The 55,656-nt window shown below is 66.8% G+C and carries 51 protein-coding genes and 1 tRNA gene (1 of these 52 only partly in view); 24 read left to right on the top strand and 28 right to left on the bottom strand.

Annotated features, from left to right (window positions below; genetic code table 11):
- From A9975_RS36870 to ispB, 5 genes are all read right to left on the bottom strand, one after another.
- On the bottom strand, window positions 1-387 hold the start of the coding sequence (locus tag A9975_RS36870) for an A24 family peptidase (RefSeq protein WP_255504280.1). It extends 531 nt beyond the left edge of the window; only the first 387 of its 918 coding nucleotides appear in the window; it begins with the start codon at window positions 385-387; the stop codon falls past the left edge of the window.
- A gap of 3 nt (window positions 388-390) precedes the next feature.
- On the bottom strand, window positions 391-1,656 hold the full coding sequence (locus A9975_RS36865; protein ID WP_183037046.1) for a type II secretion system F family protein: 1,266 nt from the start codon (window positions 1,654-1,656) through the stop codon (window positions 391-393).
- 30 nt (window positions 1,657-1,686) lie between these two features.
- A complete protein-coding gene (gene pilB, locus A9975_RS36860) occupies window positions 1,687-3,441 on the bottom strand; it encodes a type IV-A pilus assembly ATPase PilB (protein ID WP_174423039.1) in 1,755 nt (584 codons plus the stop codon).
- 255 nt (window positions 3,442-3,696) lie between these two features.
- Window positions 3,697-3,773 (bottom strand) — tRNA-Pro (locus A9975_RS36855).
- A 111-nt stretch (window positions 3,774-3,884) separates the two neighbouring features.
- On the bottom strand, window positions 3,885-4,814 hold the full coding sequence (gene ispB, locus A9975_RS36850) for an octaprenyl diphosphate synthase (protein ID WP_183037074.1): 930 nt from the start codon (window positions 4,812-4,814) through the stop codon (window positions 3,885-3,887).
- 572 nt (window positions 4,815-5,386) lie between these two features.
- On the opposite strand from ispB, the gene rplU reads away from it, so the two are divergent.
- Both rplU and rpmA read left to right on the top strand, forming a co-directional pair.
- On the top strand, window positions 5,387-5,698 hold the full coding sequence (gene rplU, locus A9975_RS36845; RefSeq protein ID WP_006162510.1) for a 50S ribosomal protein L21: 312 nt from the start codon (window positions 5,387-5,389) through the stop codon (window positions 5,696-5,698).
- 70 nt (window positions 5,699-5,768) lie between these two features.
- On the top strand, window positions 5,769-6,029 hold the full coding sequence (rpmA, locus tag A9975_RS36840) for a 50S ribosomal protein L27 (RefSeq protein ID WP_006162509.1): 261 nt from the start codon (window positions 5,769-5,771) through the stop codon (window positions 6,027-6,029).
- Here the strand turns inward: rpmA and A9975_RS36835 are convergent.
- Window positions 6,007-6,189 carry a hypothetical protein gene (locus A9975_RS36835; RefSeq protein WP_183037045.1) on the bottom strand — a complete coding sequence of 61 codons (183 nt, stop codon included), beginning with the start codon at window positions 6,187-6,189 and terminating at the stop codon, window positions 6,007-6,009. The genes rpmA and A9975_RS36835 overlap by 23 nt on opposite strands.
- On the opposite strand from A9975_RS36835, the gene obgE reads away from it, so the two are divergent.
- Both obgE and proB read left to right on the top strand, forming a co-directional pair.
- Complete coding sequence (gene obgE, locus A9975_RS36830; RefSeq protein ID WP_183037044.1) at window positions 6,179-7,279, top strand: GTPase ObgE; 1,101 nt, start codon at window positions 6,179-6,181, stop codon at window positions 7,277-7,279. The two genes, A9975_RS36835 and obgE, sit on opposite strands and share 11 nt — an antisense overlap.
- 39 nt (window positions 7,280-7,318) lie before the next feature.
- On the top strand, window positions 7,319-8,437 hold the full coding sequence (gene proB / locus A9975_RS36825; protein ID WP_183037043.1) for a glutamate 5-kinase: 1,119 nt from the start codon (window positions 7,319-7,321) through the stop codon (window positions 8,435-8,437).
- A 98-nt stretch (window positions 8,438-8,535) separates the two neighbouring features.
- Here proB and A9975_RS36820 read toward each other — a convergent pair whose 3' ends face one another.
- Window positions 8,536-9,165, bottom strand: coding sequence for a CNP1-like family protein (locus tag A9975_RS36820; RefSeq protein WP_183037042.1), 630 nt, complete (start codon window positions 9,163-9,165; stop codon window positions 8,536-8,538).
- Window positions 9,158-9,820: an RNA pyrophosphohydrolase gene (locus A9975_RS36815; protein WP_043349734.1), complete on the bottom strand. Its 663-nt coding sequence runs from the start codon at window positions 9,818-9,820 to the stop codon at window positions 9,158-9,160. Before A9975_RS36815 ends, A9975_RS36820 begins: the two co-directional genes overlap by 8 nt.
- 185 nt (window positions 9,821-10,005) lie before the next feature.
- Here A9975_RS36815 and A9975_RS36810 point away from each other — a divergent pair, with 185 nt between their 5' ends.
- The 6 genes from A9975_RS36810 to A9975_RS36785 all read left to right on the top strand — a co-directional run bounded on the left by A9975_RS36810 (window position 10,006) and on the right by A9975_RS36785 (window position 15,801).
- Window positions 10,006-11,727: a proline--tRNA ligase gene (locus tag A9975_RS36810; RefSeq protein WP_183037041.1), complete on the top strand. Its 1,722-nt coding sequence runs from the start codon at window positions 10,006-10,008 to the stop codon at window positions 11,725-11,727.
- Window positions 11,728-11,732: 5 nt separating this feature from the next.
- The gene (locus A9975_RS36805) at window positions 11,733-12,497 is read left to right on the top strand and encodes a lytic transglycosylase domain-containing protein (protein WP_183037040.1); all 765 of its coding nucleotides are present in this window, start codon (window positions 11,733-11,735) and stop codon (window positions 12,495-12,497) included.
- Window positions 12,494-13,465 carry a 2OG-Fe(II) oxygenase gene (locus A9975_RS36800; protein ID WP_183037039.1) on the top strand — a complete coding sequence of 324 codons (972 nt, stop codon included), beginning with the start codon at window positions 12,494-12,496 and terminating at the stop codon, window positions 13,463-13,465. The genes A9975_RS36805 and A9975_RS36800 overlap by 4 nt, the downstream gene beginning before the upstream one ends.
- Complete coding sequence (locus A9975_RS36795) at window positions 13,465-14,304, top strand: AraC family transcriptional regulator (RefSeq protein WP_183037038.1); 840 nt, start codon at window positions 13,465-13,467, stop codon at window positions 14,302-14,304. Before A9975_RS36800 ends, A9975_RS36795 begins: the two co-directional genes overlap by 1 nt.
- A gap of 83 nt (window positions 14,305-14,387) precedes the next feature.
- Window positions 14,388-15,065: a LysE family translocator gene (locus tag A9975_RS36790; protein WP_370565986.1), complete on the top strand. Its 678-nt coding sequence runs from the start codon at window positions 14,388-14,390 to the stop codon at window positions 15,063-15,065.
- 115 nt (window positions 15,066-15,180) lie between these two features.
- On the top strand, window positions 15,181-15,801 hold the full coding sequence (locus A9975_RS36785; RefSeq protein WP_183037037.1) for a LysE family translocator: 621 nt from the start codon (window positions 15,181-15,183) through the stop codon (window positions 15,799-15,801).
- 22 nt (window positions 15,802-15,823) lie between these two features.
- Here the strand turns inward: A9975_RS36785 and A9975_RS36780 are convergent, their stop codons facing one another.
- Complete coding sequence (locus A9975_RS36780) at window positions 15,824-16,366, bottom strand: hypoxanthine-guanine phosphoribosyltransferase (protein ID WP_183037036.1); 543 nt, start codon at window positions 16,364-16,366, stop codon at window positions 15,824-15,826.
- A gap of 79 nt (window positions 16,367-16,445) precedes the next feature.
- Window positions 16,446-17,840, bottom strand: coding sequence for a signal recognition particle protein (ffh, locus tag A9975_RS36775; RefSeq protein WP_183037035.1), 1,395 nt, complete (start codon window positions 17,838-17,840; stop codon window positions 16,446-16,448).
- A 103-nt stretch (window positions 17,841-17,943) separates the two neighbouring features.
- On the opposite strand from ffh, the gene A9975_RS36770 reads away from it, so the two are divergent.
- The 7 genes from A9975_RS36770 (at window position 17,944) to A9975_RS36740 (ending at window position 28,384) form a co-directional block, all read left to right on the top strand.
- Complete coding sequence (locus tag A9975_RS36770) at window positions 17,944-18,876, top strand: inner membrane protein YpjD (RefSeq protein ID WP_183037034.1); 933 nt, start codon at window positions 17,944-17,946, stop codon at window positions 18,874-18,876.
- 7 nt (window positions 18,877-18,883) lie between these two features.
- Window positions 18,884-19,165, top strand: a complete 282-nt coding sequence (locus A9975_RS36765; RefSeq protein WP_183037033.1) for a PP0621 family protein — start codon at window positions 18,884-18,886, stop codon at window positions 19,163-19,165.
- Entirely contained in the window at window positions 19,162-21,255 is a 2,094-nt protein-coding gene (locus A9975_RS36760) for a sensor histidine kinase (RefSeq protein WP_183037032.1), read from the top strand. The genes A9975_RS36765 and A9975_RS36760 overlap by 4 nt, the downstream gene beginning before the upstream one ends.
- 102 nt (window positions 21,256-21,357) lie before the next feature.
- The gene (locus tag A9975_RS36755; protein WP_183037031.1) at window positions 21,358-23,040 is read left to right on the top strand and encodes a sigma-54 dependent transcriptional regulator; all 1,683 of its coding nucleotides are present in this window, start codon (window positions 21,358-21,360) and stop codon (window positions 23,038-23,040) included.
- Complete coding sequence (gene ampD / locus A9975_RS36750; protein WP_183037030.1) at window positions 23,033-23,653, top strand: 1,6-anhydro-N-acetylmuramyl-L-alanine amidase AmpD; 621 nt, start codon at window positions 23,033-23,035, stop codon at window positions 23,651-23,653. Before A9975_RS36755 ends, ampD begins: the two co-directional genes overlap by 8 nt.
- A 502-nt stretch (window positions 23,654-24,155) precedes the next feature.
- Window positions 24,156-27,098, top strand: coding sequence for a ribonucleoside-diphosphate reductase subunit alpha (locus A9975_RS36745; RefSeq protein WP_183037029.1), 2,943 nt, complete (start codon window positions 24,156-24,158; stop codon window positions 27,096-27,098).
- Window positions 27,099-27,181: 83 nt separating this feature from the next.
- Window positions 27,182-28,384 carry a ribonucleotide-diphosphate reductase subunit beta gene (locus A9975_RS36740; protein ID WP_174423024.1) on the top strand — a complete coding sequence of 401 codons (1,203 nt, stop codon included), beginning with the start codon at window positions 27,182-27,184 and terminating at the stop codon, window positions 28,382-28,384.
- Window positions 28,385-28,494: 110 nt separating this feature from the next.
- Here the strand turns inward: A9975_RS36740 and A9975_RS36735 are convergent, their stop codons facing one another.
- A complete protein-coding gene (locus A9975_RS36735) occupies window positions 28,495-28,821 on the bottom strand; it encodes a thioredoxin family protein (RefSeq protein WP_183037028.1) in 327 nt (108 codons plus the stop codon).
- Between the two features lie 74 nt (window positions 28,822-28,895).
- Window positions 28,896-29,819 (bottom strand): DMT family transporter, encoded by a 924-nt coding sequence (locus A9975_RS36730; RefSeq protein WP_183037027.1) that lies wholly within the window; start codon window positions 29,817-29,819, stop codon window positions 28,896-28,898.
- Between the two features lie 124 nt (window positions 29,820-29,943).
- On the opposite strand from A9975_RS36730, the gene A9975_RS36725 reads away from it, so the two are divergent.
- On the top strand, window positions 29,944-30,864 hold the full coding sequence (locus tag A9975_RS36725) for a LysR family transcriptional regulator (RefSeq protein WP_183037026.1): 921 nt from the start codon (window positions 29,944-29,946) through the stop codon (window positions 30,862-30,864).
- Window positions 30,865-30,872: 8 nt separating this feature from the next.
- Here the strand turns inward: A9975_RS36725 and A9975_RS36720 are convergent, their stop codons facing one another.
- Complete coding sequence (locus A9975_RS36720; RefSeq protein WP_183037025.1) at window positions 30,873-31,718, bottom strand: helix-turn-helix transcriptional regulator; 846 nt, start codon at window positions 31,716-31,718, stop codon at window positions 30,873-30,875.
- A 97-nt stretch (window positions 31,719-31,815) separates the two neighbouring features.
- On the opposite strand from A9975_RS36720, the gene A9975_RS36715 reads away from it, so the two are divergent.
- Window positions 31,816-32,172 (top strand): GFA family protein, encoded by a 357-nt coding sequence (locus A9975_RS36715; RefSeq protein ID WP_183037024.1) that lies wholly within the window; start codon window positions 31,816-31,818, stop codon window positions 32,170-32,172.
- Window positions 32,173-32,240: 68 nt separating this feature from the next.
- The gene (locus A9975_RS36710; protein ID WP_183037023.1) at window positions 32,241-32,867 is read left to right on the top strand and encodes a glutathione S-transferase family protein; all 627 of its coding nucleotides are present in this window, start codon (window positions 32,241-32,243) and stop codon (window positions 32,865-32,867) included.
- A gap of 13 nt (window positions 32,868-32,880) precedes the next feature.
- On the opposite strand, the gene A9975_RS36705 is transcribed toward A9975_RS36710, so the two are convergent.
- Both A9975_RS36705 and A9975_RS36700 read right to left on the bottom strand, forming a co-directional pair.
- Window positions 32,881-35,229 (bottom strand): cytochrome P450/oxidoreductase, encoded by a 2,349-nt coding sequence (locus A9975_RS36705; RefSeq protein WP_183037022.1) that lies wholly within the window; start codon window positions 35,227-35,229, stop codon window positions 32,881-32,883.
- Between the two features lie 56 nt (window positions 35,230-35,285).
- Window positions 35,286-36,269, bottom strand: coding sequence for a tripartite tricarboxylate transporter substrate binding protein (locus A9975_RS36700; RefSeq protein ID WP_183037021.1), 984 nt, complete (start codon window positions 36,267-36,269; stop codon window positions 35,286-35,288).
- Window positions 36,270-36,507: 238 nt separating this feature from the next.
- Here A9975_RS36700 and A9975_RS36695 point away from each other — a divergent pair, with 238 nt between their 5' ends.
- Window positions 36,508-37,323 carry an IclR family transcriptional regulator gene (locus tag A9975_RS36695; RefSeq protein WP_183037072.1) on the top strand — a complete coding sequence of 272 codons (816 nt, stop codon included), beginning with the start codon at window positions 36,508-36,510 and terminating at the stop codon, window positions 37,321-37,323.
- A gap of 42 nt (window positions 37,324-37,365) precedes the next feature.
- Here the strand turns inward: A9975_RS36695 and A9975_RS36690 are convergent, their stop codons facing one another.
- Entirely contained in the window at window positions 37,366-38,265 is a 900-nt protein-coding gene (locus A9975_RS36690; RefSeq protein ID WP_183037020.1) for a recombination-associated protein RdgC, read from the bottom strand.
- A gap of 185 nt (window positions 38,266-38,450) precedes the next feature.
- A complete protein-coding gene (locus A9975_RS36685; protein ID WP_183037019.1) occupies window positions 38,451-39,029 on the bottom strand; it encodes a YSC84-related protein in 579 nt (192 codons plus the stop codon).
- A gap of 313 nt (window positions 39,030-39,342) precedes the next feature.
- On the opposite strand from A9975_RS36685, the gene A9975_RS36680 reads away from it, so the two are divergent.
- The gene (locus A9975_RS36680) at window positions 39,343-39,741 is read left to right on the top strand and encodes a hypothetical protein (protein ID WP_183037018.1); all 399 of its coding nucleotides are present in this window, start codon (window positions 39,343-39,345) and stop codon (window positions 39,739-39,741) included.
- A 155-nt stretch (window positions 39,742-39,896) separates the two neighbouring features.
- Window positions 39,897-40,145, top strand: a complete 249-nt coding sequence (locus A9975_RS36675) for a DUF6388 family protein (protein WP_183037017.1) — start codon at window positions 39,897-39,899, stop codon at window positions 40,143-40,145.
- Window positions 40,146-40,150: 5 nt separating this feature from the next.
- Here the strand turns inward: A9975_RS36675 and A9975_RS36670 are convergent, their stop codons facing one another.
- The 5 genes from A9975_RS36670 to A9975_RS36650 form a co-directional block, all read right to left on the bottom strand.
- Window positions 40,151-41,779, bottom strand: a complete 1,629-nt coding sequence (locus tag A9975_RS36670; RefSeq protein ID WP_183037016.1) for an MFS transporter — start codon at window positions 41,777-41,779, stop codon at window positions 40,151-40,153.
- Window positions 41,780-41,804: 25 nt separating this feature from the next.
- Window positions 41,805-43,217: an FAD-containing oxidoreductase gene (locus A9975_RS36665; protein ID WP_183037015.1), complete on the bottom strand. Its 1,413-nt coding sequence runs from the start codon at window positions 43,215-43,217 to the stop codon at window positions 41,805-41,807.
- A 47-nt stretch (window positions 43,218-43,264) separates the two neighbouring features.
- Entirely contained in the window at window positions 43,265-44,098 is an 834-nt protein-coding gene (locus A9975_RS36660; RefSeq protein WP_183037014.1) for an aldo/keto reductase, read from the bottom strand.
- Between the two features lie 132 nt (window positions 44,099-44,230).
- On the bottom strand, window positions 44,231-45,622 hold the full coding sequence (locus A9975_RS36655; RefSeq protein ID WP_183037013.1) for a GntP family permease: 1,392 nt from the start codon (window positions 45,620-45,622) through the stop codon (window positions 44,231-44,233).
- A 144-nt stretch (window positions 45,623-45,766) separates the two neighbouring features.
- Window positions 45,767-46,159, bottom strand: a complete 393-nt coding sequence (locus A9975_RS36650; protein ID WP_183037012.1) for a 4-oxalocrotonate tautomerase family protein — start codon at window positions 46,157-46,159, stop codon at window positions 45,767-45,769.
- Window positions 46,160-46,310: 151 nt separating this feature from the next.
- Between A9975_RS36650 and A9975_RS36645 the strand changes: the two genes are divergently transcribed.
- Window positions 46,311-47,201: a LysR family transcriptional regulator gene (locus A9975_RS36645; protein ID WP_183037011.1), complete on the top strand. Its 891-nt coding sequence runs from the start codon at window positions 46,311-46,313 to the stop codon at window positions 47,199-47,201.
- Between the two features lie 27 nt (window positions 47,202-47,228).
- Here the strand turns inward: A9975_RS36645 and A9975_RS36640 are convergent, their stop codons facing one another.
- The 6 genes from A9975_RS36640 to A9975_RS36615 all read right to left on the bottom strand — a co-directional run bounded on the left by A9975_RS36640 (window position 47,229) and on the right by A9975_RS36615 (window position 55,416).
- Window positions 47,229-47,915 (bottom strand): Fe2+-dependent dioxygenase, encoded by a 687-nt coding sequence (locus A9975_RS36640; protein ID WP_150986891.1) that lies wholly within the window; start codon window positions 47,913-47,915, stop codon window positions 47,229-47,231.
- Between the two features lie 90 nt (window positions 47,916-48,005).
- On the bottom strand, window positions 48,006-50,243 hold the full coding sequence (locus A9975_RS36635; protein WP_183037010.1) for a TonB-dependent siderophore receptor: 2,238 nt from the start codon (window positions 50,241-50,243) through the stop codon (window positions 48,006-48,008).
- A gap of 352 nt (window positions 50,244-50,595) precedes the next feature.
- On the bottom strand, window positions 50,596-51,579 hold the full coding sequence (locus tag A9975_RS36630) for a tripartite tricarboxylate transporter substrate binding protein (protein WP_150986858.1): 984 nt from the start codon (window positions 51,577-51,579) through the stop codon (window positions 50,596-50,598).
- A 96-nt stretch (window positions 51,580-51,675) separates the two neighbouring features.
- The gene (locus A9975_RS36625; RefSeq protein WP_183037009.1) at window positions 51,676-52,578 is read right to left on the bottom strand and encodes a LysR substrate-binding domain-containing protein; all 903 of its coding nucleotides are present in this window, start codon (window positions 52,576-52,578) and stop codon (window positions 51,676-51,678) included.
- A gap of 256 nt (window positions 52,579-52,834) precedes the next feature.
- Window positions 52,835-54,067, bottom strand: a complete 1,233-nt coding sequence (locus A9975_RS36620; RefSeq protein WP_183037008.1) for an amidohydrolase family protein — start codon at window positions 54,065-54,067, stop codon at window positions 52,835-52,837.
- A 14-nt stretch (window positions 54,068-54,081) separates the two neighbouring features.
- Complete coding sequence (locus A9975_RS36615) at window positions 54,082-55,416, bottom strand: MFS transporter (protein ID WP_183037007.1); 1,335 nt, start codon at window positions 55,414-55,416, stop codon at window positions 54,082-54,084.
- Between the last annotated feature and the right edge of the window lie 240 nt (window positions 55,417-55,656).

Raw genomic sequence — 55,656 nt, 5'->3', positions numbered from 1 at the left:
TAGCGGATAGCGCGCGCCGATGGGCGCGGCGCACGATGAGCAGCGCCCGCGCAGGAACAGGTAGCTCAGTACCGGAATGTTCTCCAGCGCGCCGATGGCGTGTCCGCAGTGCGGGCACGCCGAGCGCGGCACCATCAGGTTGTAGGGCTCGGGGTGGGGGATCGGGTCGTCGCGCAGCGACGCGATGTAGTTGGCTTCGTCATGCTCCATCATGCGCGGCAGGCGGTGCACCACCACGTTGAGGAAGCTGCCGACCAGCAAGCCGATCAGCGCGGCGGCGGCGACCAGGAACCAGGGCGGCAGCGCCGCCAGCTCGGCAATGGTCTGCGCGGGGGCAGCCAGTGAAGAAATCGCGCCACTGGCGCCATCCGCGGAAAACAGCCACATGCCTTACACCACCTGTCCCAGTTTAAAGATCGGAAGATACATTGCCACCACCATGCCGCCAATCAGCACGCCCAGGATCACGATGATCAGCGGCTCGATCAGGCTGGAGATGGCGGCGACGGCGTCATCGACCTCGCGCTCGTAGAACTCCGCCACCTTCAGCAGCATATTGTCCAGCGCGCCGGATTCCTCGCCGATCTGCGTCATCTGCAACACCATGCTGTCGAAGACATGGGTGGCCTGCATGGCGTTGGTCAGGCTGGTACCGATGCGCACCGATTGCTCGATTTCCTTGGTCGCGTCGTAGTAGACCCAGTTGCCTGCGGCGCCGGCGACCGATTCCATCGACTCCACCAGCGGCGTGCCGGCGGCGAACATGGTGGCAAGCGTGCGGGTCCAGCGGGCAATCACCGCCTTGCGGAACAGCGAGCCGAAGATCGGCAGCCTGAGCAGCAGGCGGTCGCTGGCGCGCTGGACCTTCTCCGAGCGTTTTAACCCGCGTATGTACATGGTGATGCCGATGATCGGCGCGCCGATGATCAGGTACCAATGGTCGACGAAGAAGTCCGACATGGCGATCACGACCAGGGTCGGCGCCGGCAGGTTGGCGCCGAAGCTGGAGAACACGCCCTTGAACGCCGGGATCACGAAGATCATCAGGATGACCGTCACCGCGAAGGCCACTGTCAGCACGGCGATCGGGTAGATCATGGCCGACTTGATCTGGCTCTTCAGCGCGATGGTCTTTTCCATATAGAGCGACAAGCGCTCCAGCAGGGCGTCCAGGATACCGCCCTGCTCGCCGGCATCGATCAGGTTGCAGTAGAGCGTGTCGAAGTAGCGCGGATGGCGGCGGAAGGCCTGCGCCATGCTGCTGCCGGATTCGATGTCAAAGCGGATCTCGGACAGCAGTTGGGTGAAGTTGGGGTTGGCATGCCCGCGCGCGATGATGTCGATCGATTGCAGCAGCGGGATGCCCGCCTTGAGCATGGTGGAGAGCTGGCGCGTGAAGTAAGCGATGTCCTTCTGGGTAATCTTCTTTCCGCGCGCGGCCCGCCGCTTTTTCAGCTTGACGACCGTCAGCCCCTGCTTTCGCAGCGTGGCATTGACCTCGGCCTGGCTCTGCGCGCGCAGCTCGCCCGAAAACGCCTTGCCCTTGCGGTCCTTGCCCTCCCACTCGAACAGGTACTGTGTGGGCGCTTTACGCCCTGGTTTCCCCTTGGGCGCGGCCGCCTTGCGAGCGGCTGCGGCTGGTGCGCGTGTCGCCATGATTGACCCCTAATGACATCTTTTGTTGTTTTACATATTTGTTGTGGCCAGCACTTCTTCGAGCGAGGTGAGACCCTGCTTCACCTTGGCCAGGCCAGCTTCGCGCAACGATAGCACGCCATCTTTACGCGCTTGTTCGGCGATCTCCAGTGCCGTGCCATGCGCGAGGATGATCTGCTGCATCGGCTCGGTGATCGGCATCACCTGGTAGATGCCGCAGCGACCCTTGTAGCCGCTGCCGTTGCAGCGCTCGCACCCGACCGGGTGGTAAGGCTGCCAGCTGCCGTCGAGGTCCTCGTCCTGGAAGCCGGCGTCGGCCAGCACCTCGCGCGCCAGCTCGCCAGGGCGCTTGCAGGTGCACAGCCGCCGCGCAAGCCGCTGCGCGGTGATCATCAGCACGCTCGACGCGATATTGAAGGGCGCGACACCCATGTTCATCAGGCGCGTGAGCGTGGTCGGCGCGTCGTTGGTATGCAGCGTCGAGAACACCAGGTGGCCAGTCTGTGCCGCCTTGATCGAGATGTCGGCGGTTTCCAGGTCGCGGATTTCGCCGACCATGATGATGTCGGGATCCTGGCGCAGGAAGGAGCGCAGCGCGGCGGAGAAAGTCAGGCCGGCTTTTTCGTTGACGTTGACCTGGTTGATGCCGGGCAACTGGATTTCCGCCGGATCCTCGGCGGTGGAGATATTGATGTCGCCCTGGTTCAGCCGGTTCAGGAAGGTGTACAGCGACACCGTCTTGCCGCTGCCGGTGGGGCCGGTCACCAGCACCATGCCGTAGGGGCGCTTGATCACGTCCAGCAGCAGCGCCTTTTGCGCCGGCTCGTAGCCGAGCTGGTCGATGTCGAGCTTGTCGGACGACGACTCCAGGATCCGGATCACGATCTTCTCGCCGAACAGCGTCGGCAGCGTGGAGACGCGGAAGTCGATCGCCTTCTCCACGGTTTCCTTGGGCTCCTTGCTGTCCTTGCCGTCTTTGTCGCCGCCCTTTTCCTTGGGCAGCGCGATCAGCAGCTTCATGCGGCCATCTTGCGGCACGCGCTTTTCCGAGATGTCCAGGCGCGACAGCACCTTGATCCGGGTGGAGATCTTGTCGCGGATGTCCACCGGCGGCCGTGCCACTTCCTGCAGCACGCCATCCACCCGGAAGCGGATGCGGTAGAAGGTCTCGAACGGCTCGAAGTGAAGATCGGAGGCGCCGCGATGGAAGGCTTCCGTCAGCAGCTTGTGCAGGAAGCGGACCACTGGCGCGTCGTCTATGTCGGCCGCGGTCTTGTTGCGCAGCGCCCCGGCGGACGCCACCGGGTCGTAGTCGATCATCTTGCGCTCGACATGGCCCGGGCCGATCGACTTGATCGTGCCGCCGCTGTCGTCGGAAGCCGAGCGCACGTATTGCATCAGCTTGTCGTGCTCGACCACGACGGGTTCCACCGGCAGGTTGTATTTCTGCTTGATGGCGTCCAGCCCGGCCTGGTTGCCTGGGTCGGACAACGCCAGCACCAGGCGGTTCTCGCGGCGGCCCAGCGGCAGCAGGCGGTGCGCGTGGAACTCGCGATTGCCCGCCAACGCCGGCGGCACCTTGTTGAGGTTGTACTGATTCAGATCGATCAGCGGCAGCTGATACTTATCAGCCGCGAAGATCGCCACATCATGTGCAGTCATGGTGCCGCTGGCGATGATCTCGTCGATCAGCTGCGACTTTTTTTCTCGTGCCGACTGTTCAAGCTGGGCGAGCAGGGCCGGCGCGATACGCCGGCTCTGTGCAAGAGCTAGACCAAGTGTCATGGCAAAAAACGATTGGCCGCAAGCAGCCGAGGACCCCGAATCGGGGCAGTTTGCCGCTGGGGTCACTTTTTGTAAAGGCGCACCGGGCAGGGTGTTGCCGTTTGCACGACACGGGCGCAACCCTACTTGCGCGGGGGGATGGGGAAGGGGTGGGAAACGGGATAGGCAAGCCGGGCGACACACCGGGTGCGCCAATGAAAAAAGGCCACACATTGCTGTGCGGCCTTTCTTGTACGGTCTCGGGGACCGTGAAACTGGTCGGGGTGAGAGGATTCGAACCTCCGGCCTCTACGTCCCGAACGTAGCGCTCTACCAGGCTAAGCTACACCCCGTTTGTTTTTCTCTGCGTTGCCTACCTAATTACTGCTGCAGCGCGAAAGCACACAAGTGTAGCAGCCTTTTTTCCGGAATGGAAGAGGGCGCCGGCACGGGGCGCCTCGGCATCAGGACTGCCGTTGCAGCGAGAACGCGCACAGGTCGATCAGCGTTTGCTTCAGTGGGGAGTCAGGGAACAGCTGGGCGGCCTTCTCTGCGGCTTCGGCTTCGCGCTGGGCTGCCTGGAAGGTGACCTCGAGCGCGCCGCTGGCGTGGATCGCGGTGAACACCGCATCGAAATGCTCGGTGCCGCCTTGCACGATCGCTTCGCGAGCCAGCGTGCGTTGCTCCGCGGTGCCGTGCTCGAGCAGGTGCAGCAGCGGCAGGGTGGGCTTGCCTTCGCGCAGGTCGTCGCCGGCATTCTTGCCCATCTGCTCGGCGCTGGCGGTGTAGTCCAGCATGTCGTCGATCAGCTGGAACGCGGTGCCGATGCGCCGTCCATATTCCGCGGCAGCTTCTTCGGTGGCCGCATCCGCGCCGGCCAGCACGGCGCCGAGCTGGGCCGAGGCTTCGAAGAGCTTGGCGGTCTTGTAGCGGATCACCTGCAGGTAGCGCTCCACCGTGACGTCGGGATCGTGCATGTTCAGCAACTGCAGCACTTCGCCTTCGGCGATCACATTGGTGGCATTGGAGAGGATCTCCATAATGCGCATGCTGCCGGCGTCCACCATCATCTGGAAGGCCCGGGAATAGAGGAAATCGCCTACCAGCACGCTCGCCGCGTTGCCGAAGACCGCGTTGGCGGTCTGGCGGCCGCGGCGCAGCTCCGACTCGTCGACGACGTCGTCGTGCAGCAGCGTGGCGGTATGGATGAACTCGACCACCGCGGCCAAGTCGTGGTGCCGGTTGCCGTCGTAACCGAAGGCCCGTGCGGACAGCAGCAGGATCACCGGGCGCAGGCGCTTGCCGCCCGCGCTGATGATGTACTCGCCGATCTGCTCGATCAGGGGCACTTCCGAGGCGAGGCGCTGGCGGATAACCGAATCAACGGCGCGCATGTCGGCAGCGACCGGGGCAAGCAAGGCAGTGGCGGAAGACTGGGACAAGATGTTCACCGTTACGCAAAACCCGTCGATTATAAGCGATGCGGGTGTATGTATGTCCCCTGAACGGGGGGTGCGACAAGGCGCGCGGGCACTGCGCGCGCAAAGCAGGTGTGGCGATCCCGTGCACCTATAATGCCGCCATGACCCAGCCACCTTCCTCCTCGCGCCGCCAGCTCCGGCGCACCGCACTGTGGGCAGCTTTCGCCGCCCTGGCGGGTTTCCTGCTCGCGGATCTGACCTGACCTGGGTGGGCGGAGAAGTGCTCCAGGCGGCGCCACGCGGCACCGGGCAGGCTATGTGCCTGTTTTCTTTGTACTTTTCCCGACTTTGGTATAGAATCGTGGGTTTCCTCCGGCCGCTTTGTGTTGTCTGCAGATGCGCTGGTGGGAGATAACCGGGCCAATTGGGCCGTCCGGCTTGTCTGTTTTCCCTGTCCTGGTAGTTGCATGGATCGGGATGAAACGGACGCAAGGGCGCGCCGGCGTTGGCTTTCGGCGTTTTATTTCACATCGAGAGGTTCGACAATGTACGCGGTCGTAAAAACCGGCGGCAAGCAATATAAGGTTGCTGCTGGCGAAAAACTTAAAGTAGAACAGATACCGGCAGACATTGGCGCAGAAATCACGCTCGACCAGGTGCTCGCAGTGGGCGCAGGCGACCAACTCAAGTTTGGTACGCCGCTGGTTAGCGGGGCTTCCGTCAAGGCTACCGTTATCTCCCAAGGTCGTCACGATAAGGTGAAGATCTTCAAGATGCGCCGTCGCAAGCACTATCAAAAGCGTCAAGGCCATCGTCAAAATTACACCGAGCTGCGCATCGAAGAGATCATTGGCTGAGCGAGCGCTCAGTCCTCATCGAAATCGAATTCAAGCGTAACTAGGTAAAGTAAAGCGACAGGAGTTAGTCATGGCACAGAAAAAGGGCGGCGGTTCCACACGGAACGGCCGCGATTCCGAATCGAAGCGTCTGGGCGTCAAGGTGTTTGGTGGTCAAGCCATCAACGCCGGCAGCATCATCGTGCGTCAGCGCGGTACCCGCGTGCACCCGGGCGATAACGTTGGCATTGGCAAGGATCACACCCTCTTTGCTCTCGTCGACGGCCACGTGCAGTTCGCCGTCAAGGGCGCTGCCAAGAAGCAGCAGGTCAGCGTCGTTCCGGCAGTCTGATCACAGCCTTTGCAGCATGAAGGCCCCGCAGTACTTGCGGGGCTTTTTCTTTTCTGGCGACAATGTCATTGTCGCCATTCGCCGCGCCCGCGGCCTTGCCATCCCGGCCGGGCGCGCGCTTTGCGGTCGCTACACCACGGAAGGTCATCATGAAGTTCATCGACGAAGCCAGAATTGAAGTCATCGCCGGCAACGGCGGCAATGGCAGCGCATCGATGCGGCGCGAGAAGTTTGTGCCCTTCGGTGGCCCCGACGGTGGCGACGGCGGCAGCGGCGGCAGCGTCTACGCGGTGGCCGACCGCAACATCAATACGCTCATCGACTTCCGCTATGCCAAGAAGCACGTGGCGCGCAACGGCGAGAATGGCCGGGGCGCCGATTGCTATGGCGCGGGCGGCGAAGATGTGAACCTGCGCATGCCGGTCGGCACGCAAATCCTCGACATGGATTCCGGCGAGCTGATCGCCGACCTGACCGAGCACGGCCAGACCGTTTGCCTGGCCGAAGGTGGCCTGGGCGGCTGGGGTAACCTGCACTTCAAGTCCAGTACCAACCGCGCGCCCCGCCAGCAGGTGGACGGCAAGCCGGGCGAGCGCCGCATGATCAAGCTGGAGCTCAAGGTGCTGGCCGACGTGGGCCTGCTGGGCATGCCGAATGCCGGCAAGTCGACTTTTATCTCGCACATTTCCAATGCGCGCCCGAAGGTGGCCGATTACCCCTTCACCACCCTGCATCCCAATCTGGGCGTGGTGCGGGTCGATCACGAGCAGTCCTTCGTGGTGGCCGACATCCCCGGCCTGATCGAGGGCGCTGCGGAAGGTGCCGGACTGGGCCATCAGTTCCTGCGCCACTTGCAGCGCACGGGGCTGTTGCTGCATATCGTCGACCTGGCGCCGTTCGATGAAGCCGTGGACCCGGTGGCCGAAGCCCGCGCCATCGTCAACGAGCTGAAGAAATACGACGAAAGCCTGTACGAAAAGCCGCGCTGGCTGGTACTGAACAAGCTGGACGTGGTGCCCGAGGAAGAGCGCGATGCGCGCGTCAAGGACTTCGTCAAGCGCTACAAGTGGAAGGGCCCGGTGTTCCGCATCTCCGCCCTGACCGGCGAAGGCTGCCGCGAGCTGATCTACGCGATCAAGGATCACCTGGCCGCGATCAAGGCCGAGGAAGTCGCCGCGCTGGCGGAGCCGGACATCCGCCTGGATGAACGCCTGCACAACGTCGACCAGTCCGGCGGCGAGCAGAACTAACGACAAAAACAGCAGCACCCAGCAGACAGGATTCCCGCCATGCAATCGGTCATCGCCCAGGCAAAACGTATCGTCGTGAAGGTTGGGTCCAGCCTGGTGACCAACGACGGCAAGGGCCTCGATCACGAGGCCATCGCCCGTTGGGCGGCACAGATCGCCAAGCTGCGCATGGCCGGCAAGGAAGTCGTGCTGGTCAGCTCCGGTGCCATCGCCGAGGGCATGCAGCGCCTCGGCTGGGTGCGCCGCCCCAAGGAAATCCACGAACTGCAGGCCGCCGCGGCAGTGGGCCAGATGGGCCTGGCCCAGGTCTACGAAAGCCAGTTCGGCCGCTACGGCATTCGCACCGCCCAGGTGTTGCTGACCCATGCCGACCTGGCTGACCGCGAGCGCTACCTCAATGCGCGCTCGACCCTGCTGACGCTGCTGTCGCTGGGAGTCGTGCCCATCATCAACGAGAACGACACCGTGGTCACCGACGAAATCAAGTTCGGCGACAACGACACCCTGGGCGCGCTCGTCACCAACCTGATTGAAGGCGACGCGCTGGTGATCCTGACCGACCAGCGGGGCCTCTATACCGCCGATCCCCGCAGCAACCCGCAGGCCGAGTTCGTGGACGAGGCGCTGGCTGGCGCGGTAGAGCTCGAGGCCATGGCCGGCGGCGCCGGCACGTCGATTGGCCGCGGCGGCATGCTGACCAAGATCCTGGCCGCCAAGCGCGCCGCCAAGTCGGGTGCGCATACGGTGATCGCGTCCGGGCGCGAAGCCAATGTGCTGGAGCGGCTGGCCGGGGGCGAAGGCATCGGCACGCAACTGCTGGCCCCCACTGGCCGCCTGACCGCGCGCAAGCAATGGATGGCCGACCACCTGCAGTTGCGCGGGCGGGTTGTGATCGATGCCGGCGCGGTGGACAAGCTCACCAGCGGCGGCAAGTCGCTGCTGCCGATCGGCGTAGTGGAAGTGCAGGGCGAGTTCGCGCGTGGCGAGGTCATTGCCTGCATCGACGCGGCGGGCCATGAGGTGGCGCGCGGCATCACCAACTACGCCAGCTCGGAAGCCAAGCTGATCGCACGCAAGCCCTCGTCCGAGATCGAGCGGGTGCTTGGCCACCAGAACGAGCACGAGCTGATCCATCGGGACAACCTGGTTCTGGTCTGAACGGACAGATTGTTCCGAGGTACGATGCAAAAAAGCCCGCGATCGCTCGCGGGCTTTTTTGCATCGTCCGGCGCCGTACTACCGCGCCGTTGCCGTCATCAACGCGTGATCGCGCTCTTGCGTGGCGCTTCCCCACGCAAGTCCTTGACGATCTCCTGCGCCGTGCCGGCCGCGGAGCGGCCCTCGCACAGGAAATCCTTCGCCAGCGCCGCGCCATAGTTATTGCGTGCGATGCCGGCCAGCTGGACCCAGCCATCGCGGTCATCGGTCCGGTTGCGTACCCATTCGGTCGCGCCCCTGGGCAAGGTGGCGTACATCTTGCGCTCGAGGGTGTCGCAGCGCACGGCCTCAAAGCTCACATTGCGCATGCCGCCGGCACCGGTGATGACCACCGTATAACGCACCGCGCCATCCGCGCCCACGGCCACGGATTTGCCATCGACGGCGAAGGTAAAGTTGCCGGCGGGCATGACTTCGAACGGGATCAGGTCCGCATCCCGGGGCGGTGCCGGCAGCGCCGTCTCGATTTCCCTGAATTCCTTGGCGGCGAACGGGTCGAGGATGCTGAACTCCTTCTTCGGCGTGTAATCCTCGGACTCGTCCGGCATGGGCACATGCTGCGGCTTGGACGTGCTGCCGCAGCCGGCCAGGCCCAGGCAAAGGGTTACCGCCAGCAAGCAGGCGGCGGGCAGGCTCGGGCGCAAGCCGCGGCCGGCAAAATCAATCATCGGTACTCCGTTCTGTGGACGCCGGCTGGGCCGGCGAAATTGGGCCCGGATCGTGGGCCAGGTCCTGATGCACCAGGTCCGGAACGCTGTCGGGATGCTCGTCCAGCCCTGCGCGAGCATAACCTGCGCGCACCGAACCGTGCCGGCCATGGGTGCCGTAGGGGCTCAGCGGCGCGCGGGTATTGCGCTGCAGGAAGCGGGACAACTCGGTCAACGCGAGTTGGTAGACATCGCGCTTGAACTCGATGACAGCGTCTAGCGGGACCCAGTAATGGCTCCAGCGCCAGGCATCGAACTCCGGGTGGTCGGTGGCGCGCAGGCGGATGTCGCAATCGCGGCCCGCCATGCGCAACAGGAACCAAATCTGCTTCTGTCCCCTGTAATGGCCGCGGATTTCGCGGCGGATGAACTTGTCCGGCACCTCATAACGCAGCCAGTCGCGTGTGCGACCGACAATCCTGACATGCTCGGGCAGCAGACCGACTTCTTCATGTAGCTCGCGGTACATCGCCTGTTCCGGCGTTTCGCCGTATTTGATGCCGCCTTGAGGAAACTGCCACGAATGTTCGCCGATGCGCTTGCCCCAGAACACCTCGTTCCGTGCGTTGATGAGGATGATGCCGACGTTCGGGCGAAAGCCTTCACGATCGAGCATGACTGCACCTCGAATCCTTTAGAATTAGGTTGATTATAAAGGAAGCGCGTAATGGGGCTTTGTGCAACGGGGTGCTGGTTTTCCCCGAGCAAAAAGCGTCGCATAATGCACGCGCGCGCCACGGATTCGCGCCATGCCGCCCACGGAACCTGCCAGGGCGGCATGGCCTCACGAGAAAGCAACGGATGAAAGCCTCGCAATTCTTCATTTCCACCCAAAAGGAAGCCCCTTCCGACGCGGAAATCGTGTCGCACAAGTTGATGATGCGAGCCGGCATGATCAAGAAGCTTGGCGCCGGCATCTATAACTACATGCCGGTCGGCCTGCGGGTGATCCGCAAGGTGGAAGCCATCGTGCGCGAGGAAATGAACCGCGCCGGCGCGGTCGAGCTGTCGATGCCGGTGATTCAGCCTGCCGAGCTGTGGCAGGAAACCGGCCGCTGGGACAAGATGGGCCCCGAGCTGCTGCGCCTGAAGGACCGCCACGAGCGCGACTTTGCCGTGCAGCCCACCTCCGAAGAGGTGGTGACGGACATCGCCCGCAGCGAAATCCGCAGCTACAAGCAACTGCCGATCAATTTCTACCAGATCCAGACCAAGTTCCGCGACGAGCGCCGGCCGCGTTTTGGCATCATGCGCGGGCGCGAGTTCACCATGAAGGACGCTTACTCCTTCGATCGTGACACCGCTGGCCTGAAGGTGTCCTACGACAAGATGTTCGACGCCTACGTGCGCATCTTCCAGCGTTTCGGCCTGGAATTCCGTGCCGTCGCGGCCGACAACGGCGCCATCGGCGGCTCCGGCTCGCACGAGTTCCACGTGATCGCCGAGACCGGCGAAGACGCCATCGTCTACTGCCCCGACTCCGACTACGCCGCCAACATGGAAGCGGCCGAGGCCCTGCCGCTGCTGGCCGAGCGTGCCGCGCCGGCGCAAGCCATGGTCAACACGCCCACCCCGGGCAAGGCCAAGTGCGAGCAAGTGGCCGAGCTGCTTGGCATCCCGCTGGCGCGCACGGTCAAGTCGATCGTGCTGGCCACCGAAGGCGAGGCCGGCGTGCAGATCTGGCTGCTGCTGCTGCGTGGCGACCATGAGCTCAACGAGATCAAGGCGTCCAAGGTGGCCGGCCTGGCCGAGTTCCGCTTCGCGACCGAGTCCGAGATCGTCGAGACGTTCGGCACGCCCCCCGGCTACCTGGGCCCCATCGGCGCCAAGAAGCCGGTCAACGTGGTGGCGGACCGCACGGTCGCCAACATGAGCGACTTCGTCTGCGGCGCGAACGAGCGCGACTACCACCTGACCGGCGTGAACTGGGGCCGCGACCTGCCCGAGCCCGTGGTGGCTGACCTGCGCAATGTGGTGGAGGGCGACGTTTCGCCGGACGGCAAGGGCACGCTCGCCATCTGCCGCGGCATCGAAGTCGGCCATGTGTTCATGCTCGGCACGCGCTATTCGGAATCGATGGGCGCCACCTTCCTGGACGAGAACGGCAAGACCCAGCCCATGCAGATGGGCTGCTACGGCATCGGCGTGACCCGTATCCTGGGCGCCGCCATCGAGCAGAACTTCGACGAGCGCGGCATCATCTGGCCCGCTTCGATCGCCCCGTTCGCGGTGGTGGTCTGCCCGGTTGGCTACGATCGTTCCGAGGCCGTCAAGGCCGAGGCCGACCGCATCCATGCGGAGCTGCTGGCGGCCGGCGTCGATGTGATCCTGGACAACCGCGGCGAGCGCCCCGGCGCCATGTTTGCCGACTGGGAGCTGATCGGCGTGCCGCACCGCGTGGTGGTGGGCGACCGTGGCCTGAAGGAAGGCCGCGTGGAGTACCAGGGCCGGCGCGACGCCGAGGCCACCCAGCTGCCGGTCGCGGACGTGGTTGCCCACGTGCGCGGGCTGTTGTCCGCCTGAGCGCCATGCGCCTCCTGGACCCGCTGCGTCTGCCGGGCCTGATCCCGGGCCGCGCGCGCGTGGCGCGGGTCAGTGCCGGCTTGCTGCTGGTGCTCAGCGCCGCCGCCCACGCCGGGGCCCAGAAGGAAGAGGACCTGGCCGACTCGGTGCGCGGCGCGCTGGCTGCGGCCATTGCCGACAGCCGCCCGCTGCGCCCGGCCTTTGCCACCGGCAGCGAGCAACTGGCGTATCTCAAGTGGCTGGAAGAAATGTCGCACCGGCTCGCGGGGCGCATCCCCGAGCCGCAGGTGCGCATCGAACTGATCGAGACCGCTTACTACGAAGCCAAGCGCGCGGGGCTGGAACCGGCGCTGGTGTTAGGGCTGGTGCAGGTCGAGAGCAATTTCCGCAAATACGCGATCAGCTCGGCCGGCGCCCGCGGGCTGATGCAGGTGATGCCCTTCTGGGTGCGCAGCATCGGGGACAGCGATAGCCGCAAGCTGTTCCACCTGCAGAGCAACCTGCGCTACGGCTGCACCATCCTGCGCTACTACCTGGACCGCGAGCAGGGCGACCTGTTCCTGGCGCTGGGCCGGTACAACGGCAGCCGCGGCCGCCCCGACTATCCCAATGCGGTGCTGGCAGCGTGGAAGCGCTGGCAGTATTCGGAAGCCACGGTCACCGTCGCCGGCGACCCCGACGCCGGCACGGGCACCCGCAGCCGCGTGGTGCCCCCCGAAGCGCCGGCGCGCAACCCGTTCTCGCCGCAGCGGCTGGCCAATCCCTCATGAGCAACACGCGCGCCACCAGTGCCACTGGCGACACCGCCGGCAAGGCGGGCTACACCAGTTCCTCGGCGGACCTGGAGCGCTGGCTGCGGCGCCATATCGGGCAGGGCTTTGGTGCCGAGGCGCTGGTGCAGTCGATGTGCCAGTCTGGCTACGAGCAGGCCTTCGCGCAAGCCACGGTAGCCGCGGCGCTGTCCGCCGCGGCGCGGGCAGAGGGGCGGGGAACGCTGCCGGACAACGCCGCGGAGATGGCCGCGGAGCTGGGCATCGGCAAGCCGGCCGGGCGCGCAGGGGACCCGGCTGGTGGCCGTGACCAGACTGGCGCGCAAGGCAACCGCAACGCGGCGCATTTCGGCGGGCGCGAGATTCCCATCCTGTTCACGCTCGCGGCGCCGCGCGTGACCCTGTACCAGCAACTGCTGACCGATGCCGAGTGCGATGCCCTGGTGGAACTGGCGCGCGGTCGCCTGGCGCGCTCGCCCGTGATCAATCCCGACACCGGCGACGAGAACCTGATCGAGGCGCGCACCAGCCTGGGCGCGATGTTCCAGGTGGGCGAGCATGCGCTGATCGAGCGCATCGAGGACTGCATCGCCGCCGTGACCGGGATTGCCGCGGACCGTGGCGAAGGCCTGCAGATCCTCAACTACAAGCCCGGCGGCGAGTACCAGCCGCACTACGATTTCTTTAACCCGCAGCGCCCCGGCGAGGCGCGCCAGCTCAAGGTCGGCGGGCAACGCGTCGCCACCGTGGTGATCTACCTGAACAGCCCGCCGGCGGGTGGCGCCACGGCCTTCCCCAAGCTTGGCCTGGAGGTGGCACCGGTCAAGGGCAATGCGGTCTATTTCAGCTATCGCAAGTCCGACGGCGCGCTGGACGAGCGTACCCTGCATGCCGGCCTGCCCGTTGAAGCGGGCGAGAAATGGATCGCCACCAAGTGGCTGCGCGAACGCCCGTACCGGACCGACTGATGCGCGCGGGCAGCGCCACAGGGCAGGCACGCTACTGGTTCGATCCCGCCATGCCGTATGTCGAGAGCCGCTGCGCCAGCGACAGCGGCGCGGCCTACCTGCCGCATACCCATCCCACCTTGTCGATTGGCGCCGTCGATGGCGGCCACAGCCTGTTTGGCACCGAGACCGAGTCGGTACGGCTGGCGCCCGGCGACGTGGTCGTGATCCCGGCTGGGCAGGTGCACGCCTGTAATCCGGAGCCCGACGCGCGCTGGAGCTACCAGATGCTGCACCTGGACCCGGCTTGGGTGGGCACGGTGCTGGAGGCGCGTGGCGTGGCGGTGTTGCCCGCGGCGCTGGCGCGGGTGCGTGTCACCAGCGCGCCAGATACCTATGCCGGCCTGTGCCGGCTGAACGAGGTGCTGTTCTCCGCAGCCCCGCAGGCCACCAAGGAAGCGGCGCTAGGCGGCTTCGTGGCCGCGCTGCTCGGCGGTGCCGACCAGCGCCAGGCGGTGCGCGCGCCGCGTCAGCCAGTCACGCCGGAGGCCCGCTTAGCCGGGCTGGTGGCGCTCCTGCATGCCCATCACGCGGAGCCGTTGCCACTGGCGGAGCTGGCGCGCGGCGCCGGCATGAGCCGCTACCAGCTGATCCGCGCCTTCCGGGCGGACCTCGGCATGACCCCGCATGCCTACCAGCTGGATCTGCGCATCAACCACGCGCGCCAGCTGCTGCGCGCGGGTGGGGCGCCGGCGGAGATTGCCCAGGCGCTGGGCTTTTCCGACCAGAGCCACTTCCAGCGCGCCTTCAAGCAGCGCGTGGCGCTGACGCCGCGCAGCTATCAGCGCCGCGGCGGCTGAGCCGCCGCGCGCAATTTTCTCCAATACTTGCCGCCCCTCGCGGTCCAGACTTCGTGCTCATCCGAAGACACGAAAGGACTGGCGTGGATTTCCCTGTTGATTCCGGCCTCGGCCAATTTGCCATGGTGGCGGGCGCGCATTTCCTTGCACTGCTCAGCCCGGGCCCCGACTTTTTCCTGGTGGTGCGCAGCGCGCTGGTGCATGGCGTGGGCCGCGCCAGTGCCGTCTGCCTCGGCATCGCGCTGGGAAACGGCGTGTTTATCGGGCTGGCCATCACCGGGCTGGCGGCTACCCGCGCCAGCCAGGGCGTGTTCGTGCTGCTGCAGTGGGCGGGTTGCCTGTACCTAGCCTGGCTGGGCTGGCGGCTGCTGCGTGCCAGCGGCGAGACGACGCTGCCCGGCGCAGATGGCGAAAATGGCACAGATAGCCCGCAAGTGCAGGGCACCGGCCCCGCGGCGTATGTGGCGCAGCTCGTGACGGGCTTCCTGTCCGCCGTGCTCAATCCCAAGAATGCGTTGTTCTACGCCAGCCTGTTCTCGGTGCTGGCCGGCACCCGCACGCCGCTGGCAGCACAGCTGGGCTACGGCGCCTGGATGTTCGCCATGGTCTTCGCCTGGGACATGCTGGTGGCCTGGGGCGTGCGCCATCCGCTGGTGCGCACGCGTTTTGCCCGCTCGGTTCGGGGCGTGGAGCGGGCGACCGGCGTGGTGCTGTGGGGGATTGCGCTGGTGGTGGCGGCGAACGCGCTCAACGCAACATGACGCGGCGGCTACCCGCCAAGCCGTATCGCCAGTTTTCTGGTCAACTGTACCGGTACTGTACAGTTTTGAGTGGCTAGACTAGCTCCATTCCTTTTCGTATCCGATGGAGCCAGTCATGGCAGTGCCCCAGCTTGTTGCCGAATCCGGCGTGTTTGCCGCGTTCTGCGCGTTTGCCCTCGTGTCGTCGATCACCCCGGGCCCAAACAACACCATGGTGCTGGCTTCGGGCGTGAATTTCGGCTTTGCCCGCACCGTGCCCCATGTGCTGGGCATCAGTATCGGCTTCGGCCTGATGGTGGCGGTGGTCGGCCTCGGGCTCGGATCGCTATTCGCCGCGTTGCCGTGGACCTGGCAGGTGCTGCGCGTGGTGGCGGTGGTCTATCTCACCTGGCTGGCGTGGAAGCTGGCGACGGCGGGCGGCATCCAGGACCGGGAGGTGGGCAAGCCCATAGGCTTCCTGGCGGCGGCCGCGTTCCAGTGGGTCAATCCCAAGGCTTGGGTGATGGCGGTGGGCGCGTGCAGTACCTACGTGCTGCACGGCAATGTCTGGCTCAATGTGCTGCTTCTGTCCGGCCTGTTCGCCGTGATCAACCTGCCCAGCGTGGCGATGTGGGCCGTGTTCGGCTCGGCCATGCGGCGCTGGCTGGCGCAGCCCCGGGTGCTGCGCCTGTTCAACGTGGCGATGGCGCTGTTGCTGCTGGCCTCGCTGTGGCCGATCGTCAGCGCCAGGCCGTAACGCGAAGACTGCGCGCAAGGCCTCAGCGCAAGGCCCGGATGGCGGGCAGGTTGCGCCAGTAGCCGTGGGCGTCCATGCCGCAGCCGAAGACATAGCGCTCAGGCACGGTGAAGCCACAGAAGTCCGGGTGCATGGGCTTTGTCTTTTGCAGCACTTTTTCGCACAGCACGGCGGCGTAGACATTGGTCGCGCCCATGTCCATGATGCGCTGGCGGATGGCCGCCATGGTCTCGCCTTCGTCCAGGATGTCGTCCAGCACCAGCACCGTGCGGTCCTTGACCGATTCGCGCGGCGCCACGCGCCATTGCATCTCGCCGCCAACCGTCTTGTTGTTGTAGCGCGAGAGGTGGATGTAGTCGAACTCCAGCGGGAACGCCAACTTGGGCAGCAGCATGCCGGTGAAGACGACTGCGCCGCCCATTACCGACAGCACTAGCGGGAAGGTATCGCCCATCTTTTCCGTGATCTCGCCCGCCATGCGGTCCAGCGATGCCTGGACGGCCTCGGCGCTGACGATTTCCTCGGAGTTGGCCCACAGTTCGCGGGCCTGTTCGGCGGTCATCATGATGTGGATCCTGTCTCAGTCTTTGTCTTCTGCGGGGTGGCGCGGCGCCCGGGGAGCAGGCGCCGCCGTGCCGGATGGCTTAGCGGTTGAAGAGTCCCTTCATGCCGCCCTTCATCGCGCCCATCGAGCGCATCATCTTCATCATGCCGCCGCCCTTGAGCTTCTTCATCATGCTCTGCATCTGGTCGAACTGGTTGAGCAGGCGGTTGACTTCCTGCACCGGCACGCCGGCGCCGGTGGCGATGCGGCGCTTGCGGCTGGCCTTGATCAGGTCGGGCTTGGCGCGCTCGGCGGCCGTCATGCTGTTGATGATGCCTTCCATGCGGCGCACCTGCTTCTCGGCCACGTCCATATTGGCGCCCTGCGCCTGCTGGGCGAACTGAGCCGGCAGCTTGTCGACCAGGCTGCCCAGGCCGCCCATCTTCTTCATCTGGCCGATCTGCGCCTTGAAGTCTTCCAGGTCGAAGTCGCCCGTCTTCTTGATCTTCTTGGCCAGCTTCTCGGCGGCTTCCATGTCCACGCCGCGCTGGGCTTCCTCGACCAGCGCGAGGATGTCGCCCATGCCCAGGATCCGCTGGGCCATGCGATCGGGGTGGAAGGGCTCGAGGCCATCCAGCTTTTCGCCAACGCCGACGAACTTGATCGGGCGGCCGGTGATGTGGCGCACCGACAGCGCGGCACCGCCGCGCGCATCGCCGTCCAGCTTGGTCAGCACCACGCCGGTCAGGGGCAGGGCGTCATTGAAGGCACGCGCGGTGTTGACTGCGTCCTGGCCCAGCATGGCGTCGACCACGAACAGGGTTTCGACCGGCTTGATCTCGGCGTGCAGCGCTTTGATTTCCTGCATCATGGCTTCGTCGATACCCAGGCGGCCTGCCGTATCGACGATCAGCACGTCGTGATAATGCTTGCGGGCCCAGTCCACTGCCGCGCGCGCGATGTCCACCGGCTTCTGATTGGGCTCGGAGGGGAAGAAATCGGCGCCGACCTGCTCGGATACGGTCTTGAGCTGGGCGATAGCGGCGGGGCGGTAGACGTCGCACGAGACCGTCAGCACCTTCTTCTTCTTGTTTTCTTTCAGCCACTTGGCCAGCTTGCCGACGGTGGTGGTCTTGCCGGCGCCCTGCAGGCCGGCCATCAGGATGATCGCGGGCGGCTGCACCGCCAGGTTCAACTCGCCGCTCTTGTTGTCGGCGGACAGGCTTTCCTCGCCGCCGATGACAGCGGTCAGCTCGCGCTGCACCACGCCCACCAGCGCCTGGCCCGGCGTCAGGCTGGACACCACGTCCTCGCCCAGTGCCTTTTCCTTCACGCGGGCGATGAATTCCCGCACCACCGGCAAGGCGACGTCGGCCTCCAGCATGGCCAGGCGCACTTCGCGCAGCATTTCGGCGGTATTGGCTTCGGTCAGGCGAGCCTCGCCGCGCATGGTCTTGACGACCCGCGCCAGGCGTTGAGTGAGATTGTCCAGCATGGCAGAAGTCCGGGGGATAGAGCTTGATCGAGGCTTGAGGCTGGCTCTTGGCCCGGCTCAAGCGGGGCGCCACCGGGACGGGGCGCTAAGGTAAACTGTGCAAATGGCCATTGTACTGTATGCCTTGACGGCACTTCTCTATTGCGGCCTGGCCTATCACGGCTGGGCGACGCGCAACCCGCAGCTATCGGCTGCCGGCAACGGCGGTGCCATTGGGGGCGCGGCGACCACCGCGCTGCTGCACGGCGGCGGCGGACCCGGCGGGCGCGGCGAGGGCCGCCCGGCCTGGTGGCATGCGCTGATGCTGGCCGCGGTGGCCAGCCACGGCCTGCTGCTGCACGAGACCATCTTCCCGGCCGACCGCATGGTGTTCGGCTTTGCCTTTGCGCTGTCGGCCATGCTTTGGCTGGGCGTGGGCATCTACTGGATCGAGAGCTTCTTCTTCTCGCTGGCCGGCCTCGGGCTGATCGTGGTCCCGGTGGCGATGCTCGCGAGCCTGATGCCGCTGGCGTTTCCCGGCGCGCAGATCCTGGGCTACGCAGCGCGGCCGCTGTTCAAGCTGCACTTCATCATTGCCAACGTGGCCTATGGCCTGTTCACGCTGGCGGCCTTCCACGCCTTCCTGATGCTGCTGGCCGAGCGCCGCCTGCATGGCTTCAACCGTTCGCCCCAGGTGGGCAAGGCCAGCGAGCCGGCCCAGTGGGTGGGCCGCTGGCTGGACCTGCTGCCGCCGCTGCTGACGCTGGAGAAGCTGCTGTTCCGCCTGATCGGCGCCGGCTTCGTGCTGCTGACGCTGACCATCCTGTCGGGCCTGCTGTTTTCCGAGCAACTGTTCGGCCGGGCCTTCCGGCTCGACCACAAGACCGTATTCGCGCTGCTGTCGTGGGCGATGTTCGCGGGCATCCTGGCCGGGCGCACCTTCTATGGCTGGCGCGGGCGCACCGCGCTGCGCTGGGTGATTGCGTCCTTCGGCATCCTGCTGCTGGCTTATGTTGGCAGCCGCTTCGTCATCGAAGTCATACTGCACCGAATCTGAGGCCGGCATGGCACGCATCTTCCTTGTCCTGGCTGTCGTGCTGGGTTGTTTCTGGTGGCTTCGCCAGCGCGCCGAGGCGCGCCTGCGGGAGGACCGCGCCACCCGGCACGGTTCCGCGCAAGGCTCGCCGGTGCGCAACCAGCCTGCCCCCCCGCAGGAAGCCATGGTGCAGTGCGCGCGCTGCGGCGTGCATCTGCCGCAGGGCGAAGCGATCGCCTACCGCGGCTTGCATTACTGCCGGCGCGCCCACCTGCCGGCCGATAGCGATCCGGACAGCTCTGCCGCATGAACGGGCCTGCCTCGTTCTGGTCCCGCCTGAATGCCTGGCGCGTCCTCGCGGCGATGTGGCGCCAGCCCGAACCTCCTGAATTCCACTGGCGCTTGCTGCGCTATTTCTGCTGGACCCGGCTAGCCGTAGCCGCGCTGCTGCTGGGCTACGCCTGGCTGCCGGCGCAGCGCGCCGAGGCCGAGCGGGCGGCGCAGGCGCTGGCCAGCGCAATGGGCGGCGGGTTCGGCAGCGGCCTGGCCGCGCTGCCGCTGGCCGTGCCCTATGCCGTGATGGCACTGGGGATGGTGGTCGCCACGCTCTGGTGGCGCCGCGGCTTTCACCTGCGGGTGCGCATCCAGGTGCTGGCCGACCTCGTCCTGCTGGGCCTGATCTTTCACGCGCAGGGCCATCGCGGCGAGGGGCTCGCCATGATCTTCCTGTTGCCCGCGCTGCAGGCCGGCGCGCTTACCAGCCTGCTGTTCGCGCTGTTCACCGCGGCAGCGTCGGCGCTGGTGGTGATGAGCGCCCCCTTCGCGCAAACCTTGCTGTTGCGCCAGGCCGACACGGGTTTGCTCGGCTCGGGGCTGTACGGGCTGGTCTTCATGATCGCGGCCTCCCTGATGTACCTGCTGGCCAACCGCCAGCTCGCGCAGGAGCGGCTGGCGCTGGCGCGCGAGCAGGAGCTGCGCCTGCAGCAGCTGGTCAACCGCCTGATGGTCAACGACATGCAGGACGGGGTGATGTTGCTGCGTGCCAACGGCGCGGTGGTGGCGGCCAACCCTGCCGCGGTAGTGCTGCTGGGCGTGCAGCCTGCCGAGCGGGGCAAGCCCACGGACACGCCCGCCAACGGGCGCGATGCGCTGTTCGACCTGCGCCAGATTCCCCGCCTGCAGCCGCTGATGGAAATGCTGCGCGACTGGGTGCGCAGCAAGGACGATGCGCCCCGCATCCTGCAATTGCTGCCGCTGCCGTCGCGGCCATCCTCGGGGCGCGGCCCCATCCTCCATACGCGGCTTCGGCTGCGCTTCCTGCTGCCGGGGCTGGCAAGCCTGCGCTCCACCTTCGCGTCCTCGATGTCGGTCTCGCTCACTGCGCAGAGCGGCATGAACACCGGCACCTGGAACGAGCTGTCGCCCGAGGCGGCGGCCCGGCTGCGCCTGGCCATCGCCCAGAGCGAGGCCATGGCCTGGCGCCCGGAGGACGAGGCCTTGCTGCGCAGCGAGATGCGCGACACGGTGCTGGTCCATATCGAAAGCTGGGAGCGCATTGCCGAGCAGGTGCAACAGGAGAAGCTGGCTGCCATGGGGCGCCTGGTGGCCAGCGTGGCTCACCAGATCCGCAATCCGCTGGCGGCCATCAGCCAGGCCAGCGAACTGCTGGCCGAAACCAGCCGCCGGGCCGCGCGCCCGGGCGAGGCGGGGCGCGCGGAGGGCGACGTGGATGCGCGGCTGCTGCGCATCATCCACGACAATGTGCGCCGGCTCGACCAGGTGGTGTCGGACGTGCTGCAGATGTCGCGCCGCCCGCGCACCGAGCGCACCACCGTGGACCTGAACCAGGCGCTGCCGGAGATCGTCGGCCGCTGGCGGCTGGAGATGCGCGCCCGCTCCGCCAGCCACGACCCGGTCGGCGCGCGGCGCGTGCCGCGTCCGGCCGAGATCAACGCCAATGCCATCCGGCTCACGGTGGACGTGGCGCGCCCGGTCATCTTCGATGCCTCCCAGCTGCAACAGGTGCTTGGCAACCTGCTGGACAACGCCTGGCGCTATTGCAGCCGCCTGCCCGGGGCGATCCGCCTGCTGGCCCATGCGCTGGACCAGCACCATGCCGAGCTGATCGTCTGGAACGATGGCGTCGAGGTGTCGCGCGAGCACCAGCGCACCTTGTTCGAGCCCTTCTTTACCAGCAACGCCCAGGGCACCGGCCTCGGGCTGTTCATGGCGCGCGAGCTATGCGGCGCCAACGACGCCCAGGTGCGCTACGGCACCATTTCGATCGACGCGCTGCTGGCGCGGACCGGCATGCTGGCGCCAGCCGCACGCGATACACTGCCGGCCAAGGCCTTTGTCCTGACCTTGCGCATCGAAGCGCCGGACAGCACGGGTGGCTGAGCCGCGCCGGCACGCCCGGCCACCAGATCAGCACCTCGTTCAGTCACCGCCCCGACCCCATTTCGCCATTTCGTCACTTCGCCAGATCGCCAGACGCAGACCATGCCCCTCAAGACGCCAGGCCCCGACCCGATTCTCGTTATCGACGACGAGGCCGACCTGCGAGAACTGCTCGATATCTCGATCCGCCGCATGGGCCACGATGTGGTGCTGGCCGGCTCGCTGGCCGAGGCGCGCCAGCAGCTTGCCGCGCGCCGCTATAGCCTGGTACTGACCGACATGCGGCTGGGCGACGGGCTAGGCATCGATATCGTGCGCCAGCTCTCGAGCGCGCCGGAGCGGGTGCCGGTGGCCGTGATCACCGCCTACGGCAGCGCCGACAATGCCGTGGAGGCGCTCAAGGCGGGCGCCTTCGACTACATCGCCAAGCCGGTCTCGCTGGACCAGCTGCGCAGCCTGATCCTGAATGCGCTGGGGCGCCAGCAGCGTGACGGCGCCGAGGGTGCGCAGGGCGGTGACGGCGGCAGCGGGGCGCAGGAAACCGTGGACCGCGCCGTCAACCTGCTTCCCGGCCATTCTCCGGCCATGCACGAGGTGCGCCGCTCGCTCTCGCGGCTGGCGCGCAGCATGGCGCCGATCGTCATCAGCGGCGAGTCAGGCAGCGGCAAGGAGCGCGCGGCGCGTGCCATCCACGCGGTCAGCGCGCGCGCGGCGCATCCCTTTATCGCGGTCAATTGCGGTGCCATCCCCGAGACCCTGATGGAGTCGGAGTTCTTTGGCCATGTGAAGGGCGCCTTCACCGGGGCCGACGCCGAGCGCGGCGGCTTCTTCCAGGCTGCCAATGGCGGCACGCTGCTGCTCGACGAGGTGGCTGACCTGCCGCTGGCGATGCAGGTCAAGCTGCTGCGCGTGCTGCAGGAGCGGCGCGTGCGCAAGATCGGCGCGAGCCGCGAGGAGAGCGTGGACGTGCGGGTGCTGTGTGCCAGCCACAAGGATCTTTCCGCGATGGTCGCCTCCGGCCAGTTCCGCCAGGACCTGTTCTACCGCCTCAACGTGCTGGCGCTGCGCATGCCCACGCTGCGCGAGCGGCGCGAGGATATCCCGGTGCTGGCCAGCGCCATCCTGGAGCACCTGGCGGTGCGCTATGGCGATCCCCATCCCAAGCGGCTGGCGCCGGCCGCGCTGCAGCGGCTGTCCGACTATCCGTTCCCGGGCAATGTGCGCGAGCTGGAGAACCTGCTCGAGCGCGCCTACGCCTTCGCCGAGGGCAATACCATCGAGGTGGACGACCTGGGCCAGATGGATGCGGGCATGGGCCATTCGGCCATGCCACGCCCGCCCGCGCCGCACGCCTACCTGGCTTCGGCGGCTGTGCCGGCTGGCGCGCCGGCATCGTCCGGCTTGCGGCCCGACACCATGCAGGAGCTTGCCTACGATGCGCGCGCCGAATCCCGGGGCGGGGCGCAGCCCGATCTGTTTGCGCAACCCGCGGCGCCTCGCGCGGCGGAGGTGGCCGCAGACGCTTGCCGTGCCACCTTCCCGATCGATTTGCCCGGCCGGCTCGAAGCGCTCGAGCGCGACCTGATCCTGCAGGCGCTGCAGCAGACCGGCTTTAACCGGACCGCCGCCGCGCCGCTGCTGGGCCTGAGTTTTCGCCAGCTGCGCTACCGCATCCAGCAGCTTGGCATCCGCGAGGGCCGCGACGACCCGGCCGACGGTGCCGCCGAAACCAGCGAAGCGCTGCGCGACGGGCTGCTGGCGGCGGATGGAGATCGCGATGCCTGACCACGACCAAGCCGCCAAGCTTGCGCCGAACTCGCCATTTGTCCCCGACCCGGCTGGCTGGGTGCCCGCGGCGCGCCACGTGCCGTCACCCAATTTCGATGCCCGGCCCGCGCACATGCCGGTGGACCTGGTGGTGATCCACAACATCAGCCTGCCGCCCGGGCAGTTCGGCAGCGGCGATATCGAAGCCTTCTTCCTGAACCGTCTCGACCCATCCCGCCATCCGTTTTTCGAGACGATCTATCAAGTACAGGTGTCGGCGCATTTCCTGGTGACGCGCGGGGGGGAGCTGGTCCAGTTCGTGTCCTGCCTGGACCGCGCCTGGCACGCCGGCCAGTCCGAGTTCTTCGGCCGGCTCCGCTGCAACGACTTTTCCATCGGCATCGAGATCGAAGGCAGCGACGACCAGCCGTTCACGTTGGCCCAATACCACACCGCCGCGGCGCTGGTGCGTGCCCTGTTAGGCACCTATCCGGTACGGGCCGTGGCGGGGCACAGCGATATCGCGCCAGGGCGCAAGACGGATCCGGGACCACATTTTGACTGGACGGGTTTTGCCGCCGCAGCCGGCGTGGCGCCCGCACAACTGCCCTACCGCAAAGAACAGCCCTGAGGCAAGGGCTGCAAGCGAGGTCTAGGGGATAGCCGCGATCTGGGGAAAACCCTGATAAAGTCCGCGCCTATCGAAGAGGTCAGGTCAATCAAAAAAATTTCGCGTCACGGTGCGGTAACGAACCGTCGGGCGGATTCCCTTGCGTCTCTTGGGCTAGCGGGTATGGCGCAGCGCCGCATGCCATGCCGGCACTGGAATTCGCGCCAAAAAGGCGCTTGTCAAGACTGGTGAATCCGCCCCGTTTCACTATACTTAGTCCAGTTTTTCGCATCGACCACTAGATCTAGTGGTGCTTTCGGGGAGCCGGCCTAGGTGTGCAGTTACCGCCGCAGCAATGGCTGCGGTCCGCCGAAGGGCCGGCGCATCACAAGAGTCCCAGCAGAATCCAGCAATCGCAGCGCGCCCTCCCGGGTAAGACCGGCCGGCGTGTCCGAGCCTTTTTGCGCATTTTGCCCGGGACTCTTTGTCACTCATAAAACACGGGTCAGAACAGGAGTTCCTCATGCAGACAGCCCAGAACGAAATCTCCACCGGCGCAACTGGCGCCGGTGCAGCAGCGAACGCGCAGTCGAGCCCCGCTACTGCCGCCGCTGGCAGCTACCAGGACTACAAGATCATCCGACGTAACGGCGCCGTCGTGGCGTTCGAGCCGAGCAAGATCTCGGTCGCGGTGACCAAGGCCTTCCTCGCCGTCAACGGCGGGCAGGGTGCCGCTTCGGCGCGTGTGCGCGAAGTGGTCGAGCAAGTGACCCAGAATGTGGTCCGCGCGCTGTTGCGCAGCCGCCCTAACGGCGGCACCTTCCATATCGAAGACGTGCAGGATCACGTCGAGCTTGCGCTGATGCGCTCGGGCGAGCATGAAGTGGCCCGCGCCTACGTGCTGTACCGCGAGAAGCGCACCCAGGAACGCGCCCAGGCAAACGCCCAGGCGGTGGCCCGCGTGCAGGAAGGCGGCGCCACGTTCAACGTGACCGATGCGGGCGTGGCCCGCGTGCTGGACCTGGGCGCGCTGCATGGCCTGATCGACAACGCCTGCTCGGGCCTTGGCGATGCCGTCAGCGCCGAGCCGATCCTCAAGGAAACGCTGAAGAACCTGTACGACGGCGTGCCGATGACCCAGGTCTACGACTCCGCCATCCTGGCCGCGCGTACCCTGATCGAGAAGGACCCGGCCTACAGCCAGGTCACCGCGCGTATCCTGCTGCACACCATCCGCAAGGAAATCCTGGGCGCCGAAGTGACCCAGACCGAGATGGTGTCGCGCTACGCCGACTACTTCCCCAAGTTCATCGCGCGCGGCATCGAAGCCGAGCTGCTGGACGAGAAGCTGGCCACCTATGACCTGGCCCGCCTGGGCGCGGCACTGGACGCCCAGCGCGACTTCCAGTTCAACTACCTGGGCCTGCAGACCCTGTACGACCGCTACTTCCTGCACATCGACGAGACCCGCATCGAAATGCCGCAGGCATTCTTCATGCGCGTGGCGATGGGCCTGGCGCTGGGCGAGAAGGACCGCGAAGCCCGTGCCATCGAGTTCTACCAGCTGCTGTCGTCGTTCGACTTCATGTCATCCACGCCGACCCTGTTCAACTCGGGCACCCGCCGCTCGCAGCTGTCGTCGTGCTACCTGACCACCGTGTCGGACGACCTGGAAGGCATCTACGAGGCGCTGAAGGAAAACGCGCTGCTGTCGAAGTTCGCAGGCGGCCTGGGCAACGACTGGACCAATGTGCGCGCCCTCGGCTCGCACATCAAGGGCACCAACGGCAAGTCGCAAGGCGTGGTGCCGTTCCTGAAGGTGGTGAACGACACCGCCGTGGCGGTCAATCAAGGTGGCAAGCGCAAGGGCGCGGTCTGCGCCTACCTGGAAACCTGGCACCTGGACATCGAGGAATTCCTCGAGCTGCGCAAGAACACCGGCGACGATCGCCGCCGCACCCACGACATGAACACGGCGAACTGGATTCCCGACCTGTTCATGAAGCGCGTGATGGAAGCCGGCGAATGGACCCTGTTCTCGCCCGCCACCTGCCCGGACCTGCACGACCTGGTCGGCAAGGCATTCGAAGAAGCCTACCTGGGCTACGAAGCCAAGGCCGCCCGCGGCGAGCTCAAGCTGTTCAAGAAGATCCCCGCCATGCAGCTGTGGCGCAAGATGCTGGGCATGCTGTTCGAGACCGGCCATCCCTGGATCACCTTCAAGGATCCGTGCAACATCCGCAGCCCGCAGCAGCACGTGGGCGTGGTGCACAGCTCCAACCTGTGCACGGAAATCACGCTCAACACCAACGACAGCGAGATCGCCGTTTGCAACCTGGGTTCGGTGAACCTGGTCGCCCACCTGAAGCAACAGGCCGACGGCACCCAGGTGCTCGACCACGCCAAGCTCGAGAAGACCATCCGCACCGCGATGCGCATGCTCGACAACGTGATCGACATCAACTACTACGCGGTCGAGAAGGCACGCAACTCCAACCTGCGCCATCGCCCGGTCGGCATGGGCATCATGGGCTTCCAGGACTGCCTGCACATGCTGCGCCTGCCGTACGCCAGCGACGCCGCGGTGCAGTTCGCCGACACCTCGATGGAAGCGGTGTGCTACTACGCCTACCGCGCCTCCAGCGAGCTGGCGGAAGAACGCGGGCGCTACAGCACCTATGAAGGCTCGCTGTGGGATCGTGGCATCCTGCCGCAGGACTCGCTCAAGCTGCTGGCCGAAGAGCGCGGCGGCTACCTGGAAGTGGATCACTCCTCGACCATGGACTGGGACAGCCTGCGCGCGCGCATCAAGCAGCACGGCATGCGCAACTCGAACTGCATCGCGATCGCGCCGACGGCAACGATCTCGAACATCATCGGCGTGTCGGCCTGCATCGAACCGACCTTCCAGAACCTGTACGTCAAGTCCAACCTGTCGGGCGAGTTCACGGTGGTCAACGACTACCTGGTGCGCGACCTGAAGGCACGTGGCCTGTGGGACGAAGTCATGGTCGCCGACCTGAAGTACTTCGACGGCAAGCTGGCCCGCATCGACCGCATCCCGCAAGACCTGCGCGACATCTACGCGACGGCCTTCGAAGTCGAGCCGAGCTGGCTGGTGGAAGCCGCCAGCCGCCGCCAGAAGTGGATCGACCAGGCGCAGTCCCTGAACATCTACATGGCCGGCGCCTCGGGCAAGAAGCTGGACGACACCTACAAGCTGGCCTGGCTGCGCGGCCTGAAGACCACGTACTACCTGCGCACGATGGCAGCCACGCACGTGGAGAAGTCCACCGTGTCGCGCGGCTCGCTCAACGCCGTGTCGTCGGGTAGCGACGGCGGCATCAGCGCCGCCGGCATCGACCAGGCCGCCGCCTCCGCACCGGCCATGCCGGAAGCCGAAGGCGCGGTCTGCACGATGCGCCCGGGCGACGCCGGTTTCGACGAGTGCGAAGCCTGCCAGTAAGTCATTACCTGCCCTGATCCTCGCCGCGCCGCTCGCGCGGCGAGGACAGCGGCAAACCAAAGCATTCCACGGAGAACCACACCATGCTGAGCTGGGACGACGACGTTCAAGCCACCCCGCAGGCTGCCCCGCAGCCCGCGCCGAATCCCACCGCCACGCCTGCTGCCGCACGCTCTGTCGACCAGCACGGCGTGCTGCCGCCGGCCGCCACGCAGCCGGCCGCCACGGGTATCCTCGGCAACCTGCCGGCGTCCGACGCGCCGACGGACCGCCGCGTGAACGCCGCCGACAAGCGCGTCATCAATGGCTCGACCGACGTCAACCAGCTGGTGCCGTTCAAGTACAAGTGGGCCTGGGAAAAATACCTGGCCGGCTGCGCCAACCACTGGATGCCGCAGGAAATCAACATGTCGCGCGACATCGCGCTGTGGAAGGACCCGAACGGCCTGACCGAAGACGAGCGCCGCGTGATCAAGCGCAACCTCGGCTTCTTCGTGACCGCCGACTCGCTGGCCGCCAACAACATCGTGCTGGGCACCTACCGCCAGATCACCGCGCCGGAATGCCGCCAGTACCTGCTGCGCCAGGCCTTCGAAGAAGCGATCCACACGCACGCCTACCAGTACATCGTGGAGTCGCTCGGCCTCAATGAAGCCGAGATCTTCAATGCGTACCACGAAGTGCAGTCGATCCGCGACAAGGATGAGTTCCTGATCCCGTTCATCGACACGCTGACCGACCCGGCCTTCAAGACCGGCACGCCCGAGAACGACCAGAAGCTGCTCAAGTCGCTGATCGTGTTCGCCTGCATCATGGAAGGCCTGTTCTTCTACGTGGGCTTCACGCAGATCCTGGCCATGGGCCGCCAGAACAAGATGACCGGCGCCGCCGAGCAGTACCAGTACATCCTGCGCGACGAGTCCCTGCACTGCAACTTCGGCATCGACCTGATCAACCAGATCAAGCTCGAGAATCCGCACCTGTGGACCGCCGAGTTCAAGGAAGAGATCACCGCGCTGTTCAAGAAGGCCGTGGACCTCGAATACCGCTACGCCGAGGACACCATGCCGCGCGGCGTGCTGGGCCTGAACGCACCGATGTTCAAGGGCTACCTGCGCTTCATCTGCAACCGCCGCTGCCAGCAGATCGGCCTCGAGCAGCTGTTCCCGAACGAGGAAAACCCGTTCCCGTGGATGAGCGAGATGATCGACCTGAAGAAGGAACGCAACTTCTTCGAGACGCGCGTCATCGAGTATCAGACCGGTGGGGCGTTGTCCTGGGATTGAGTTTTTCCGCCGAGCGGTGAATGCCGCCACGCAGAAAGAAAAAAGCTCCTTCGGGAGCTTTTTTCTTTGCGCTTGCATAGGCGATCAAGGATCAGCCGTGCGGGCCAGCATCAGCCCGCAATCCGTCTCAACGCTTCCTCGATCGCCCGTGTCTCGCTCGGCCGCACCAGGCGCGCCACCTCCACGCCGTCGCGCATGAACACCAGCGTGGGCCATAGCTTGATCCGGAACGAGCGGCCGAGCGGCTTGCCGCTGCCGTCCTCGACCTTGATGTGGGCGACGTCCGGATGGCTGGCCATGGCGCTGGCCAGGTGGGGCTGCGCCCGCATGCAGTAGCCGCACCAGGGCGCGCCGAACTCGATCACGGCCGGGCCTTTGATGGCGTCGATTTCGGCCCGGGCCGGCTCGCGCAGGCCATACACATCGGTCATCGTCATGGGAAATCCTCTCGCCTGTCCAAATGGGCATGCACGGATTGTATGACCGCGGCTGGCTGCAACGGATCCTGCTGTCAGGCCCGCGAGCCCTGCGGTATCTCGGGGGCCGCAGGCTTGCCCCAGCGCACCGTGGCCAGCAACGATGCCGCCACGATCAGCCCGCCGCCGATCCACGCCGTGGCCGAGATGCTCTCTGCCAGCCACAGGCTGGCGAACAGTGCGCCGAAGGCGGGCTCGCTGCCCATCAGCAGCGCCACCCGCGTGGGGCTGCTGCGCCGGATGGCATAGTTCTGGGCGAAGAAGGCGAATAGCGTGCAGGCGGCGACCAGCCACAGCACACAGCTCCAGAACGCAGCGTGGCCGGAGAACGACGGCAGGGGCTGCCACTGCGCGGGCACCAGCGTCAGTGCCACGGCCGCGCTGCCGAGGGCGACCACGCCGGATTGCACCGCCGTCATCGTCAGCGCCGGCATGGACCGGCCCCGCACCAGCCGCTTGGTCGCGCAGACCATCAGCGCGCGCAGTACGGCGGCGGCCAGGATCAGCCCGTCGCCAAGGTTGAACCCCAGTTCGCCGTGGCCGGCCAGCAGCCACGCGCCTAGCAGGGAGAGCGCCACCGCCGCCCATTCGATGCGGCTTGGACGGCGCTTGAGCAGCAGCCACTCCGCCAGCGGTGTCAGCACCACGCACAGGCTGATCAGGAAGGCGGCGTTGGAGGCGCGCGTTAGCAGCACGCCGAAGGTTTCGCACAGGAAGATGCCGAGCAGCAGCACACCGGTGCCCAGCACCCCGCGCAGGGTGGCGGCGTCGGTGCGGCGCAGCCCGGCCAGCGTGGGCGAGAGCACCACGAAGGTGATGCCAAAGCGCAGCGTCAGCAGGCCGAGTACCGGGTAGAAGACCAGTGCGCTCTTGACGATGCCGTAGCTGCTGCCCCAGACCACGGCGACCGCGAGCAGCATCAGGTCGGACAGCAGTAACAGCTTTTTTGGCGCGGGCATGGTGGACCTTGTGCGTTCGGTCCTGCATTGTGCCGCTTTGCATCCACGGCGATAATCGGGTCGGAATGCAAAGCCTTTATGCCGCATATGCATTAATCCGCCTCTGCCCGCCGCGAGCCGCCTCATGAACCAAGCTGATCTCTTTGCCTTGCTGCCCGACATGGCGGTGTTCGCGCGCGTGGTCGACGCGGGCAATTTTTCTGTCGCCGCGCGCCAGCTTGGCAGCACGCCATCCACCGTCAGCCGCCAGATCAAGCGTCTGGAGGAGGCATTGGCCACACGCTTGCTGGAGCGCTCGACCCGCAAGGTGCGCATGACGGAATCGGGCGCCGAGGTGTACCGCTATTGCCGCGACGTGGTGAGCGCCGCGGCGGGGGCGATGGACGCCGCCGGCCATGTGGTGGGCAGGCCGCAGGGCAGGGTCAGCGTCAGCGCGCCGACTGCATTTGCCAAGACGGTGATCCATCCGCTGGTACCGGCTTTCCTGCAGGCTTATCCGGAAGTGGACCTGCAGTTGCTGTTTACCGACCACGAGACCGATCCCCTTGCCGACGACCTCGACCTGGTGATCCGGCTGACCGAGCACCCGCCGCCCGGCTTGGCCGGGCGGCGCCTGGGCGCGGTGCGCTGGGTGCTGTGCGCCTCGCCCGCCTATCTGCGTGCGCGCGGCACGCCGGCGCAGCCGCGCGATCTGGCGGAGCATGATTGCCTGTACCTGGGGGAAACCGCCGACGACAACCGCTGGCGCTTGCGTCGCGACACCGAGACGCAGACCGTGACGGTGAGCGGGCGCTATGTCGCCAACCACGCCGGCGCGCGGCTGGAAGCGGCGCAGCAGGATCTTGGCATCGCCAGCCTGCCCGAGTTCACCGCGGCCCTTGCCTTGCAGGCGGGCGAACTGGTGCAGGTGTTGCCAGACTGGGAATTGCAGGCACGCGCCTATGTGGGGACGGTGTGGCTGCTCTATCCGCCCAACCGCTTCCTGCCGCCCAAGGTGCGGGCATTGATCGATTACCTGGCCGCGCACATCGGCAGCGCGGGCTGACTTGCCGCTCAGCGTGCGCCGGCCGGCCCCTGCTGCGAGCGCTGGTAGTCGCCCGGGGATATGCCTACCAGCCTGGTGAAATCTCGCGTCAGGTGGGCCTGGTCGAAGTAGCCGAGCTCGGCGGCGAGCTGCGCCAGCCCGACCGGCTCGCCGCGCGCGAGCTGCCATGCCGCCTCTTGCAGGCGGTAGCGGCGCAGCACCCACTTGGGCGATACGCCCACGTAGTCCTGGAACAACCGTTGCAAGGCGCGCACGCCCATGCCGGCATGCTGCGCCAGCGACTCCACGCTGGCGGGTCCTTCGGCGCTGGCGGCATGCGCGACGATGGCCTGCAGTTGATCCACGATGGGGTCGGGCGGCGGCAGCGCGCCGCCCAACAGCGCTTCGGCGGCGCGCACCATGGCTTCGTCGCCGCCGGCAGCCAGCACCAGCATTTCGGCGCGGTGTGCGTCGCATGACAGCAGCGTGCGCGCCGGACGCGTGGTGTCGGTCAGCGCGCAGACGGGCTCGTCCAGCAAGGGGCGCAGGCCGCCTACGCGAAAGCGCACGCCGAGCACATGGCCGGCACCTTCCAGCGTGCGGTCGAACACGCCGCGCACCACGCCGAAGAGCGCTGTCTGGCCGCGGTCGAATACCAGGTTGGCGTTCGGATAGGGCAGCACGCGCTGCACCTGCGGCGGGTGTCCCGCCAGGTCCCACTCGACGATCCAGTAATGCTCGACAAAGGGCGCCAGCGCCGCCGACGGCAGGTAACGGCCGAGGCGGATGCGCCGTTGCGTGCCGAGCGGGTCGACAATGCCCTTGGGCGCAGCGGTGACGGGCGCGTGCGTGTCGCGTTTTTCCAATCGGGGCATGGGGATATCGGTGTAAAACTACGGGCTGCGGCAGGCACGCAAGATGCGCAAGATGCCCAAGATGCGCAAGATGAACGAAATTCTATCGGAGACCACCATGACCGTAACCCATTACACCGGCGGCTGCCATTGCGGCGCCGTGCGCTACGCAGTGGATGTCGACCTGGCCGGCGCCATCGAGTGCAATTGCTCGCTGTGCAGCAAGCGCGGCTTCATCTGGTCGTTCACGCCGGCAGATAGATTCACGCTGACCGACGGTGCGCAGGCCACGCGCACCTACAAGTTCAACAAGCATGTGATCGACCATCGCTTCTGCGAAACCTGCGGCGTGGAAGCCTACGCGCTGGGCAGCATGCCGGATGGCTCGGCCGTGGCGGCGATCAATGTGCGGTGCCTCGACGGCGTCGACCTGGCGCAGCTCCAGCCTAAGAAAGTCGACGGCGCCAGCGCTTGATCCGCGAGGGGCGCGCTTCACAGCGCCCCTCGCCCTGATTTGCACGGTTTTCCCCCGGAGCCAATGCCATGTCCCAGCCCGAACTGACCCTGTTCCATTCGCCCAATACGCGTTCCACCGGCGCGCTGATCCTGCTTGAGGAGCTCGGCGTGCCGTATCGTCTCCACCCCCTCAATATGAAGGCCGGCGAGCAACGCGAGCCGGCTTACCTGGCCATCAATCCGATGGGCAAGGTGCCGGCCATCCGCTATGGCGATGCGCTGGTGACGGAGCAGGCGGCCGTGTTCATCTTCCTGGCCGACCTGTTCCAGCAGGCGAGGCTGGCGCCCGCGCTGACCGATCCGCTGCGCGGGCCTTACCTGCGCTGGATGGTGTTCTACGGTTCCTGCTTCGAGCCGGCGCTGGTGGACCGCTCGCAGCAGCGCGAGACGCCGCGCGCGATGTGCCCTTACGGCGATTACGACACCACCATCGGCACGCTGCTGGGCCAGCTGGAAAAAGGCCCCTACCTGCTGGGCGACACCTTCACCGCGGCCGACGTGCTGTGGGGCACCGCGCTGACCTGGACCACCATGTTCAAGCTGGTCGAAGCGACGCCGGTGGTGCAGGCTTATATCGACCGCATCAACGCGCGCCCGGCGGTGGCGCGGGCGCGTGCCATCGATGCGAAGCTGGCAGCAGAGCAGGGCGGCTGAGCGAGCGCCGCGCTTATAGCTCCAGCACGATCCGCTGGCATTTCGCGCGCGAGCAGCAGGCCATCATCTTGGTGTTGGCCTCGCGCTCCGCGCGCGTGAGCACCACGTCGCGGTGGTCGATTTCGCCGGCCAGCACGCGCACCTCGCAGGAGCCGCACAGGCCTTCCTCGCAATCGCTTTGCATGTCGATGTTGGCGGCGCGCAGCGCGGCCAGCAGCGTCTGGCCCGGGGCGACCGCGACGACAATGCCGGAGTCCTTCAGCACGGCTTCGAACGCTTGCTCCTGGCCGGGATCCAGCGTGGCCAGCGCCGACTCGAAATGCTCGATGCGCAGCGCATCGCCGGGCCAGCCGGCGCACTGTTCCTGCAGTGCTGCCAGCATGCGCGCGGGGCCGCAGGCGTAGATCTGCGTATCCGCCTGGGGCTGCCCGAGCAGGCTGGCGAAATCGTTGCGCTGGCCTTCATCCTTGGCGTAGACATGCAGGCGATTGCCGTGCAGCGCGATGAGCTCGTCGAGCAGCGCCATGGACGCACGCGAGCGCCCGCTGTAGTGCAAGGCGTAGTCCATGCCGAGCGCCTTGGCGCGCCGCGCCATGGCGCTGACGGGCGTGATGCCGATGCCCCCGGCGATCAGGATCAGCTTGCCCGCGGCCTCATCCATCCGGAAATGGTTGCGCGGGCCGCGGATCTTCAGGCGGTCGCCGGCCTTGACGCTGTCATGCACCCAAGCGGAGCCGCCACGGCCTTGCGCTTCGCGCAGCACGGCGATCTCCAGCGCGCCGCTGTCGTCCGGGTCGCCGCAAAGGGAGTATTGCCGCGACAGACCGGTGCCTGCGCATTCCACATCGATGTGCGAGCCCGGCGCCCAGCGCGGCATCGGCTTGCCATCGGGCGACACCAGCCGCAGCCGGACAATGCCCTCGGCCGCCTGGGTCACGCTGGCCACCACCACCGGCCGGCTGATTGCATGCCCCAAAGGCTCGCCAATGCGCACCGGCACTTGTACGTCCAGCAGCGCGGGGTTGGCGCGCTCGGGGTTTTGCTTCGGGTCCCATTCCACCCACACGTGCTCGGGCCCGCGGAACGAGGTGTTCGGCACGTAGCTGAATCGCTGCTCTGCCAGGCGCATATGGGGCAGGCGCCGCGTGAGCTCCTCCAGGAAGACCTGCATCTCCATGCGCGCCAGGTTCTTGCCCATGCACTGGTGCGAGCCGTAGCCGAAGGTGAGTTGGTCGCTGGCGTTCTCGCGGCGGATGTCGAAGAGATCCGCATCGGCGAAGTGCCGCTCGTCGTGGTTGGCCGAGGACGTCACGATCAGCAGCTTGGCGCCGGCGGGAATGTCGACGCCGCCTACCTGCACGTCGCGCGTGGCCAGGCGCCGCCAGGCCGCCACCGAGCCGTTGTGCCGCAGGCATTCCTCTACCGCGTTCGGGATCAGGCCCGGGTCTTCGCAGATCTCCTGCCAGGCGCGCGGATGCTGCAGCAGCAGCTTCATGGCATTGGCCGTGGCGTTGGCCGTGGTTTCATGCGCGGCGACAATGCCGGCCATCATCATCGAGTGCAGGTAGGAGTCGGTGACGATCTCCGGATACTCCACCTGCTTGCGGATGCCATAGCGCATCCAGCCCGGGCCGGACGGGTCCTGCCGCATCTTGTCGAGGATCTTGCCCGCCAGCTGCCAGAAGTTGCCCACGGCGTGCGCGACTTCGACCTGCTCCTGCGGCCTGGGCCGGCCCCAGGTATTGACGGTATGCGCGATGGAGTATTTGCGCAGCAGGTCCATGTCTTCCTCGGGCACGCCGAGAAAATGCAGGGCCACGGTCAGCGGCACTTCCCACAGCATCTGGTCGACCAGGTCGGCGCGGCCGTCGTCGACAAAGCGGTCGACATACTCGCGCGCGAGCTTGCGCACCATGGGCTCGTGATGCTTGAGTTCCTCTGGCGTAAACGGCGCCATCAGCACGCGGCGGCGCGGCATGTGCGCAGGCTCGTCTTCGTTGACCAGCGTGCGGTTCATGGCGTAGCCGTAGGACGCCAGCACGGCGTTGGCTTCCGGCCCCGTCGGCGTGATCTTCTCCAGCGCGATGGAGGGGCTGAAGGTGAGGTTGTCGCGGAAGATCGCCTTGATGTCGTCGTAGCGCGTCACCACCCAGTAGCCCAGCTTGGGGCTGTAGAAGACCGGCTCCTGCTCGCGCGCCCAGCGCACGTACTCGGGCGGGTCCTGCTGGTAGCCATCCTCGAAGGGATCGAAGCTGGCCGCGCCCGGGCTGACCGGGCAGCCGGTGGGCGAGCGCAGCGCTGTCAGCAAGCGATGGTCAACGGGACATCCCGAGGCGTGTGGATTGGGGGTGGCGTTGGCCATGCTTGTTGCTCCGTGTTCTCGTTTGCGGGGAGGGGGGCGGGTGCGGTGCGCCGCGGTTACTCCAGCGTGATCTTCAGGTCGCGGATCAGCTTGTGCCAGCGCGTGGTCTCGCTGCGCAGCAGTTCGGCGTATTGCGCGGGCGTGTTGCCGACCGGTTCCACGCCGAAGTCCACCAGCCGCTTGTTCACGCCCGGGTCCTTGATCGCGGCCACCACCTGCTTGTTCAGCGTGGCGACGATCTCCGGCGGCGTGGCGGCCGGCACCACCATGCCCACCAGCGCGGCGGCCTCCACGTTCTTGTAGCCTGCCTCGGCAAAGGTCGGCACGTCCGGCAACTGGGGCAGGCGGGTCGGGTTGGCCACGGCCAGCGCCTTGACCTTGCCGCCCTTGATGAAACCCGCGCCCGCGGCCAGGTCGACCATCATGGCCGGGACCTGGCCGCCGGCCACGTCGGCCAGCGCGGGCGCCGCGCCGCGATAGGGCGCGTGGACCATGTTCAGCCCGGCCTCCACCTTGAGCAGTTCCATGGCGAGATGGTGCGGGCTGCCGGCACCGGCCGAGGCGTAGTCGATGCCGCCCGGCTTGGATTTGGCGCGGGCGACGAACTCCTGCACGGTGTTGACGTTCATGCCCGGGCCCACCACCAGGATCATCGGAAAGCGGCCCAGCAAGGTGACTGGCGCCAGGTCCTTGACCGGGTTGTAGGAAAGCGTCTTGTACAACGCCGGGTTGAACACCAGCGTGCCGTTGTCCGCCGACAGCACGGTGTAGCCGTCTGCCGGCGCGCGTGCGGTTTCCGCTGCGCCGATCGCGGTATTGCCGCCCGGCTTGTTGTCCACCAGCACGGGCTGGCCAAGCCGGGCCGAGAGGACCTGGCCGATGGAGCGCGCCAGGAAGTCCGAGCCGCCGCCGGCTGCGTACGGCACGATCCAGCGCACCGGCTTGGTGGGGTAGGCCGGCTCGGCGGCAGCGGTGGCCGCCAGCATGGGAATGGCGGCCAGGCCAAGGCCTGCGGCGATGCATTTGCGAATGGTGATCATCTTGTCTCCTGTTCCCGTTTGGGTGCCGGTCGAGGCGTGGCGCGGTCCGGCGTTGTTATGCGTAAATGATATACGCATTGCGTAATATGGCGATGCGGGTTAACGTGGGATTGATGCCGCCGCGCCATGCACAGCACTAGAATCTCCGCCCATGAAGACAAGAACCAACCCAAGCGCCTCACGCACCTCACGCACCTCAGGCACCTCGGGCGATCCCGCTGATCCCGCCGACGCCGCCATGCCCGCTGAACCGCCGGCGCGCGAGCGCCGCCAGCGCGTGCAATCGGCGCAGACCGGCATGACGGTGCTCAAGGGCCTGGCCAACCTTGGCGGGCGCGCCAGCCTGACCGCGCTGGCTGCGCATATCGGCGAGAGCCCGGCCAAGGTGCACCGCTACCTGGCCAGCCTGATCGACGAGGGGCTGGTGGCGCAGGCGTCGGCATCGCAGCAGTATTTTCTGGGCGTGGAGGCCATGCTGATCGGCCTGGCAGCGATGCGGCAGGTCGATCCGATCCGGATCGCCGAGCCGTCGCTGGTCCGCCTGCGCGAGAGCCTGGACGTGACCTGCTTTGTGGCGGTGATGGGCAACAAGGGCCCGACCATCGTGCGCTTCGAGGAGCCGGGGCTGCCCGTGACGGTCAATGTGCGGGTGGGTTCGGTGATGCCGATGCTGTGGTCGGCCACGGGCCGCGCGCTGCTGGGCTTGCTGGACGAGCCGCGGGTGCGGGCGATGGCGGAAGAAGAACTCGCGGCGGCGCCGGCGGACCTGCGCGCGCAACTCGATCGCGATGACCCCATCGGCGTGCTGCGCAGCGAAGTGCAAGCCGCCGGGTGCGCGGTGGTGCGCGATACCAACCTGAAAGGCATCAGCGCCGTGGCGGCGCCGCTGTATGACTACACGGGCCGCATCTGCGCGGTGCTCACCGCGCTGGGTGCCAGCGGCGGCTTCGATGCGTCGATGCATGGGCCCATCGCCGTGGCTGTGCGCCATGAGGCACAGGTCGCCAGCAGATTGCTGGGCTACGGCGCGGCGCCGCCGGGCGGCGCCGCCTGAATCCAGGTTGAACCGGCCTGGGCGGCCCGCTGACGCGCTGGCTTACAGCTTGCGTTCGCCGCCGAGCGCGGCGGTCAGGTCCGACAGCAGGTTGGCCAGTTCGCCGGCCATCATGGTGAAGTCACCGTCGAAGCGTTCTTCGTCGTCGCGGGCGCTCGGGTCGGCCTGCTCCTTGATCACGTCCAGCGGGGCCACGCGCTTGATGGTCAGCGACTCGGTGAGCACGAAGGACACGCGGTCGTTCCAGGTCATCGCCAGGCGCGTGCAGCGCTTGCCGGCGGCAATGTGGCGGCGCAGGTCCTCGGCATCCAGCGGATGGCGCACATAACGCACCGTGGCCTTGCTCTCGGCGCTGGATTGCAGCTCCATTTCCTGGTCGAGGGTGAAGCCGGCCGGGGCCGTGTCGGTGGCCAGCCAGTCGGTCATGGCGGTGACCGGCGACTGGTTCACATGCAGGTTGTCCAGCGGCAGCGGGTCGATGGCCTTGAACAGCAGGCCGCGCACTTCGTCGGCCTTGGCCGGGGAGGCTGCGTCGATGGCGAGCCAGCCATTGACCGGGTCGATCCACACGCGGGTGTCGCGCCGGATGCTGAACGCGCGTGGCAGCAGTTCTTCGGTGACCTGCTCCTTGAGCTCGCGCATCTGCTTGCGGCCCGGCTTGAAGCCTTGCTGCTCTTCCAGCTCCACGGCGCGGGCCTTGGTGACCTGGTTGACCACGGTGGACGGCAGCAGCTTCTTTTCGGTGCGCATGGTCAGCAGCAACTGCTTGCCGACCTGGTGGACGAGCGCGCCGTTGTCACGCGGCGAGGCCCAGCCCTGGGTTTGCATCTCCAGGCTGGTGCCAGGGAAAAATGCGTGGCGCGCCAGGCATTCCTCGACCTCTTCGGCGGCGAGGGACCACGGTGCGGACAGACGGTGCAGCTGGAGATTCTTGAACCACATGTGAATTCGGCCAAAGGGACGGATTCTAGCCGGTTAGCGTGGCGCATGCGGTAACAATGCGTGAGGGAGTTTGGCCGGTGTGGCGGCGCCGTGGCAGCAGGGCCGGAAAAAGTCAGGGGCCGGGCTGCCTTCGCAACCCGGCCCCCCGCATGTGGGCCGGCGCCAGGCCGGCACGCGGCGCGGCCTCAGATGTCGAGCTTGCTGATCTTGGAGCCTTCCAGGCTCACGCCGGCCATCAGGCCTGCATTGGTGACCACGAAGCCAACCACGGGCTGCTGGGCGGTATTGGTGTCCAGGGTGCCATTGGCGCCAATCTTGGCCAGCGCCACGGTAGCGTCCACGCCGGCGGTCCAGCCGCTGCTGGCGACGAACTTGTCGAATGCATCCTGCGTAATGAACATCAGGATGACGGCCTTGGACTGCGCCCCGAACTGAAAGCCGAACGAGCCCGTGATGAGACGGTAATAGCCACGGTTGGCGCCCCCCGCGCGCAGTGCGCCATCGCCATATTCGCCGCCCACGAAGAAGCCGGCCGAGAGGACGTTGGGGAAGACCAGGATGCCGCGCGCGCGGTTGGCGAGCTCGCGCGAGCCCTTCGCCGTCTCGTACAGCTTGTTGAGCGCACCATCCACGCCGCCATCGATCTCGCGGCGCTTGGCGGACTTGTCGGTGGGTGCGTTGGGTGTGGTCGTACACGCGCCCAGCAGGCCCGAACTTGCCACCACCAGTCCAGCCCCTACCGTCAGAAACGATCTGCGTTCCATGCTCACTCTCCTGATTGTTTTACCTCTCACTGCACCGGATACCCCGGAGCCACTCTACGCACGTCACATTAAGGATAGGCGTAATCGGCACTTGTAGAAATGTGAAATCATGTGGCCAGCCGGGTCATGGGGTTTTCCCCGAATGCCGATGGACCTCTCCCCGCTTCTGTAAAATATACAAAGCACGCGCGCGGAATGCTGTAGGACGGGGGCTGCATTTTTGAGCGTGCCTGTCCTACATGGCGGCGGCGGCTTTGTCGGGCGCATTCCCGGCAGTCCAGGAACCCCGGCGTGCGCCGCAGGTCCATGCAACATGAAATCCGTTCTCGCTCTCATCCCCGTTACGCTGCTGGCAGCAGCCTGCGCCTCGCGCGCGCCCGCCGATCCGCAAGCCGTCAGTGAAGCCAACGAGCAGTGGCAGTCCCTGCGTGCCGCCTATACCACTTGCGCCAAGGACCAGGCCGATGCCGGCATGGCCAGCAGCGCCTCTGCGCAGGATCTCACCAGCGCGGCGCTCAAGGCGTGTCGGCCCCGGCTCGACGCCATGCACACGGCGTTTCGCGATTACCTGGATGCACAGATGGTGTCCTCGCATGGGCGCGATGGCGCTCGCCAGGCCGCTGACCGGGTGAGCCAGGATACCGAAGCCAAGACCCGCAACTACCTGGTCCGCTATGTCGAGCGGGAGCGCTATACCGCCAAGGCGCAATAGCGCGGCGAGGCCTGCGCTTGCGCTCCGATTGCACCGCGGTTGGGGGCTCCGGCACGGCTGTGGTGTAATGCGCGGGCGCTGGCGCGCATTCCTGCTTCGTACCTGCTCACCAGGCCGTCGCGCCCCACCCACCACCTTATTGCGGTCCCTTCCCGATGACTCTTTCCCCCGAACGCTTGCAACTTGCCCACGAGCGTTTTCTCGCCGACAACCCCGAAGTGGTGGCGCTGCTCAAGTTCATCACCCCGCGCCACGCGCACGCAGTCGGCATGAGCGTGGAAGCCTTCCAGCTCTCGGAGCTCGAGCGCGCCATCGGCCGCGAAGCCAGGCTCCGGGGCCTCACCGCCGAGGCGCTGCTGCTGGTGTACCTGGGCGAGCGCGCGGCGCCGGCGCCGCGGCGCTAGATGCGCTAGCCGCTGGCATTCCCGGTGCCGGTCTTGCCGTGCGCCGGGCTCAGGAACGCCCAGGCGCATGCTGCCCCGCCGGCAGCCAGCAGCGCCGACAGCAGCATGACCCAGCGAAATCCTGCCACGAAGGCTCCGTCCACCGCCCGCCGGACGGCCGCTTTTACCTGCGGGTCCGTGGCCGCCGGCAGCACGATGGCGGCGAGTTTCGCACGTTGCGCCTGCACGGACCGCGCCACCTGCACTGGCACCGCGCCGCTGGCGACCGACTGGCCAAGGGCGCCGTCCAGCCGGTAGTCGAACACGCCTGCCATCACGATCCCCAGCATGGCAATCGCCAGCAGCGTGGCCACGCGTGCCGCCGCATTGTTGATGCCGGACGCCGTGCCCGCCGAGCCAAGCGGCACGGCGTTCATGACAGTGGTGGTCAGCGGCGCCACGCTGATCGTCATGCCCGCGCCGAGCACCAGCACCGCGGGAAAGAAGGTCAGCCAGTAGCTGCCGCCGCTGGCGGCGGCGCCGGGCAATGCAAACAGCGCGAAACCCGCTGCCGCTACCAGCGGGCCCACGATCAGCGGCTTGCGTGCGCCATGCCGGTCCACCAGCCCGCCGGCCCAGCCGGACAGCAGGAACATCAGCAGGATGAACGGCAGCAGGGCAGCGCCGGCCTGCGTCGACGAATAGCCCCGCACCTGGATCAGGTTGAGCGGGAAGAAGAACAGGCCGCCGCCCAGCGCCGCGTAGAGCAGCAAGGTGAGCAGGTTGGCACCCAGGAAAGCGCGCGAGCGGAACAGCGCGGGCGGCATCACAGGGTTGGCCACGCGGGCCTCCACCAGCACGAACAACCCGAGCGCAACGAGGCCGGCGGCAGACGGCATCCACACGGCCGGGTGGCTCCAGCCCCGCGCCGGTGACTCGATCAGTCCGTAGACCACGCCACCCAGCCCCAACGCTGCGAGCAGGCTGCCGGGCCAGTCGAGTCCACCGGGATGCTGCGGTGCGCGGCTTTCCGGCACGCGCCAGAACACGATGGCCAGCACCGCCGCCGCCAGTGGCAGGTTGACCAGGAAGGCCGCGCGCCACGACAGATGCTCGATCAGCCAGCCGCCCACCACGGGCCCGAGCGCGGTGGTCATGGCGGTGGCGCCGGACCAGGTGCCGATGGCCTTGCCCCGCCGGCTCGCATCGAACGAGGCCGTCAGCAACGCCAGGCTGCCTGGCACCAGCAACGCCGCGCCCACGCCCTGCGCGGCCCGCGCGGCGACCAGGTGGCCGATGTTGCCGGCCAGCCCGCACCAGGCCGAGCTGGCTGCGAAAACCGCCACGCCCAGCGCAAACACGCGACGGCGCCCGAAGCGGTCACCGCAGGCGCCGCCCACCAGCAGCAAGGCCGCCAGTAGCAACGCATAGGCTTCCACCACCCACTGCATGCCGCCCAGGCTCGCGTCGAAATCCTTTTGCAGCGCGGGCAGGGCCACGTTGACCACGGTGCCATCGATGAAGGCCATGCTCGACGCCAGGATGGTGGCGGCCAGCACCCACGGTTCGTCGGCCCTGGCGCAGGGTGGCCCGCCAGGGGCGGCGCGCAGCATTGCGTCGTCGCACGGGCTCTGGGCCAGCGGCGTGGTGGGCATGCTCAGCGCTGGCTGTGCGGGCCTGTCATGCCACCGCCGGGCCGGCCGGCTCCAGCGGATGCAGCTCGCCCAGCATGGTCGGGATCAGTTCGGACACCGTTGGGTGGATATGCATGGCGCGCTGGACCACCGTGTACGGCGCGCACGCATACATCGCGTCGAGGATGCAATGAATCACCTCGTCGCCGCCCACGCCCAGCACCGCCGCGCCAAGGATCTCGCGGCTGTCGGCATCCACCAGGATCTTCATGAAGCCTTGCGTTTCGCCTTTTTCCACCGCGCGGCCAACGCGCGTCATCGGCCGCATGCCAACCAGCACATTGCGCCCGGACCGGCGCGCCTCGGCCTCGTTCATGCCCACGCGCCCCAGCGGCGGGTCGGTGTAGAGCGCATAGGCGGGGATACGGTCGCCGAGCGTGCGGGGCGGCTCGCCGGACGTGGCGTCCAGCAGGTTGGCGGCGACGATCTCGAAGTCGTTGTAGGCGGTATGGGTGAAGGCGCCGCGCCCGTTGCAGTCGCCCATGGCCCAGATGCCGGGTACATTGGTGCGTAACTGCTCGTCCACCTGGATGTAGCCACGCGCATCCACGGCGATGCCGGCGCGGTCCAGGCCAAGGTCGTCGGTATTGGGCCGCCGTCCCACCGCCAGCAGCACGTGCGAGCCGACGATCTCGGGCGCGCCTTGCGCGCAATCCATCTTCACCACGACCTCGGCGCCGCGCTGCTCCAGCGCGATGCACTCGGCGTCGAGGCGCAGCCCGATGCCCTCGGCGGCGAGGATGCCGCGCACGGCATCGGACACATCGGGATCCTCCCGCTCGATCAGGCGCGGGCCGCGCTGCACGATCGTGACCTCGCTGCCGAAGCGGCGAAACATCTGGCCGAACTCCAGCCCGATATAACTGCCGCCCACCACCAGCAGGTGCCGTGGCAAGGTGTCCACACGCATCATGCCGGCGTTGGTCAGGTAGTCCACTTGTTCCAGCCCGGGCATTGGCGGCGTGGCGGCGCGCCCGCCGACGTTGATGAAGATCTTGCGAGCCCGCAGCAGGGTGTCGTTCACGCGCACGGTGTCCGGGCCCTCGAAGCGCGCGTGGCCGAGATGGACGGTGCCATGTTCCAGCGTGCGCACCCACGTTTCCACGCCGTGCGTGGACTTGCCGACGACCCCGTCCTTGCGCGCCTTGACGCGAGCCATATCCACCGTCACAGGCCCGGTGGGCACCACGCCGTACTCGGCACCGCGCCGGGCCAGGTTAGCCGCGTAGGCGCTCGCCACCATGGTCTTGGTGGGGATGCAGCCGGTGTTGACGCAAGTCCCGCCGAACGACTGGCGCTCGATCACGGCCACCTTATGGCCGGCCGCGCTCAGGCGCGCCGCCAGCGGGGGGCCGGCCTGGCCGGTGCCGATGATGATGGCGTCGTAGTCGAGTGTCATGGCGGGGGCTCCTGGGCATCACATCACAACATAACAACATCAAAACATCACAGCATCGCCAGCGGGTGCGGGCCGTCCGGCGGCTGGAAGGCTGCGTCCAGCTCGGCCAGTTGCTGCGCGGAGAGTGGCAGCGCGAGCGCGCCGTGGTTCTCGCGCAGGCGCTCGCGGTGGCTGGTCTTGGGAATCGCGATGACGCCCTGCTGCGCCAGCAGCCAGCCCAGCGCCGCCTGCACCGGGCTGATGCCATGCTTCTGGGCAAAGCGCGCAAGCCGGGGATTGCGCAGCAGCGTGGCTTGCTCGATCGGCGAATAAGCCATCAGGGCAACGCCATGCTCGCGCAGCCAGGGCAGCAAGTCCCACTCGATGCCGCGCCGCGTGAGGTTGTAGAGCAACTGGTTGGCCGCCACCTCCTTGCCGCCGGGCACGCGCCACAGCGCGCGCATGTCGTCCAGGTCGAGGTTGCTGACGCCGAAGTGACGGATCTTGCCAGCCTTGCGCAGCGCCATGAATGCCTCCATGGTCTCCGCCAGCGGCACGCCGCCACGCCAGTGCAGCAGGTACAGGTCGAGGCGGTCGGTGCCCAGGCGGCGCAGGCTGCGCTCGCAGGCGGCCACCGCGCCGGTGCGCCCGGCGTTGTGCGGGTACACCTTGCTGACCAGGAAGACCTCGTCGCGCCGGCCGGCAATGGCTTCGCCGACCAGTTCCTCGGAGCGGCCATCGCCGTACATCTCGGCGGTGTCGATCAGGGTCAGGCCCAGGTCCAGCCCGAGACGCAGCGTGGCAAGCTCTTCCGCGCGCGCGGCCGGCTGATCGCCCATGTTCCAGGTGCCCATGCCGAGCGCGGCAACGCGTTCGCCGCCGGGCAGACTCACGGTTTTCATGCGGTGTTCCGGTGGGAAATGCAGGGTGAAGGAGCCGGCATGTAGCGCGCAAGGCACGCGCGCACGGCCGGCCACCCAATCACACTAGGTAAGGACGGCGCGATCCACAAGGCGCGCCGCGCGCCGCCGGGTTCAGGCCAGGCCGGTCACGTAGTAGACCGTGATCACGAAGAACACGGCCAGCGTCTTGATGACGGTCACCGCGAAAATGTCGCGATAGGACTCCCGGTGCGTCAGGCCCGTCACCGCCAGCAGGGTGATCACGGCGCCGTTGTGCGGCAGCGTATCCATGCCGCCGCTGGCCATGGACACCACGCGGTGCAGCACCTCGAGCGGAATGCCGGCGGCTTGCGCGCCGTGGATGAAGGTGTCCGACATGGCGGCCAGCGCAATGCTCATGCCACCCGACGCCGAGCCGGTGATGCCCGCCAGCGTGCTGACAGACACGGCGGCATTGACCAGCGGGTTGGGGATGCTCTTGAGTGCATCGCTGACGACCAGGAAGCCGGGCAGCGCGGCGATCACGCCGCCGAAGCCATACTCCGAGGCCGTGTTCATGGCGGCCAGCAGCGCGCCGCCGATGGCGCTCTTGCTGCCCTCGGCAAAGCGCTCGCGCACCGCGCCGAATGCCGTCGCCACCACCACCACGATGCCCAGCAGCAGCGCCGCCTCCACCGCCCAGATCGCGGTCACGGTGGCGATCTGCGTTTCCACCGGCTTGGCCAGCCCGGGCAGCGACACGCTGTAGCTGCTGCCGTACCACTGCGGAATCATGCGCGTGAAGACGAAGTTGGCCACGCCCACTACCACCAGCGGCAGCAGCGCCAGTGCCGGATGCGGCAGGTGGCCGGTCTGGCTGCGCTCCGGCTCATTGCGCAACGCAGTGCCGTAGCCTTCGCCACGCGCCATGGCCGCGCGGCGGCGCCACTCCAGGTAGCCCAGGCCCACCCCGATGATGAATAACGAGCCGAGCAGGCCCAGCACCGGCGCTGCCCAGGTCGTGGTCTTGAAGAAGGTGGTGGGGATGATGTTCTGGATCTGCGGCGTGCCTGGCAGCGAATCCATGGTGAACGAGAATGCGCCCAGCGCAATGGCGCCCGGCATCAGCCGCTTGGGGATGTTGCTCTGCCGGTAAAGCTCCGCCGCGAACGGATAGACGGCGAACACGACCACGAACAGCGAGACGCCGCCATAGGTCAGCAGCGCGCAAACGGCGACGATCACCGCATTGGCACGCGAGCGGCCTATGTAGCGGATGGCGGCGGCCACGATGGACTCCGAGAAGCCCGACAGCTCGATCACCTTGCCGAACACGGCGCCCAGCAGGAAGACCGGGAGATACAGTTTGACGAAGCCGACCATCTTCTCCATGAAGATGCCGGAGAAGACCGGCGCCACTGCGGCGGGCTCGGTCAGCAGAACGGCGCCGAGCGCGGCCACCGGGGCGAACAGGATGACGCTGTAGCCACGGTAGGCCGCAAACATCAGGAAGGCCAGGGCGGCCAGGACTATGAGGAAGGACATCGGTTCTCCTTGTGGTTCTTCCGCGCGCGCGGCGCTCGTGGCGCCACGCGCGGCGGATCAGGTGCCGACTTTGCCACAGCTTGCTGCGCTGCGACAATGTCCTGCCTCAAAGGTTCGCCTTTCGCCGTCGTCGGTGGCCTGGGCTCAGCCGTGGTGGTAGCGGTATTCCTGCGACAGGCCACCGTAGCCGTAGGTGGCGGCGCGCGCATCCACCACGTGGATGTATGAAACCGGATGCACGTTGCCGATCAGCTCGGAGAGGGCCTCGAACACGGCCTTCAGGTACTGCGCTTTCTCGGCCTTGGTGTTGGTTTCGTCCGTTACGCTGATGTCGAGGTGAAAGGCGTTGCGGCCAAGCTCCGAGAGCGGCTCGCCGCCGATGATCCAGGCGTCGTGGTCGATGTACTGCACGGAAACGACGGTGACCTCCGGCTTCTTGCCGAGCACGCGCTGGGTCAGCTCGGCTACGGCGGCGGCGCCGCGGCGGGTCAGCGATGCATCGGGCTTGCCGGAGATCTGCAGGTTGATGTGGGGCATGACGGACTCCTTTGTTGTTACGGTTTCACTAGGTTGGCCGGGTTTGGCTCAGCGGGTAAGTGATGCCAGTTTAGGTGTTTGCCTTCCATCGGAAAAACGGGAATTTACGATACTATCCATCGTTAATACCGAAATAAGATGGGGGCCCGCCATGCGCGCACTTGAACTCGACCAGCTACGCACGTTCGTGACCGTGGCGGACGCCGGCAGCCTGTCCGCCGCGGCGCCTCGGCTGTTCCTGTCGCAGTCTTCGGTCAGCGAGCAGCTGCGTAAGCTGGAGGAGCGCGCCGGTGTGCCGCTGCTCACGCGCGGCAAGCAGGGCGCGGCGCCGACACCCGCCGGCACGCGCTTGCTCGAGCATGCGCGGCGCATTCTCGCGCTGTCCGAGCTGGCGCTGCAAGACCTGCGCGGCCACACGCTGGATGGCGAGTTGCGGCTCGCGGTGACGGACTACTTCCGCCCGGGCGAGATCGCCGGCATGCTGCGCGGGCTGCGCGAGCGCTATCCCTACCTGCGGCTGCACGTACAGGTGACGAAAAGCAGCGTCATCGATGCGGGAATGCACACCGATGATTTCGATATCGGCTTGTCGATGCGGTTGCCGGGCAAGGGGGGAGGCCAGCAGGCTGGCGCCAAGGGCGCGCGCGGCACCGTGCTGCGCCGCGAGGCGCTGGCCTGGGTTGCGGCACAAGGCGAGGCGGAGCGCGTGAGCGGCCCGCTGCCGCTGGTGCTGCTGCCTGATACCTGCTCGCTGCATCAGTACGTGGTGCAGATGCTGCGGCGAAGGCGCCTGGACCACGTGATTGCCCATTCCGCCTCGGGCGTCGCTGGCCTGCATCTGGCGCTGGCTGCCGGGCTTGGCATCTCGTGCCTGAACGAGTCGGCGATCGGGCCGGGCGTGGCGCGGATCGATGCGGCTACGCTGGCCAGGCTCAAGCTGCCGGCCCTGCCCACGGCGGAATTCTTCCTGCTGCCTGCGCGGGCGGGGGAGGCGGCACTGGTCGGTAAGGTCAGGGCGGCGCTGGCGGAGCAGTTCGCATAACCGCGCAGTGGATTGACACGTCCCTTTTCAGGTCTCGGTCCACTGCCGCAGCAGGTTGTGGTAGCAACCCACCAGAGAGCGCCGCGCACCATCGTCGGCGCCGGTCTGGTTGAGTTTCTGGATCGCGTTGTCGAGGTCGAACAGCAGCGCGCGCTGCGCGTCGTCGCGCACCAGGCTCTGGATCCAGAAGAAGCTCGCCACGCGCGTGCCGCGCGTGATCGGTGTGACCTGGTGCAGGCTGGTGGCGGGATAGATCACCATGTCACCGGCTTCCAGCTTGACGCTGTGGGTGCCGTAGGTGTCTTCCACCTGCAGCTCGCCGCCGTCATAGCTGGCGGGGTCGCTGAGGAACAGCGTGGCCGAGATATCGGTGCGCAGCTTGCGGCCATTGTGCGGATGAATGCGCACGCCGCCGTCCACGTGGGCGCCAAAGGTCATGCCCTCGCTGTAGCGGTTGAACATCGGCGGGTAGACGATATTGGGCAGCGCCGCGCTGATGAACAGCGGATTGCGCTCGAGCATGCCAAGGATCAGGTGCTGGCACTGCTGCGCCACTTCGGCGCGCTCGTCGATCTGCTGGTTGAACTTGACCGGCGCGCCGGAGTAGCCGGCCGACACGCGGCCATCCACCCAGGCCGTGCCGGCCTGGTCGAGATGCTGGCGCAGCACGGCAAGCTGCTCCGCGTTGAGTACCTTGGGAATGCAGACAAGCATGACGATCTCGACAGGGTTCGGCGGCAGCGCGCGGGAGGTTTCCGGCGCTGCCGCGTGGCGTGACATGGCATCACGCCACTTTACCTCAGCTTACATGCGGTAGATGAAGGACAGCATCGCGGTGCGGCCGGTGCCGGGCACCGAGCGTCCGCCGTCCGACTGGATCAGCGCATCGTAGTACTTCTTGTCGAACACGTTGAACAGGTTCAGGCGCACGTCGTACTTCGGCTGATGGTAGGCAATCATGCCATCCCAGCGCACGTAGCCACCCACCTGCACGGTGTTGGTGTTGTTGGCATAGCGCTGCGACATATAGAAGGCGCCGCCGCCCACTTCCCAGTCCTGCAGCACGCGGTAGCTGGTCCACGCCGTCGCGGTGTGCTTGGGCGTATTGGTCGGGACCATGCCTTGGGTGCCGGCGGCGATGCCGTTGACGATCTCGCCGTCCAGATAGGTGTATCCCGCGAAGACCTGCCACTTGCTGGTGATGCGGCCGGTGGCGCCGGCGCGGAAGCCGCGCACGCGGATCTTGCCGGCCAGCGAGTACGTGGTGGCGTCGATCTGGCTGCGGGCGTTGTCCTTGGTGATCTGGAACAGCGCCGAATTCAGCGACAGGTCCCCGCCTAGCAGGTCCCACTTGCCGCCCACTTCATAGGACTTGTTCTTTTCCGGGTCCAGGTTCTGCTGGCCCACGGTGCCCACCAGTTGCTCCAGCGACGGGTTGAACGACGTGCCGTACGACAGGTAGTAGGACTGGGCCTCGGTCGGCTGCCAGATACCGCCCACGCGCACGCTGGTGAAGTTGACCGTCTGGCTGGCGCTGGGCAACACGGTGCTGCCCAGCGTGTTGGACGAGTTGATTGAATTGGTGATGCTGGCAATGTACTTGTCGTAGCGCAGCCCGCCCACCAGCTTCCATTGCTTGCTGAACTCCACCGAGTCGTTGATGTAGGCCGCCAGCGTGTTGGCCGCCGCGCCCTGCCGGTTGCCGGCCACGCTCGGCGCGGTAGCCGGCGAGTTGCTGTAGGTCGGGTTGACGACCGGCTCGCATGCCGCGTAGCCGCTGGTGCCGGCCGCGGCGGTGGCGGTGGCGGCGGAGTTCAGGGCCACGCCGTTGCAGGTGCCGTTGCGGTAGTAGTTCTGGTTGTCATAGCCATCGTGGCCGATTTCGGCGCCCACCAGCACGGTGTGCTTGACCGGGCCGGTGTCGAACTTGGCGGTCAGCTCGGTCTGGTTGAAGATCGAGTAGTCGCGGATATGGCGGTCGTGGCTTTGCTGGCGCACGAACAGCGCATCCAGCGGCAGCGTGGTGGTGGTCAGCGGGGTGAAGCCCTTGGCGCTGACCGTGCCGACGGCGTTCGGCGCGGTTTCGCGCGCGTTGGTGTTGACGTAGTTGAACTGGGTCTGGTTGCGCAGGCGCAGGTTGGGCGAGAACTTGTGATCAACGGTGGCGTTGAGTGCGGCCACGTCCTGGATGGTGCGGTCGTCGTTGAAGCCATAGGCCGTCTTTCGGTCGACGTTCACCGGGTGCCCGTTGATGGCCGGCAGGCCATAGTCGGGCTGGTCCTCGTTATGCTGCAGCAGCGCAGACAGCGTGATCTCGGTGGGGGTGCCGATGCCCAGGCGCCACGACGGCGCGAGGCCGAAATCCTTCACCTTGGTCTGGTCGCGCGTGCTAGCCGAGCCGTCCTGGGCCATCGCCGCGATCCGGAAGGCCGAGGTCTCGCCCGTGGGCGTGTTGTAGTCCGCGGTGGCGCGCACCAGGCCGTTGGTGGTGACCGAGCCGGTGACTTCGGTCGCAGCCTTCAGCGACGGCTTCTTGGTGACCTGGTTGATCACCCCCCCGGTGGATCCACGCCCGAACAGCATCGATGAGGGGCCCATCAGCACTTCCACCGAATCCAGCGCGAAGACGTCGCGATAGTACTGGCCGCGATCACGGAAGCCATCCAGGTAGATGTCGGTGCGCGCGGAGAAACCGTTGAGGTTGATGTTGTTGCCGATCTGGCCACCCTCGGCGCCGCCGATGGTGATGCCCGGGACATTGCGCAGCGCATCCGCCAGCGAGGTGCCGCCCTGCGCGTCGATCAGCGCCTTGTTGACCACCGTGACCGATTGCGGAATGTCGCGCAGTTCCGCGGGCAGCTTGCTGATTGAACTCTTCACCGCGCTGTAGTCGTCATTGGCGCTGCTGCCTTGCACCACCACTTCATGCAGCGTCGTCGTGGGCTGCGTCGCGGGGGCCGTGGCGGCCGTCTGGGCCAGGGTGGCAACGGGCGTGGCGAACAGCGCGAGCAAGGCAGTCGCGATCGGCGTGCGGCGATTCATGTCGTTTCTCGGTTCCGGTGCGGCCGCGGGTACGAGCCGGCCGACAGCGGCAAGAAGGTGCGCGCCTGGATCGGTTCGGCCAACGGCGGAAGGCAATCATGGTTGGGCGAGCCGGAATATAAATGCGAATGATTTGCGTTGCAATTCGCGTTGTCTTTTTATCACAGACAATGTAACGCCACTTATAATGTCCTAAATTAAAAACATTAGTTGGCATTCGTGGATTCAATTACGCACATTGTTCGTGTAAAGATGCGTATCAAACACATTTATAAAATAAAACGGGCCCGTACGTAACGAGCCCGATACAGACATTCACCGCCCTTGTCTTCAGGACGGCTGAAAATATTTCTTACTCCGCCGTCATGTTGGCGTTTTTTGCGATGCGGCCAAGGCGCTCGCGCTCCGACTTGATGAAGGCAATGAAGCTCTCCTGCGTGCCGCCGGCGGGTTCGATGCCGTTGGGAATCAGCCGGTCGCGCGTTTCCTGCGTCTGCATGGCGGCGCTCATTTCGGCGTTCATCTTCTTGAGGATGGCGGGGTCGGTGCCCTTGGGTGCGAACACGCCTGCCCAGTGGCCGATGCGCACGTCCGGCATGCCTTGCTCGGCAGTGGTCGCGATGTTCGGCGCCGCGCTCATGCGCTTGTCCCAGGTCGCGCCCAGCGCCTTGAGCTTGCCGGCCTTGATGTTGGGCAGCACCACCACGCTGGCCTCGGAGGTAGCCGTGACCTGGTTGCCGATCACCGCGGTGATGCTCTCGGAGCCGCTCTTATACGGCACCACGGTCAGCACCGCGCCCTTCTCCTTGAGCATCTCCTCGACAAAGTGCGGCGTGCTGCCACTGCCGGCGGTGGCGAAGTTGGCGCCCGAAGCCTGCTTCTTGGAATACTCGACCAGTTCCTTCAGGTTGTTCACCGGCAGGGACGGCGAGACCACGATCACGGATGGGCTCACCGCGACCAGCGAGACCGGCACCAGGTCGTCGGCCGCGTAGGGCATCTTGGCGCGGATCAGGCTGTTGGTGACCGTGCCTACGGCGCCGATCAGGAAGGTGTAGCCATCCGGCTTGGCCTTGGCCACGTAGTCCGCACCTACCACGCCGCCAGCGCCCGGGCGGTTCTCGATCATCACGGTCTGGCCCAGGCGCTTGCCAACCGCATCGGCGGCGGCGCGCGCCACCAGGTCATTGGCGCCGCCGGCGGTAAACGGCACGACGAACTTGATGACGTGGGTTGGCCAGGCATCGGCGGCCTGCGCGGGCATGGCGAAGCTGGCGGCGGCGAACAGGGCGGGAACGGCGAGGGCCAGCGCGCGGCTGGTGGCGGAAATACGCATGGTTGTCTCCATTGGCTGTTTTGGGTGCACGGGTGCTGCTGCGACGGATCATAACCAGCGAACCTGTCAATTCGCTGAACCCGCATGCGCCCTTCGTTACTGGCTTTCCGCGCTCTGCTGTGCCAGCCAGTTGCGGAACGTCCGCGCTGCCGCGGCCTCCGCGCGGTCTTGCGGCCACACCGCGTAGTAGCCACCACCCAGGCTCGCGCTCGCCTCGCAGGCGCGCACCAGCAGCCCTTCCTGGACGCAGCGGTCGATCATGTGGCGCCACCCCAGGGCGATGCCCTGGCCTTCGATGGCGAGCTGCAGCAGGATCGGATACTGGTTGGCCACCAGCTTGTGTGGTGGCCGCGCGTCCGCCAGCCCGTTGTGCGTCAGCCAGGTCTGCCACGACATCCATTGGCGTTGTCCGTCTTCCAGCATCAGCAAGGTCTCGCCGGGGAGGTCCGCCGGCTCCAGCCGGCGGCCGGCCAGGTAGTGCGGCGCGCAGACGGGAAACACGTCTTCGTCGTAAAGCCGGCGCGATGCCAGCCCTGCCGGCGGCCCCTCGCGCAGGTAATACATGCCCACGTCGAACTCGGCGGGCGAGAGCGAGGCCAGGCTGTCGTTGACCAGCAGGCGCAGGTGGATGTCGGGGTGCGCGGTGCGAAAGGCTGCCAGCCTGGGCGTGAGCCAGAGCACCGCGACGCCGCTGGAGCAGGCCACCGTCAGCTCGGCATGGCCCTTGCGCTTCATCACATCCTCGGTCGCTTCGGCGCAGGCCGACAGCAGGCGCTGCACCTCTTCGGCATAAGCCTGGCCGCTTACGGTCAGGCGCAGCGCGCGCGGCTCGCGGATGAAGAGCTTCTTGCCGAGGAAGTGTTCGAGCTGCGCCACCTGGCGGCTGATGGCGCTTTGCGTCAGGTGAAGTTCGCTGGCGGCGCGGGTGAAGCTGCCATGCCGCATGGCCGACTCGAAGGCGACCAGGCAGGGCAGGGGCGGAAGGGGGGAGATACGCATGGCGGCGAGTGGAACGGTTCAGCCGCCATGATAGTCCGCGGTGATGGCGAGAGGCTGGTCGCCAGCGCCAGGTTGGCTCCCTCCTGGGGGGGAGCGGGAGGGCGCTCGTTACGCCGTCGTGCTGGAAAACACCATGGGCTTCGCTTCCAGTGGCTCCTAGCTAAGCCACCCCTCTCCCCGGCCCTCTCCCCCTGAGGGGCGAGGGAGAGACAGACGTCGTCGTGGCGCGAGGCTTTGGCCCTGCTGCTGGCTTCGTTCAGCCCGGCTGGCGATGCAGCCGTCCTGCCTGCATCACCAACGCCAGGTGTTCGCCCTGGCCGCACAGCACACCGATGTCCGCCAGCGGGTTGCCATCGACCGCGATCAGGTCGGCCAGCGCGCCGGCGCGCACGGTGCCGAGCTCGCCTTCGCGTTGCAGGATCGCGGCGGCGATCGAGGTGGCGCTGCGGATCGCCTCCAGGTTGCCGAGCAGCGCCGCGCGGATGCGGAATTCATCCGACTGGTCCTGGTGCATCTCGCCCAGCAGGTCGGAGCCAAAGCCCATCGGCACGCCGGCTTCCGCGTAGATGGCGAGCGAGTCGCGGCCGGCCTGGCGCACGGTTTCGATCTTGGCCACCGATTCCGCCGGCAAGCCCAGGCGCGCGCCGTCGCGCGCGAGCGCGTCGTAGGTGACCAGGGTAGGCACCACGAACGCGCCATGCTCGCGCATCACGCGCGCGGCTGCGCGGTCGACCAGGTTGCCGTGCTCGATGGTGCGCACGCCGCAGCGCACCGCGCGCGTGATGGCGCGGCCGGTATAGGCGTGCGCCATCACATACGTCTGGGCCGCTTCGGCCTCGGCCACGATGGCGCGGATCTCGTCTTCACTGTATTGCGTGTTGCCGATCGGGTCGGTGGGCGACGCCACGCCGCCGGATGCCATGATCTTGATCTGCGTGGCGCCCTTCTGGATCTCTTCGCGCACTGCCAGGCGTACCGCATCCACGCCATCGGCCACACGTGCGATGGCGCCGGCACGGAAGGCGCACGAGCATGGCTCCAGCACATCGGCGCGCGGGCGGAAGTCGCCGTGCCCGCCAGTTTGCGACAGTGCCTTGCCGGACGGGAAGATGCGCGGGCCCGGCACCAGGCCGGTTTCGATGGCCTGCGACAGGCCCCAGTCGGCGCCGCCCGCATCGCGCACGGTGGTGAAGCCGCGCTCGAGCATGGCTTTCATGATCGGCACGGCGCGCAACGCCACCAGTACATTCGGCTGCACCGCATTCAGGCCGAGGTTGGCCAGCGACGCCAGCACGTGCACGTGGCAGTCGATCAGCCCGGGCATCACGGTCTTGCCGCAGAGGTCGATCACCTGCGCGCTGGGCGCGTGGATCGGCGTGGACGAAACGTCGGCGATGCGCTCGCCTTCGATCAGCACATCGTGGCGTTGCAGGAGGCTGCCATGGGCAGGGTCGAGGACGTTGCCGCCCTTGAGCAGGATCTGTTTCATGCGCGGGACAGTCATTAGACGGGTTGAGCGGCTCGGGTAGCCTGCGCCGGGCGCAGGTAGGCGGGCTCGCGCACCAGGCGCGTGCCGGCCAGGCTGATGGCGGCGGCGAACATCACGTAGAACGCAGGCGCCATGGTGCTGCCCGTGCTGGCGATCAGCCAGGTGATGATGAACGACGCGAAGCCGCCGAAGATGGTGACCGCCAGGTTGTAGGCCACCGACAAACCGGTCGACAGCACCTTGGCCGGGAAGAGCTCGGAGAACGCCGCCAGGATCGGGCCGGTGTAGGTGGCGATCAAGATACCGAACACCAGCTGGAAGACCACCAGCGAAGCCAGCCCCGGAGCCTGGTTGATGTAGGCGAACATCGGGTAAGCCAGCACCAGGATCAGCAGCGCGGAACCCGATAGCAGCACGCGGCGCCCGATGCGATCGGCCAGCAGCCCGACCAGCGGCGAACACACCATGATCGCCAGGCCGCCCACCATGCCGGCGATGAAGCCAGTCGACTGCGGCACATGGAGCACTTTGACCGAGTACGTCGGCATATAGAACAGCAGCACATAGGTGCAGACCGTCCACAAGATCACCATCGAGAAGCTGGCCGCGGTCTGGCGCGGGTAGTCGCGCAGCACTTCGGTCAGCGGCGAGTCCGACTTGTCGGTGGCATCGCGGAAGGTCGGCGTCTCGTCGAGGTGATGGCGGATGTAGTAGCCCACCGGCCCGATCACGATGCCGAGCAGGAATGGCAGGCGCCAGCCCCAGCTATTGAGCGCCTCGGTGCTCAGCGCGGAGGTGACGAAGGTACCGACCGCGGCGCCCAGCAGCACGGCCACGCCGATGCTCGCCTGGATCCAGCTGGAGTAGTACGCGCGGCGCTCCACCGGGGCGTACTCGGTCAGGAAGGCGGTGGCCCCGCCCATTTCGCCGCCGGCGGAGAAGCCCTGCAGCAGTCGTGCCACCACGATCAGCAGCGGTGCGAAGACACCGATCTGATCATAGGTGGGCGCCAGGCCGATCATGGTGGTGCCCAGCGCCATCAGCAGGATGGTCAGCGACAGCGCCGCCTTGCGGCCCACGCGGTCGGCGTATACCCCGAGGATGATGCCGCCGACCGGCCGCATGAAGAATCCCACGCCAAACGTGGCAACCGCGAGCAGCAGTGAAGACAGGTCATTGCCGGTGGGAAAGAAGAGCTTCGCGATGATGACGGCGAAGAAGCTGTAGACGGTGAAGTCGAACCACTCGAGACCGTTGCCGATCACGGTGGCGACGATGGCGCGGCGGCGTTGCGCGCCGCTGACGCTTGGTGGCTTCGATGGCGCTTCTGGGTGGGCGCTTGCGTGCATGACATCCTCCTGGGTTGGCGGGCCCGGTGCGCGCACCGCGTCGATCCCGGGTCGGCGTGGCAGCGCCGCCCGGTGCGGTCAGGGATCAGTCGGCGCACGGCAGGTAGTCCGATGGTAGGAGCAGCGCCGCCGGGCCGAAAACGAATTCTGCGCATGTCGTCATGCGGGCAGCGCATGGCAGGCAACGGGCGCATGCCGCGCTAGGGAGCGCGGGCGGCATGGGTGGGGCGGGCGGGGGAG

It is taken from the genome of Cupriavidus sp. UME77 (assembly GCF_014170355.1).
Classification (GTDB): Bacteria; Pseudomonadota; Gammaproteobacteria; order Burkholderiales; family Burkholderiaceae; genus Cupriavidus; species Cupriavidus basilensis.
The sequence above is the reverse complement of the archived record's forward strand: the minus strand, read 5'-3'. Positions and strand labels throughout refer to the sequence as shown.

Excerpts from the sequence above, each read along its gene's own strand:
- A9975_RS36865 (WP_183037046.1), bottom strand. The coding sequence starts at position 1,656 with ATGGCGACACGCGCACCAGCCGCAGCCGCTCGCAAGGCGGCCGCGCCC.
- pilB (WP_174423039.1), bottom strand. The coding sequence starts at position 3,441 with ATGACACTTGGTCTAGCTCTTGCACAGAGCCGGCGTATCGCGCCGGCC.
- ispB (WP_183037074.1), bottom strand. The coding sequence starts at position 4,814 with ATGCGCGCCGTTGATTCGGTTATCCGCCAGCGCCTCGCCTCGGAAGTG.
- rplU (WP_006162510.1), top strand. The coding sequence starts at position 5,387 with ATGTACGCGGTCGTAAAAACCGGCGGCAAGCAATATAAGGTTGCTGCT.
- rpmA (WP_006162509.1), top strand. The coding sequence starts at position 5,769 with ATGGCACAGAAAAAGGGCGGCGGTTCCACACGGAACGGCCGCGATTCC.
- obgE (WP_183037044.1), top strand. The coding sequence starts at position 6,179 with ATGAAGTTCATCGACGAAGCCAGAATTGAAGTCATCGCCGGCAACGGC.
- A9975_RS36835 (WP_183037045.1), bottom strand. The coding sequence starts at position 6,189 with ATGAACTTCATGATGACCTTCCGTGGTGTAGCGACCGCAAAGCGCGCG.
- proB (WP_183037043.1), top strand. The coding sequence starts at position 7,319 with ATGCAATCGGTCATCGCCCAGGCAAAACGTATCGTCGTGAAGGTTGGG.
- A9975_RS36820 (WP_183037042.1), bottom strand. The coding sequence starts at position 9,165 with ATGATTGATTTTGCCGGCCGCGGCTTGCGCCCGAGCCTGCCCGCCGCC.
- A9975_RS36815 (WP_043349734.1), bottom strand. The coding sequence starts at position 9,820 with ATGCTCGATCGTGAAGGCTTTCGCCCGAACGTCGGCATCATCCTCATC.
- A9975_RS36810 (WP_183037041.1), top strand. The coding sequence starts at position 10,006 with ATGAAAGCCTCGCAATTCTTCATTTCCACCCAAAAGGAAGCCCCTTCC.
- A9975_RS36805 (WP_183037040.1), top strand. The coding sequence starts at position 11,733 with ATGCGCCTCCTGGACCCGCTGCGTCTGCCGGGCCTGATCCCGGGCCGC.
- A9975_RS36800 (WP_183037039.1), top strand. The coding sequence starts at position 12,494 with ATGAGCAACACGCGCGCCACCAGTGCCACTGGCGACACCGCCGGCAAG.
- A9975_RS36795 (WP_183037038.1), top strand. The coding sequence starts at position 13,465 with ATGCGCGCGGGCAGCGCCACAGGGCAGGCACGCTACTGGTTCGATCCC.
- A9975_RS36785 (WP_183037037.1), top strand. The coding sequence starts at position 15,181 with ATGGCAGTGCCCCAGCTTGTTGCCGAATCCGGCGTGTTTGCCGCGTTC.
- A9975_RS36780 (WP_183037036.1), bottom strand. The coding sequence starts at position 16,366 with ATGATGACCGCCGAACAGGCCCGCGAACTGTGGGCCAACTCCGAGGAA.
- ffh (WP_183037035.1), bottom strand. The coding sequence starts at position 17,840 with ATGCTGGACAATCTCACTCAACGCCTGGCGCGGGTCGTCAAGACCATG.
- A9975_RS36770 (WP_183037034.1), top strand. The coding sequence starts at position 17,944 with ATGGCCATTGTACTGTATGCCTTGACGGCACTTCTCTATTGCGGCCTG.
- A9975_RS36765 (WP_183037033.1), top strand. The coding sequence starts at position 18,884 with ATGGCACGCATCTTCCTTGTCCTGGCTGTCGTGCTGGGTTGTTTCTGG.
- A9975_RS36760 (WP_183037032.1), top strand. The coding sequence starts at position 19,162 with ATGAACGGGCCTGCCTCGTTCTGGTCCCGCCTGAATGCCTGGCGCGTC.
- A9975_RS36755 (WP_183037031.1), top strand. The coding sequence starts at position 21,358 with ATGCCCCTCAAGACGCCAGGCCCCGACCCGATTCTCGTTATCGACGAC.
- ampD (WP_183037030.1), top strand. The coding sequence starts at position 23,033 with ATGCCTGACCACGACCAAGCCGCCAAGCTTGCGCCGAACTCGCCATTT.
- A9975_RS36745 (WP_183037029.1), top strand. The coding sequence starts at position 24,156 with ATGCAGACAGCCCAGAACGAAATCTCCACCGGCGCAACTGGCGCCGGT.
- A9975_RS36740 (WP_174423024.1), top strand. The coding sequence starts at position 27,182 with ATGCTGAGCTGGGACGACGACGTTCAAGCCACCCCGCAGGCTGCCCCG.
- A9975_RS36735 (WP_183037028.1), bottom strand. The coding sequence starts at position 28,821 with ATGACGATGACCGATGTGTATGGCCTGCGCGAGCCGGCCCGGGCCGAA.
- A9975_RS36730 (WP_183037027.1), bottom strand. The coding sequence starts at position 29,819 with ATGCCCGCGCCAAAAAAGCTGTTACTGCTGTCCGACCTGATGCTGCTC.
- A9975_RS36725 (WP_183037026.1), top strand. The coding sequence starts at position 29,944 with ATGAACCAAGCTGATCTCTTTGCCTTGCTGCCCGACATGGCGGTGTTC.
- A9975_RS36720 (WP_183037025.1), bottom strand. The coding sequence starts at position 31,718 with ATGCCCCGATTGGAAAAACGCGACACGCACGCGCCCGTCACCGCTGCG.
- A9975_RS36715 (WP_183037024.1), top strand. The coding sequence starts at position 31,816 with ATGACCGTAACCCATTACACCGGCGGCTGCCATTGCGGCGCCGTGCGC.
- A9975_RS36710 (WP_183037023.1), top strand. The coding sequence starts at position 32,241 with ATGTCCCAGCCCGAACTGACCCTGTTCCATTCGCCCAATACGCGTTCC.
- A9975_RS36705 (WP_183037022.1), bottom strand. The coding sequence starts at position 35,229 with ATGGCCAACGCCACCCCCAATCCACACGCCTCGGGATGTCCCGTTGAC.
- A9975_RS36700 (WP_183037021.1), bottom strand. The coding sequence starts at position 36,269 with ATGATCACCATTCGCAAATGCATCGCCGCAGGCCTTGGCCTGGCCGCC.
- A9975_RS36695 (WP_183037072.1), top strand. The coding sequence starts at position 36,508 with ATGCCCGCTGAACCGCCGGCGCGCGAGCGCCGCCAGCGCGTGCAATCG.
- A9975_RS36690 (WP_183037020.1), bottom strand. The coding sequence starts at position 38,265 with ATGTGGTTCAAGAATCTCCAGCTGCACCGTCTGTCCGCACCGTGGTCC.
- A9975_RS36685 (WP_183037019.1), bottom strand. The coding sequence starts at position 39,029 with ATGGAACGCAGATCGTTTCTGACGGTAGGGGCTGGACTGGTGGTGGCA.
- A9975_RS36680 (WP_183037018.1), top strand. The coding sequence starts at position 39,343 with ATGAAATCCGTTCTCGCTCTCATCCCCGTTACGCTGCTGGCAGCAGCC.
- A9975_RS36675 (WP_183037017.1), top strand. The coding sequence starts at position 39,897 with ATGACTCTTTCCCCCGAACGCTTGCAACTTGCCCACGAGCGTTTTCTC.
- A9975_RS36670 (WP_183037016.1), bottom strand. The coding sequence starts at position 41,779 with ATGCCCACCACGCCGCTGGCCCAGAGCCCGTGCGACGACGCAATGCTG.
- A9975_RS36665 (WP_183037015.1), bottom strand. The coding sequence starts at position 43,217 with ATGACACTCGACTACGACGCCATCATCATCGGCACCGGCCAGGCCGGC.
- A9975_RS36660 (WP_183037014.1), bottom strand. The coding sequence starts at position 44,098 with ATGAAAACCGTGAGTCTGCCCGGCGGCGAACGCGTTGCCGCGCTCGGC.
- A9975_RS36655 (WP_183037013.1), bottom strand. The coding sequence starts at position 45,622 with ATGTCCTTCCTCATAGTCCTGGCCGCCCTGGCCTTCCTGATGTTTGCG.
- A9975_RS36650 (WP_183037012.1), bottom strand. The coding sequence starts at position 46,159 with ATGCCCCACATCAACCTGCAGATCTCCGGCAAGCCCGATGCATCGCTG.
- A9975_RS36645 (WP_183037011.1), top strand. The coding sequence starts at position 46,311 with ATGCGCGCACTTGAACTCGACCAGCTACGCACGTTCGTGACCGTGGCG.
- A9975_RS36640 (WP_150986891.1), bottom strand. The coding sequence starts at position 47,915 with ATGCTTGTCTGCATTCCCAAGGTACTCAACGCGGAGCAGCTTGCCGTG.
- A9975_RS36635 (WP_183037010.1), bottom strand. The coding sequence starts at position 50,243 with ATGAATCGCCGCACGCCGATCGCGACTGCCTTGCTCGCGCTGTTCGCC.
- A9975_RS36630 (WP_150986858.1), bottom strand. The coding sequence starts at position 51,579 with ATGCGTATTTCCGCCACCAGCCGCGCGCTGGCCCTCGCCGTTCCCGCC.
- A9975_RS36625 (WP_183037009.1), bottom strand. The coding sequence starts at position 52,578 with ATGCGTATCTCCCCCCTTCCGCCCCTGCCCTGCCTGGTCGCCTTCGAG.
- A9975_RS36620 (WP_183037008.1), bottom strand. The coding sequence starts at position 54,067 with ATGAAACAGATCCTGCTCAAGGGCGGCAACGTCCTCGACCCTGCCCAT.
- A9975_RS36615 (WP_183037007.1), bottom strand. The coding sequence starts at position 55,416 with ATGCACGCAAGCGCCCACCCAGAAGCGCCATCGAAGCCACCAAGCGTC.